The 55,907-nt window shown below is 62.0% G+C and carries 55 protein-coding genes (1 of these 55 running past the window's edge); 30 read left to right on the forward strand and 25 right to left on the reverse strand.

The window, feature by feature from the left end:
* Positions 1-274: 274 nt before the first annotated feature.
* Together VF436_RS19045 and VF436_RS19050 are read right to left on the reverse strand one after the other, a co-directional pair.
* Entirely contained in the window at positions 275-628 is a 354-nt protein-coding gene (locus VF436_RS19045; RefSeq protein ID WP_330905626.1) for a hypothetical protein, read from the reverse strand.
* A 47-nt stretch (positions 629-675) separates the two neighbouring features.
* Positions 676-5,202, reverse strand: coding sequence for an RHS repeat-associated core domain-containing protein (locus VF436_RS19050; protein ID WP_330905627.1), 4,527 nt, complete (start codon positions 5,200-5,202; stop codon positions 676-678).
* Positions 5,203-5,495: 293 nt separating this feature from the next.
* Between VF436_RS19050 and VF436_RS19055 the strand changes: the two genes are divergently transcribed.
* Entirely contained in the window at positions 5,496-6,221 is a 726-nt protein-coding gene (locus VF436_RS19055) for a hypothetical protein (protein ID WP_330905628.1), read from the forward strand.
* A gap of 372 nt (positions 6,222-6,593) precedes the next feature.
* On the opposite strand, the gene VF436_RS19060 is transcribed toward VF436_RS19055, so the two are convergent.
* Together VF436_RS19060 and VF436_RS19065 are read right to left on the reverse strand one after the other, a co-directional pair.
* A complete protein-coding gene (locus VF436_RS19060; protein ID WP_330905629.1) occupies positions 6,594-7,541 on the reverse strand; it encodes an aldo/keto reductase in 948 nt (315 codons plus the stop codon).
* Positions 7,542-7,606: 65 nt separating this feature from the next.
* The gene (locus VF436_RS19065; protein WP_330905630.1) at positions 7,607-7,795 is read right to left on the reverse strand and encodes a hypothetical protein; all 189 of its coding nucleotides are present in this window, start codon (positions 7,793-7,795) and stop codon (positions 7,607-7,609) included.
* A 106-nt stretch (positions 7,796-7,901) separates the two neighbouring features.
* On the opposite strand from VF436_RS19065, the gene VF436_RS19070 reads away from it, so the two are divergent.
* Entirely contained in the window at positions 7,902-8,828 is a 927-nt protein-coding gene (locus tag VF436_RS19070) for a LysR substrate-binding domain-containing protein (RefSeq protein WP_330905631.1), read from the forward strand.
* Between the two features lie 7 nt (positions 8,829-8,835).
* Here the strand turns inward: VF436_RS19070 and VF436_RS19075 are convergent, their stop codons facing one another.
* Positions 8,836-10,098: an SGNH/GDSL hydrolase family protein gene (locus VF436_RS19075; protein ID WP_330905632.1), complete on the reverse strand. Its 1,263-nt coding sequence runs from the start codon at positions 10,096-10,098 to the stop codon at positions 8,836-8,838.
* Between the two features lie 291 nt (positions 10,099-10,389).
* Here VF436_RS19075 and VF436_RS19080 point away from each other — a divergent pair, with 291 nt between their 5' ends.
* The 4 genes from VF436_RS19080 (at position 10,390) to VF436_RS19095 (ending at position 14,642) form a co-directional block, all read left to right on the forward strand.
* Positions 10,390-11,052 (forward strand): NYN domain-containing protein, encoded by a 663-nt coding sequence (locus tag VF436_RS19080; protein ID WP_330905633.1) that lies wholly within the window; start codon positions 10,390-10,392, stop codon positions 11,050-11,052.
* A gap of 127 nt (positions 11,053-11,179) precedes the next feature.
* Positions 11,180-12,049, forward strand: a complete 870-nt coding sequence (locus VF436_RS19085) for a methyltransferase (protein WP_330905634.1) — start codon at positions 11,180-11,182, stop codon at positions 12,047-12,049.
* Positions 12,050-12,095: 46 nt separating this feature from the next.
* Positions 12,096-12,635 carry a pseudouridine synthase gene (locus tag VF436_RS19090; RefSeq protein ID WP_330905635.1) on the forward strand — a complete coding sequence of 180 codons (540 nt, stop codon included), beginning with the start codon at positions 12,096-12,098 and terminating at the stop codon, positions 12,633-12,635.
* A 477-nt stretch (positions 12,636-13,112) separates the two neighbouring features.
* Positions 13,113-14,642 carry a S8 family serine peptidase gene (locus VF436_RS19095; RefSeq protein ID WP_330905636.1) on the forward strand — a complete coding sequence of 510 codons (1,530 nt, stop codon included), beginning with the start codon at positions 13,113-13,115 and terminating at the stop codon, positions 14,640-14,642.
* Positions 14,643-14,791: 149 nt separating this feature from the next.
* Here the strand turns inward: VF436_RS19095 and VF436_RS19100 are convergent, their stop codons facing one another.
* Positions 14,792-15,400 carry a GNAT family protein gene (locus VF436_RS19100; protein WP_330905637.1) on the reverse strand — a complete coding sequence of 203 codons (609 nt, stop codon included), beginning with the start codon at positions 15,398-15,400 and terminating at the stop codon, positions 14,792-14,794.
* Between the two features lie 6 nt (positions 15,401-15,406).
* Positions 15,407-15,613 carry a YdcH family protein gene (locus tag VF436_RS19105; RefSeq protein WP_330905638.1) on the reverse strand — a complete coding sequence of 69 codons (207 nt, stop codon included), beginning with the start codon at positions 15,611-15,613 and terminating at the stop codon, positions 15,407-15,409.
* 104 nt (positions 15,614-15,717) lie between these two features.
* Between VF436_RS19105 and ttcA the strand changes: the two genes are divergently transcribed.
* From ttcA to VF436_RS19150, 9 genes are all read left to right on the forward strand, one after another.
* Positions 15,718-16,581 (forward strand): tRNA 2-thiocytidine(32) synthetase TtcA, encoded by an 864-nt coding sequence (ttcA, locus tag VF436_RS19110; protein ID WP_330905639.1) that lies wholly within the window; start codon positions 15,718-15,720, stop codon positions 16,579-16,581.
* A 38-nt stretch (positions 16,582-16,619) separates the two neighbouring features.
* Entirely contained in the window at positions 16,620-17,819 is a 1,200-nt protein-coding gene (locus VF436_RS19115; protein ID WP_330905640.1) for an amino acid aminotransferase, read from the forward strand.
* A gap of 72 nt (positions 17,820-17,891) precedes the next feature.
* Positions 17,892-18,809 carry a recombination-associated protein RdgC gene (locus tag VF436_RS19120; RefSeq protein ID WP_330905641.1) on the forward strand — a complete coding sequence of 306 codons (918 nt, stop codon included), beginning with the start codon at positions 17,892-17,894 and terminating at the stop codon, positions 18,807-18,809.
* Positions 18,810-19,033: 224 nt separating this feature from the next.
* The gene (locus VF436_RS19125; protein WP_330905642.1) at positions 19,034-19,804 is read left to right on the forward strand and encodes a M48 family metallopeptidase; all 771 of its coding nucleotides are present in this window, start codon (positions 19,034-19,036) and stop codon (positions 19,802-19,804) included.
* 285 nt (positions 19,805-20,089) lie between these two features.
* A complete protein-coding gene (gene glmU, locus VF436_RS19130) occupies positions 20,090-21,463 on the forward strand; it encodes a bifunctional UDP-N-acetylglucosamine diphosphorylase/glucosamine-1-phosphate N-acetyltransferase GlmU (protein WP_330905689.1) in 1,374 nt (457 codons plus the stop codon).
* Between the two features lie 254 nt (positions 21,464-21,717).
* Entirely contained in the window at positions 21,718-21,987 is a 270-nt protein-coding gene (locus VF436_RS19135; RefSeq protein ID WP_330905643.1) for a phosphopantetheine-binding protein, read from the forward strand.
* 20 nt (positions 21,988-22,007) lie between these two features.
* Complete coding sequence (locus tag VF436_RS19140) at positions 22,008-22,310, forward strand: hydroxymyristoyl-ACP dehydratase (RefSeq protein ID WP_330905644.1); 303 nt, start codon at positions 22,008-22,010, stop codon at positions 22,308-22,310.
* Complete coding sequence (locus tag VF436_RS19145) at positions 22,307-23,260, forward strand: acyltransferase (RefSeq protein ID WP_330905645.1); 954 nt, start codon at positions 22,307-22,309, stop codon at positions 23,258-23,260. The genes VF436_RS19140 and VF436_RS19145 overlap by 4 nt, the downstream gene beginning before the upstream one ends.
* On the forward strand, positions 23,253-23,693 hold the full coding sequence (locus VF436_RS19150; protein WP_330905646.1) for a phosphotransferase: 441 nt from the start codon (positions 23,253-23,255) through the stop codon (positions 23,691-23,693). Before VF436_RS19145 ends, VF436_RS19150 begins: the two co-directional genes overlap by 8 nt.
* On the opposite strand, the gene VF436_RS19155 is transcribed toward VF436_RS19150, so the two are convergent.
* From VF436_RS19155 to VF436_RS19165, 3 genes are read right to left on the reverse strand one after another with little or no spacing between them, the layout of a single operon-like run.
* Positions 23,674-24,462: a glycosyltransferase family 2 protein gene (locus tag VF436_RS19155; RefSeq protein ID WP_330905647.1), complete on the reverse strand. Its 789-nt coding sequence runs from the start codon at positions 24,460-24,462 to the stop codon at positions 23,674-23,676. The genes VF436_RS19150 and VF436_RS19155 overlap by 20 nt on opposite strands.
* Positions 24,459-25,259, reverse strand: a complete 801-nt coding sequence (locus tag VF436_RS19160) for a beta-ketoacyl synthase chain length factor (RefSeq protein ID WP_330905648.1) — start codon at positions 25,257-25,259, stop codon at positions 24,459-24,461. Before VF436_RS19160 ends, VF436_RS19155 begins: the two co-directional genes overlap by 4 nt.
* The gene (locus VF436_RS19165) at positions 25,256-26,461 is read right to left on the reverse strand and encodes a beta-ketoacyl-[acyl-carrier-protein] synthase family protein (protein ID WP_330905649.1); all 1,206 of its coding nucleotides are present in this window, start codon (positions 26,459-26,461) and stop codon (positions 25,256-25,258) included. Before VF436_RS19165 ends, VF436_RS19160 begins: the two co-directional genes overlap by 4 nt.
* Positions 26,462-26,652: 191 nt before the next feature.
* Between VF436_RS19165 and hemF the strand changes: the two genes are divergently transcribed.
* Positions 26,653-27,555 (forward strand): oxygen-dependent coproporphyrinogen oxidase, encoded by a 903-nt coding sequence (gene hemF, locus VF436_RS19170; RefSeq protein WP_330905650.1) that lies wholly within the window; start codon positions 26,653-26,655, stop codon positions 27,553-27,555.
* Positions 27,556-27,714: 159 nt separating this feature from the next.
* Here the strand turns inward: hemF and VF436_RS19175 are convergent, their stop codons facing one another.
* Positions 27,715-28,362 (reverse strand): hypothetical protein, encoded by a 648-nt coding sequence (locus tag VF436_RS19175; RefSeq protein WP_330905651.1) that lies wholly within the window; start codon positions 28,360-28,362, stop codon positions 27,715-27,717.
* 162 nt (positions 28,363-28,524) lie between these two features.
* On the opposite strand from VF436_RS19175, the gene gpmA reads away from it, so the two are divergent.
* Together gpmA and VF436_RS19185 are read left to right on the forward strand one after the other, a co-directional pair.
* Positions 28,525-29,271 (forward strand): 2,3-diphosphoglycerate-dependent phosphoglycerate mutase, encoded by a 747-nt coding sequence (gene gpmA, locus VF436_RS19180; protein WP_330905652.1) that lies wholly within the window; start codon positions 28,525-28,527, stop codon positions 29,269-29,271.
* 114 nt (positions 29,272-29,385) lie between these two features.
* The gene (locus VF436_RS19185; RefSeq protein WP_330905653.1) at positions 29,386-29,922 is read left to right on the forward strand and encodes a DUF1453 domain-containing protein; all 537 of its coding nucleotides are present in this window, start codon (positions 29,386-29,388) and stop codon (positions 29,920-29,922) included.
* A 9-nt stretch (positions 29,923-29,931) separates the two neighbouring features.
* Here the strand turns inward: VF436_RS19185 and glnK are convergent, their stop codons facing one another.
* Positions 29,932-30,270: a P-II family nitrogen regulator gene (gene glnK, locus VF436_RS19190; protein WP_330905654.1), complete on the reverse strand. Its 339-nt coding sequence runs from the start codon at positions 30,268-30,270 to the stop codon at positions 29,932-29,934.
* A 170-nt stretch (positions 30,271-30,440) separates the two neighbouring features.
* Here glnK and VF436_RS19195 point away from each other — a divergent pair, with 170 nt between their 5' ends.
* On the forward strand, positions 30,441-30,689 hold the full coding sequence (locus VF436_RS19195) for an accessory factor UbiK family protein (RefSeq protein WP_330905655.1): 249 nt from the start codon (positions 30,441-30,443) through the stop codon (positions 30,687-30,689).
* A 194-nt stretch (positions 30,690-30,883) separates the two neighbouring features.
* Positions 30,884-32,383: a YifB family Mg chelatase-like AAA ATPase gene (locus VF436_RS19200; protein ID WP_330905656.1), complete on the forward strand. Its 1,500-nt coding sequence runs from the start codon at positions 30,884-30,886 to the stop codon at positions 32,381-32,383.
* A gap of 21 nt (positions 32,384-32,404) precedes the next feature.
* On the opposite strand, the gene VF436_RS19205 is transcribed toward VF436_RS19200, so the two are convergent.
* On the reverse strand, positions 32,405-32,776 hold the full coding sequence (locus VF436_RS19205; protein ID WP_330905657.1) for an AraC family transcriptional regulator: 372 nt from the start codon (positions 32,774-32,776) through the stop codon (positions 32,405-32,407).
* Here VF436_RS19205 and VF436_RS19210 point away from each other — a divergent pair.
* The 3 genes from VF436_RS19210 to VF436_RS19220 all read left to right on the forward strand — a co-directional run bounded on the left by VF436_RS19210 (position 32,775) and on the right by VF436_RS19220 (position 36,227).
* Positions 32,775-33,452, forward strand: a complete 678-nt coding sequence (locus VF436_RS19210; protein ID WP_330905658.1) for an SDR family NAD(P)-dependent oxidoreductase — start codon at positions 32,775-32,777, stop codon at positions 33,450-33,452. The genes VF436_RS19205 and VF436_RS19210 overlap by 2 nt on opposite strands.
* 63 nt (positions 33,453-33,515) lie before the next feature.
* Positions 33,516-33,935: a DUF3592 domain-containing protein gene (locus VF436_RS19215; RefSeq protein ID WP_330905659.1), complete on the forward strand. Its 420-nt coding sequence runs from the start codon at positions 33,516-33,518 to the stop codon at positions 33,933-33,935.
* Positions 33,936-34,406: 471 nt separating this feature from the next.
* Positions 34,407-36,227, forward strand: coding sequence for a cation:proton antiporter (locus VF436_RS19220; protein WP_330905660.1), 1,821 nt, complete (start codon positions 34,407-34,409; stop codon positions 36,225-36,227).
* A gap of 28 nt (positions 36,228-36,255) precedes the next feature.
* Here the strand turns inward: VF436_RS19220 and aceA are convergent, their stop codons facing one another.
* Positions 36,256-37,560: an isocitrate lyase gene (aceA, locus tag VF436_RS19225; protein WP_330905661.1), complete on the reverse strand. Its 1,305-nt coding sequence runs from the start codon at positions 37,558-37,560 to the stop codon at positions 36,256-36,258.
* Between the two features lie 68 nt (positions 37,561-37,628).
* Positions 37,629-39,230 carry a malate synthase A gene (aceB, locus tag VF436_RS19230; protein WP_330905662.1) on the reverse strand — a complete coding sequence of 534 codons (1,602 nt, stop codon included), beginning with the start codon at positions 39,228-39,230 and terminating at the stop codon, positions 37,629-37,631.
* Positions 39,231-39,360: 130 nt separating this feature from the next.
* On the opposite strand from aceB, the gene VF436_RS19235 reads away from it, so the two are divergent.
* Positions 39,361-40,386, forward strand: a complete 1,026-nt coding sequence (locus tag VF436_RS19235; RefSeq protein ID WP_414649882.1) for a LysR family transcriptional regulator — start codon at positions 39,361-39,363, stop codon at positions 40,384-40,386.
* Between the two features lie 200 nt (positions 40,387-40,586).
* Here the strand turns inward: VF436_RS19235 and VF436_RS19240 are convergent, their stop codons facing one another.
* The 7 genes from VF436_RS19240 to VF436_RS19270 form a co-directional block, all read right to left on the reverse strand.
* Positions 40,587-41,189 carry a 1-acyl-sn-glycerol-3-phosphate acyltransferase gene (locus tag VF436_RS19240; protein ID WP_330905663.1) on the reverse strand — a complete coding sequence of 201 codons (603 nt, stop codon included), beginning with the start codon at positions 41,187-41,189 and terminating at the stop codon, positions 40,587-40,589.
* Positions 41,186-41,608: an alternative ribosome rescue aminoacyl-tRNA hydrolase ArfB gene (gene arfB / locus VF436_RS19245; protein WP_330905664.1), complete on the reverse strand. Its 423-nt coding sequence runs from the start codon at positions 41,606-41,608 to the stop codon at positions 41,186-41,188. The genes VF436_RS19240 and arfB overlap by 4 nt, the downstream gene beginning before the upstream one ends.
* Before the next feature lie 10 nt (positions 41,609-41,618).
* Positions 41,619-42,323: a pseudouridine synthase gene (locus VF436_RS19250; RefSeq protein ID WP_330905665.1), complete on the reverse strand. Its 705-nt coding sequence runs from the start codon at positions 42,321-42,323 to the stop codon at positions 41,619-41,621.
* A 166-nt stretch (positions 42,324-42,489) separates the two neighbouring features.
* Positions 42,490-44,145 (reverse strand): ubiquinone biosynthesis regulatory protein kinase UbiB, encoded by a 1,656-nt coding sequence (gene ubiB / locus VF436_RS19255; RefSeq protein ID WP_330905666.1) that lies wholly within the window; start codon positions 44,143-44,145, stop codon positions 42,490-42,492.
* Complete coding sequence (locus tag VF436_RS19260; RefSeq protein WP_330905667.1) at positions 44,142-44,792, reverse strand: ubiquinone biosynthesis accessory factor UbiJ; 651 nt, start codon at positions 44,790-44,792, stop codon at positions 44,142-44,144. Before VF436_RS19260 ends, ubiB begins: the two co-directional genes overlap by 4 nt.
* A 53-nt stretch (positions 44,793-44,845) precedes the next feature.
* Positions 44,846-45,310: a tRNA (uridine(34)/cytosine(34)/5-carboxymethylaminomethyluridine(34)-2'-O)-methyltransferase TrmL gene (gene trmL, locus VF436_RS19265; protein WP_330905668.1), complete on the reverse strand. Its 465-nt coding sequence runs from the start codon at positions 45,308-45,310 to the stop codon at positions 44,846-44,848.
* A gap of 47 nt (positions 45,311-45,357) precedes the next feature.
* Entirely contained in the window at positions 45,358-45,555 is a 198-nt protein-coding gene (locus tag VF436_RS19270) for a hypothetical protein (RefSeq protein ID WP_330905669.1), read from the reverse strand.
* 333 nt (positions 45,556-45,888) lie between these two features.
* Between VF436_RS19270 and VF436_RS19275 the strand changes: the two genes are divergently transcribed.
* Together VF436_RS19275 and VF436_RS19280 are read left to right on the forward strand one after the other, a co-directional pair.
* Positions 45,889-48,705 carry a M16 family metallopeptidase gene (locus VF436_RS19275; RefSeq protein ID WP_414649883.1) on the forward strand — a complete coding sequence of 939 codons (2,817 nt, stop codon included), beginning with the start codon at positions 45,889-45,891 and terminating at the stop codon, positions 48,703-48,705.
* Positions 48,706-48,821: 116 nt separating this feature from the next.
* Complete coding sequence (locus tag VF436_RS19280; protein ID WP_330905671.1) at positions 48,822-49,232, forward strand: DUF4156 domain-containing protein; 411 nt, start codon at positions 48,822-48,824, stop codon at positions 49,230-49,232.
* 263 nt (positions 49,233-49,495) lie between these two features.
* Here VF436_RS19280 and VF436_RS19285 read toward each other — a convergent pair whose 3' ends face one another.
* Positions 49,496-49,873, reverse strand: a complete 378-nt coding sequence (locus tag VF436_RS19285; protein ID WP_330905691.1) for an HU family DNA-binding protein — start codon at positions 49,871-49,873, stop codon at positions 49,496-49,498.
* 221 nt (positions 49,874-50,094) lie between these two features.
* On the opposite strand from VF436_RS19285, the gene VF436_RS19290 reads away from it, so the two are divergent.
* From VF436_RS19290 to VF436_RS19305, 4 genes are read left to right on the forward strand one after another with little or no spacing between them, the layout of a single operon-like run.
* Positions 50,095-50,589: a MarR family winged helix-turn-helix transcriptional regulator gene (locus VF436_RS19290; protein ID WP_330905672.1), complete on the forward strand. Its 495-nt coding sequence runs from the start codon at positions 50,095-50,097 to the stop codon at positions 50,587-50,589.
* Positions 50,590-50,594: 5 nt separating this feature from the next.
* Positions 50,595-52,718: an FUSC family protein gene (locus VF436_RS19295; RefSeq protein ID WP_330905673.1), complete on the forward strand. Its 2,124-nt coding sequence runs from the start codon at positions 50,595-50,597 to the stop codon at positions 52,716-52,718.
* The gene (locus VF436_RS19300) at positions 52,708-52,908 is read left to right on the forward strand and encodes a DUF1656 domain-containing protein (RefSeq protein ID WP_330905674.1); all 201 of its coding nucleotides are present in this window, start codon (positions 52,708-52,710) and stop codon (positions 52,906-52,908) included. The genes VF436_RS19295 and VF436_RS19300 overlap by 11 nt, the downstream gene beginning before the upstream one ends.
* 12 nt (positions 52,909-52,920) lie before the next feature.
* Complete coding sequence (locus VF436_RS19305) at positions 52,921-53,937, forward strand: HlyD family secretion protein (RefSeq protein WP_330905675.1); 1,017 nt, start codon at positions 52,921-52,923, stop codon at positions 53,935-53,937.
* A gap of 35 nt (positions 53,938-53,972) precedes the next feature.
* Here VF436_RS19305 and VF436_RS19310 read toward each other — a convergent pair whose 3' ends face one another.
* Positions 53,973-55,310: a S41 family peptidase gene (locus tag VF436_RS19310; RefSeq protein WP_330905676.1), complete on the reverse strand. Its 1,338-nt coding sequence runs from the start codon at positions 55,308-55,310 to the stop codon at positions 53,973-53,975.
* A gap of 103 nt (positions 55,311-55,413) precedes the next feature.
* Positions 55,414-55,907 carry the final stretch of a murein hydrolase activator EnvC family protein gene (locus VF436_RS19315; RefSeq protein ID WP_330905677.1) on the reverse strand. 697 nt of this gene lie beyond the right edge of the window, so 494 of the gene's 1,191 nt are visible here — the last part of the coding sequence; its start codon lies off the right edge, out of view — the gene reads right to left on this strand; it ends in the stop codon at positions 55,414-55,416.

Genomic DNA, 55,907 nt, shown 5'->3' on the forward strand with positions numbered 1-55,907 from the left:
TACAACCATCGACGCTTGCTCTCGTCGATTGATTACCGGACACCCGCGCAAGCCGAAGCCGATTACTATCCACCCCAGAGCGCACTGTGCAAAGCAGCGTGACTCAAATCAAACAGCCTCCGGGAAGCCCGGGGCGGTTCAGAAAGACATTCGTTCTAAGTAAATAGACGGCATCGCATTCATTGTAAGCAGTGAGCCCATCCCTGATAACTGTTAAAGTCTGGAAGTAAACATGACCCGATCTGTCCGCGAGTTTGACACCAATCAGGTCCGCTTAATGATCTCCGTCCCCTTTTTGCTGCGACGATGCCACTGCTGCAATCAAATCGCCAATGGTCTTTAAGTCGTTCGGCAAGCGATTTACGCCAAGGCCTCTCAACCACGCCTCAAAAATCTCCTGCCCTCGACCCAATCTCCAAGAATCCATTCCAGTCAGCGTAGAAATAGAATCCTCAAGCCGAAGAAGCTCAGGCTGAACGCCGAACGATTCCCCCACTTTCGTTAAGACATCGAACGCTTCTTTTTGAGGTACTTCCGGGGGAAGTCCTTTGACAATTTCACTCAAAAGAAGTGGCCGTCGCTGTTTAAACTTATTGCCTGACAAATATCGGCCAATAAGCCCAGCCACGATTCCAGTCGCTATCAACCCGCTAAAGATTATTATTCCGGACATAATTAGTGCTTTCCGCAGCCGCATGACGAACCAGTCTGTTGCGAAGGCGACATTTCACTTGGCGCATAGATAAAACCCTCTACCTCAATAGTGGCGTCATATGCCGCAACGAACGTCGCAGCCAAAGCCACGCCTGTTGCGACATCTTCAACCAAAGGCGAGGTATAACCTGTGGTTCCTCGCACAACGCTTGTCAGCAAGTTTTTTGACCCAAGCAACGGGCCACGAAAATTACCTGCCGGAGCCCACACCTTTGGCATAACTCCCGCTCCGAGAGCGGCAATCCCAGGGCCCACGTTTATTCCATACTGAGAGACGAAATTGCGATAGCCATCCCAATATCTGGCCCCGGAATCGTCGCAAGGATCGGGCTGCGGCATCATGTCACCGCAGCCTGCCAAGTTACCTCCGCATTCCCGCAACGGCGACATCACCAATCCGAGTTGATCAACAAAGCTGAGTGGATTACTCCCCACGTACGCATATGTGCTTGGGCCCGCCATTAATCCCAGCGAATCACTCTGGATGTAGCGCCCGGTTGCTGCCTCGTAGTCGCGATTGATGTTGTAACTCAAGTCACTCTCGGCGTCGTGGTACTGACCAGGAAATCGGAGATTAAAGGCATAGGCCGTTGTCGTCGAAGGCTTTTCTCCGAACGGATTAGAGGAATACGACCATTGCCAGATTGCGCTGCCAGAAGAGTTTTGAATCGATCGTGGCGTCCCCAACTGATCGCCGATCACGTAGTTCACGCTTACTGCGTCGCTGGACGTGTCTACCACGGCCACCGGTAGACTTCCCATCGCGATGTAGTCACGGCTGGTCGCTCCATATTCGCCGATCAACTGGCTGCTGGCATCGTAGACAAATCGCTTGTTGACCGCCTGGGGCACGGTCACAGCTTCGGCAACGCGTTCCCCAGCAGCGTTATAGGTGTAAGTGCCCACAGTCTGCTGATTGGCCTGGACCACGCTCAATCGATTCCGCGCGTTGTAGCCGTAACCGTAAGTCTGGCTGGCGACCGCGTTCCCCGTTACATTACCGTTCGCGTCGTAGCTGCGCGCGGAGCTGCCGATGCTGGTCAGCCAGTGGGTGCCGGTCTGATACCCGTACGTCCCGGTGGCCGCGCCGCCGATGGTGCTGGTCTTGCTGAGGCGGTCGCCGGTGGGGTTGTACGTGTACGACTCGAGCACTGCGCCGGAAGCGTCCTTGAGCGCGGTCAGGCGTTGCAGAGGATCATAGCTGTAGGTTTCGGTGGCCGGGTTGGCGCCTGGGGTATCGCCGAGTGCGGCGACGTTGCCCATCGCGTTGCGCGCCAGGTGCAGGTTGAAGTTCGGACTGGTGAGATCCGTCATGCGGTAGTTGGCGTCATAGCTGCGCGCCACGACCTGACCATTGCCGAGGGTGTAGCCGCTGATCGGGCCGAAGGGCAGGTAGGTGGCGCCGCTGACCACGGTCTGGCCGGCGCCCCCGGCCGGTGTCACGGTGACGGTGGTGATCTGTCCCAGGCTGTCGCGGCCGTATTGGGTTACGGTGCCGCTAGGGCTGGTGATCTGCGCCAGGCGGTCGGCGGCGGTGTAGCTGTAGGCCACGACATCGGTCTGGCCACCCTGTGCCTGGGTCTTGCGGGTGACATTGCCGCGCGCGTCGTAGCAGTAGGTCGTGGTGACTGCACTTTCGATGATGCGAGTCAGTCGGCCGATGGGGTATGAGCCGCTACAACCGGTGACAGCGTCCGGTTCGTCGTAGTGATAGCTGATGTTGGCGCTGGCATCCGGATATGTCGTGGTCAGCGGGCGGTCCAGGGCGTCGTAGGTGTACGTGCTCTGGATCTGCCGTGCATCCTTATGAGTGAGCACGTTGCCGGCGATGTCGTAGGTATTGCCGCTGGTACCCGTATCCGGACTTTGCAGCGTAGTGCTGTTGCCGAGGCCATCGTAGCCATACGTGGTGGAGAGGTTGCTGGGGTCCTTGATCGAGGTGGTGCGGTTGAGCGCGTCGTAGCCGACCGTCATGGTGGTGTTGCGCGTGGCGGTATCGCTGCCGCCGTCGTTCTGGATGGTCGAAGTCACCCGGTTGAGGGCATCGATGGTGCGACGCGTCTGGATGTTGAACGCATCGCGCGACTTGATCAGGTTGCCGGCGCTATCGTAGTCGCCCGACTGGGACGCATCGAAGATCTTGTTGTTCAAGCCGTCGATGATTGCGGTGACCTGGGCCAGCTTGTTGAACTGGCGCTTGAGCACGTGCACGGGCGTGGTGTTGCCGGCGGCGTAGGTGTCTTCTTCGGTGCGGTCGCCGGCGGCGTCCAGGGTGTACTGGATGCTGTTGCCCTGGGTGTCGGAGATACGCGTCAGGCGGTGCGCATCATCGTAGCCGAAGGTGAGCATCACGCCATCGGGGTCGGTCACGGTCTGGACCATGCCGTAGGGCGTATAGGTGTAACGGGTCGTGGCACCGGCCTTGCTGGTGGAAGACACCCAGCCGCGCGGGGTATACGCGACGCTGGTGACGATGCCGTTGGCATCCTGGATGCGGGTGACGCGCCCGCTGCCGTCGTAAGCCAGGAATGTGATGCTATGACCCTGCGCGTCGGTGATCGATTTCAGGTCGCCGTGACGGGCGTCGACGCTATCGGTCAGGTAGTAGGCGAGGCTCGTTGTCTGGCTGACATCCGTGCGTGGCCCGGTCTCGGTCAACAGCAGGCCGATGATCGGGCACTGCGTACTGTCCACCACATCGCAATAGGTGTTCAGGACGCGGCGTACGCCGGCCGGTGCGCTGCCGGCGGCCGAGCAGGTATAGCTGAGTGCGGTGCTGATGGTGGGATCGGCCTGGCAACTGGCGAGCACCTGACCGCGCGCGTTATAGGCCCATCCTGCCTTGGCCACGGTGTTGCCGGCAGCATCGAGCCATGTCCGTGTCAACGGTACACGCAGGCCGGTATCCCAGGTGGTCCTGGTGGTGCGCTGGATGGAACTGCCAGCGGCTTCGACACGCTGGGTCAGCAGGCCGCCCACATACGTGGTGTTGGTGATGTTGTTGTTGAAGTCCTTGTAGCTGGACGGCCAGCCATTGCCGTCGTAGCTGATGGTCTTCCAGGGTTGGAAGCACAGGTTGCCGCAGGTGAAATAGCTGTTGGTGACTTTGTATGCCCCCTGGACGCTGGTCCAGTCGACACCGAACTGAGCGCCGAGCGCGGTCGTCGAGTTGCTGGCGGAAAACGCGTCCGCGCCTAACGCGAAGCGCGTCGTCACGGCCTTGCCGCCGCTGCTGTAGCCGGTGGTTTCATAACGAACGCCGGCTTCGTCGATCACACCGGTCAATGCATTGGGGAAGTTGCCGCCGGAAGTCAGCGAAGACTCGTTATAAATGTACTGAAGTGAGTGGCTATCCGGGTAGGTCACCGATGCCAGCCGGCCCTGCGTGTCATAGGCGTAGCTGAGCGAGCCGCCATCGGGCAGTGCCACACCGGTCAAGCGTGAGCTGCCATCGTAGAAGAAGCCAAGGCTGCGTCCGGAGGGAGCGGTTACGGCAATCAACAAGCCCGTGGTGGGTGCTTGCGTTGCTGGCGTGCTGCCATCGCTGTAGACGAAGGTGGTGACGGCGCCGGACGGCGACACGATCGAACGGATGCGGCCGTCCGTGGAATAGATCTCATGCTCCAGGGTGGCGGCGATGAAGGCGGTGTACGACATCGCATTGCCATTGCCGTCGTCCTGCTCGGTGAGTGTATCGACGACATCGACGTCGGATACCCAGGTTCCCGTTTGCTTCTGGAAGCTCTCGGCGCTACCGTCAGGGCGGTGCAGCAGGATGTTCTGCGCGCCGCTGATGCCGCCTGGGTCGAGGCGATTGAACTCCAGCGAGGCATCAAAGGAATGGCGCCATTGGGGGCCCAGCGAAGACGGCTGCACAGAGGTTACGCTGTTGTAGAAGCGCCGGAAGGTCAGCTCGCCGCCGGTATAGTCTTCATCCTGTTGGTATTTATTGCCGGTAGCCAGGTTGATCGGATCGCCGCCGACGGGCGCGCCCATGGTCGCGGCGGCCTTGGCTGCGCATTGGCAACCGGCACCACCGGCAGTGGAAGCCATCTGGCTGCTTCCTTTGCCACCGTCGCAGGATGGGCAAAGCCCAGTGTTTTTCGGCGGAATGTTATTGGTGTACTTGGTCGCATAGATCGGCTTCTGCTCGACCCAGGGCGAGCACGCCGGATCGTCAGCCGCGCAGGACTGGATCAACGCCATCGTGAAATTGTCTGCCGTCAGCGTCTCGTACTTGACGCGCATCCAGCAGGTGGGGCAATTGGCGTGGATCTTGGTGCTGGCTGCCTCGTAGGCCGCGCCATAGCTGGAGAACTGCTGATCGTTCAGCGATCCGGGCGCCAGGTCGCCGTCGTAATAGGGGGCATCGTAGTACCACGATTGCTGGGCAAGGCCGGTTGCCGGTGCCAGCAGCGCCAATAGCAGCAGAAAGACAGATATCCCAAAGCCGCGCAAACCACGGTTTGCGCGCGACCGACTAGACATGATGACCCCTGTTCCAAGTTCCGTTTTGGCCTGGGCAATGTATCGTCGAACGATGTCAGTTTGGGGAGTTATATTAAGTAAGGGAAAGCCTACATTTCGCAATAAATTACGATCGAGGAACTCGTTGAAAAGTCCCGTGGCCGTTGGATCGACAAACGCATGCAGGTATTGCCATCTTGCCGGGTCTTCTTATGGTCCGGGACGGGGGCGACTCGGGCAGGGCGGGGTTGCGATACCTCTGTCGCGAACGACGAGCCTCATGAAGGCCAAGACGTTGGCATAAGGAATGTCATGTGACGCAGCCGCAACCACCGCAAGCCGCTACTGATCGATCAGCGGCTGAAGAGTCTTCCGAAGACATCCACGCCTCCGATACAGGGCAGAAATCCACTATGGAAGTGCACGTTCCTGCGCATCCGGTCACTTCGTGGCGCGAATTTTTCACGCATATCGCCATTGTCAGCGTGGGCTTGCTCATTGCGTTGAGTCTGGAGTCGCTGGTCGAGTGGCATCACCATCGTTCGCTGGTACACGAGGCGCGTGACAATCTCCAGCAGGAGATTACGGAAAACCGCGCCCAGTTGCAGCAGAACCTGACCGACGTGCGCGCGGACATGACAAGGATGACGAAGAACTTGCAGGTTCTCGCGGCACTGCGTACCACGGGCAAGGTGCCCGACAACGAGCGCCTGCAATACAGCCTGGACTGGTCGCGCCTGTCGGACACCGCATGGACCACCTCGCGCGACACCGGTGCGCTGGGTTTCATGGATTACGGTGAGGTGCAGTGCTTCGCGGGCATTTATGCGCAGCAGCAGATCATCAACACGCAGGCGATGGATTTGTTCCAGCGACAGTCGCAGGCGATATCCCCGGTGTTTATAAGCGGATCTCCGGATGGGATGACCGTCGAGGAGCGAGAGCGCGTGCTGCAACGGTCGGCGGATCTGCTGGCCGAACTCAAGGGGCTTGAGCAGATCATGACGCAGTGGAATACGCAGTGCGCGTCAAAGGGATGAGGCCTTGCGATTCGGGCTTCTCCCTCAGCGCAAGCGGCAAGAGGGCCGGTTCTCGTTACCTTGCCGCGCCCTGGAGGTTTCAAGATCCCGATCGGCGACTGGATTGCAGATTGCATCGCCAATGAATTCGCTCCTTACGCGCGATGCAAGGTGCGACTTCAGGGAACCTCCAAAAAACTATGCTATCCGTCGCCATGGTGCATTGAATTCCCGTCTTCGCCGGAATGATGACTTCGATGACAGGTTTTTTTTCGAGCTACCCTTCAGCGGCGAAAAGCGATTCGCGATTCAAGTTGCGCATCACAGCTCGAAACCTTCAAGCCGCGACTCGCATCGCCACTGAAATCGCTTCCAGCGCAACGCCGAAGGGGCTCAATCGGCGCTGGCGGCATCCAGTTGCGCGATCTCGTTGGCTGACAACTGCAACTGCGCGGCACCGAGCAGCTCCTGCAATTGCGTCACCGTCGTGGCGCTGGCAATTGGTGCGGTGACGCCGGGGCGCGCCATCAGCCATGCCAGCGCCACTTGTGCCGGTGTGGCCTTGTGTGCGGCGGCGACATCATCCAATGCCTTGAGCACGCCAAACCCGTGGGCATTGAGGTATTTCTTGACCGAGCCACTGCGAGCCGAGCTCTTGGCCAGGTCGGCTTCGCTACGGTATTTGCCGCTGAGAAAACCACTGGCCAGCGAGTAATACCCGATCACGCCGATCTGCTCGGCGCGTGCGATCGGTTCCAGGCCGCTTTCGTAGCCTTGGCGGCTGACCAGGCTGTAATCGGGTTGCAGGCTCTCATAACGCGGCAGGTTGTTGGCTTTCGATACCTTCAAGGCTTCGGCAAAGCGATCGGCACTGTAGTTCGATGCACCGATCGCACGCACCTTGCCTTCCTCGATCAAGCGGGAGAATTCCCCCAATGTTTCCAGCAGCGGCACGGAGGCATCATCGGCATGCGCTTGGTACAGATCGATCTGTTCCACGTTCAGACGCTTGAGCGAGCCCTCCACGGCCTGGCGGATATTGATGGCCGACAGGCCGGGGTGGCGGTCCCATTTGGCGACCTTGGTGGCAATCACCACCTTGTCACGTTTGCCGCTACGCTTGAGCCACTCGCCGATGATGGTCTCCGATTCGCCGCCGTGGTTGCCCGGAACCCAGGATGAGTACATGTCGGCGGTATCGATCAGATTGAAGCCGGCATCGACAAAGGCATCGAGCAGTTCGAACGAGCGCGCCTGATCGATGCTCCAGCCGAAGACATTGCCACCAAAGGCCAAGGGGGCGACGGATAGTGATGAACGGCCTAGCTGACGCTGCTGCATGATGGAGCTCCTCGGGATCGACACAAGACGTGATTCTCTCCGAGTGGGTGGCGCCGTGGCGTGAATCAAGCCGCGCCCAGTCCACGGCGCAAATGCGCTACCCACAGCAGCATGGGGCGTGGTCGCGGTTTCGGCTTGGGGCCTGGCTTTTCGTCCGGTGGTGGCGTGGGCGGCAGATCGGCCATGCGCCGGGCCAGGTCGACGCTGGTGATATGCCCGTGCAAGAACAGCATGTTGGTTTCCAGTGAGCTCACGGCACCCCTCCTCGATAGACCTTGTTTGACGGTTTGTTCAAGGTAGGCTGATTCAGTTGCGCCAAAAAGCGATATATTGGCAAGCCAGGCTTGAATGGGATTCAAGATGCCCCGCATATCGCTGGACCTCCTGCAGCAATTCGTGGTGGCGGCCCGTGCCGGTAATTTCTCGCGCGCGGCCGAACAGACGCACTTGACCGTGAGCGCACTCAGCCACCAGATGCGCCAGCTTGAACAACGCATCGAGCGCAAGCTGTTTGATCGCGGGCCACGCGGCGTGCAACTGACGCCTGAGGGCCAACGCCTGCTCGACGCCATCGGCATTCACATCGAGGGCATGGATCGTGCGCTGGCCGCTTATCGCTGCCGGCGCGACGAGGCGCTCACCGTCAACACCATTCCCGGTGTAATGACTAGTTGGCTGGTGCCGCGCCTGCCGCAACTGGTGGCCGCGCACCCGGAACTTGAATTGAACCTGCAGTCGAGCACGGACCTGGTCGATTTCGACCGCGATCCAGTGGACGTGGTCATTCGCTACGGCCTGGGCCCATGGCATGGATTGGTCAGCGAGCGCCTGTTCGACGAATGGATAGCGCCAGTGGCGGCGCCTGCGCTGATGGAACGTATGCGCGATGCAGATCCAGAAGATCTATCCACATGGCCTTTGCTAGGTGATCCGAGCGGGCGTTGGAAGGAGTGGAGCGAGCACACCGATACGCCGATGCCGCATCGTTTCGTGGCGCAGTTCGATACGACCGATGCCTTGCAGCGCGCTGCTGTGGAAGGCATGGGCGTGGCGCTGGGGCGCATGGTCATGGCCAGGCCATTGGTCGAGGCTGGGCTGCTTTGCCTGTTGGGAAGTCGGTATCTGAAGATTCCCGAGGGCTATCATCTGGTGTATCCCGCCGATCGTCTCGATCACGTGGGTTTGCGCCAGTTTCGCGACTGGGTCCATGCCGAGGCGGTACGTTACCAGCAGACCATGGGCGCGGTGTCCGGCGAGCGCAAGCATGTGCCTCGCGCTCGCCGGTGATCAGCGCTTAATGCCAGCCTTCCGGCATGGCGCGCAGTGCAGTTTCACCGAGCACACCGTGCGTGCGTGAGGTGGGATGCAGCAGGTCCCAGAACACATAGTGCGCTGGGTCGCAGCCCGGGCGGCGCGGAAGGTTTTTCGTGTAGTTGGATGCAGCATCCCGCTCGATGTGCAGACATGACTGGGCGGTATTGCTGAAACCGAATGGCTCGGGACTGCTCATGACTTCGTCAAAGAGTGAAGCCGCATCGAACAGCACGATGTCGGCGGCGTATGCTTCCGAGAGCGTGTTCACCATGGCTGCCAGTCCGGTGTTGAATTCAGCGACCTTGGCCGCCACGGCGGGCCCATCGGAACGCTGCGCGAATACCGGAGCCTGGGTAATGTCCGGCAGGTTGGCGATAAGCAACTTGCGCGCGCCGGCGTCGAGCAGCTTGCGCGTGCCGATTTCCATATGCTTCAACGCATCGGAAGGTGATACGTCACGGTTGATGAAGTCATTGCCGCCGAACATGATGGTGAAGATGCTGCGCGCCGGCTCGTAGTTCCTGGCATTGGCGGAGTATTGCAACCATGAGTCGACCTGTTGTGGAAACCCAGGAAATGCGAAGTGTTGATTGGTTCCGGCTGCCCCGACTGCCCAGTTCACCAGGGGAAGATCCAAGGCCTTGGCCAGGTGCTCGGTCCATACGGGGCCGTCACTGAAGCGGCCGAGGAACCAGCTGCCAGAGGCCGGCAGCAAGCCTAGCGAAGCGCTGAAGATATTGTGCGTGTCGCTGAGACTGTCGCCGAAGCTTATGACCCGATCGGATATCTTCGAGGCGTCACCAGGATGCTGTGTCCAGAGCGAGTAATTGAATGGCGACAGGGCGCTGTCGGATGCGGCGACCATCACCACATCGGCGTGGATGCCGCGCCGGTCCAGCGTCTGGCGGCAGGTGTCTCGCAGTGCGGATATCGATGTTTCTGTATAGAACATGTTGGCCCCAGGGGTGATCCTGCCGGCCCAATAACCTTGCACGTGGTACCAGGCACCTGCGCCATCAAGCGCCCATTCGTAACGTGTACTGGTGGCGCCTACGGAGGTGTCATCGCGATAATGGCAGCGCAGGTACGTATAGGTATCGGCGCCTGCCGCCGCTTTGCTCAAAGAGGGCGGGTTGCTCTGCGGGACATAGAGTTGCTGGGGAGTGGAGATCGTCGCCGAGGCGTGTGCGGCCCCCGTTAGCACGAATAGCACGAAGCCGGCCATCTGTCGTAAATATTGCATCGCGAACTCCTCATGGGTGGAGCTGGTATTGCAGCGGACTCCTGGGATGGCAAGTAGTGGCTACAGACCATGCGAAACTTAGGTTATTGACTGAGTTGCTGTGGTCTTGTCAGTAGGGTGTTGAGGGCATGCGCCAATGCCGACCTGAATGGACGGGAGGGTCGCGATGGCCGGAAGCCTCGCGCAATCTATGCCTGTCTTAATAGAAACGGTTAAAATTCCCGGTTTGCCAATCCTGTCATGAGACATGATTTTATTTTCATTTTTAGGGTCAATAAATAAATGTCACCTATGAATCGCACTGCCATCCTGGTCGATGGTGCTTTCTTCCTCGCTCGCTACCGCAAGGTGTGGGGCGATCGAGACGCCAACGACGCGCGTACGGTGGCCAAAACCGTGTTCGGCATGGCTCTGGAGCACCTCAAGGCGCTCGATCGCCCCCGCGAAGCGCTCTATCGCATTTTTTTCTATGATTGCCCGCCGTTGGACAAGAGCTTCATCAAGCCGATCAGCGGTGACACCATCGATTTCGGTCGCACTGGTTCGGCGTCATTTCGCCGCGATCTGCACGACCAGTTGCGTCGCCAGCGTAAATTGGCGCTGCGCTTGGGCCGCTTGGCCGAACGCGGCGAGTGGCAGCTCAAGCGTTATGCCTACCAGCAACTGCGCGATGGCAATCTGCATTGGGACGACCTGGGTGACGAGCACTTCGAGCCGGATATGCGCCAGACCCAGGTTGATATGAAGATCGGCATCGATATCGCCGCGTTGACGTATAAGAAGTTGGTCGATCAGATCATCCTGGTGGCCGGTGATGCCGACTTTATTCCAGCGGCCAAACTGGCTCGCTACGAAGGTATCGACTTCATTCTCGATCCCATGTGGCAAGGCATCGCGCCGGATCTGCATGAACACATCGATGGCCTGCAGTCGGTTTGTCCCAGGCCGTTCTAACCGGGTGCCCGGTGTGTATCGAGTGCTCAATGACAGGTCGCCGTAAGTGGCGTTCTACACCATTTGTATACGTGGCTTGCGACCTGCCGCGTGCTAGCCTGTCAAGTGTCAGAAAAGGGAGTTGTCGATGAAGAACCGTCTAACCTTGGGATTGGCTGCTTTGCTTGCGGCAAGCACCATGACCGTGCACGCCCAGCAAACCCAGGATCAACCGGGTGACCTGGTGCCGCCCACCAGCGCCCATGATTTCACCTCCAGCCAGCTCGATACCGTACTGGCCGGCGACTGGCGGCAGCCCGCCAACCGCGCGCGTGACGTATATCGTCATCCCAAGGCGACGCTGGAGTTCTTCGGCATCCGACCCGACTACACGGTTATCGAGATCACGCCCGGCGGCGGTTGGTACAGCGAAATACTCGCGCCGCTGCTCAAGGACAACGGCCATTACATCGCCGCCATCCAGAAGGCCAACAATGGCGAGGCACGCCAGGACGCCACGGCCTTGCATCAGAAGTTCGACGCCGATCCCTCGCATTACGGCAAAGCCGCCTTCGTCGAATACGACCCCAAGGCGCCGTCGCTGGGTGCTGCCAGTTCGGCGGATATGGTGCTGACTTTCCGCAACGTGCATAACTGGGTCATGGCCAACAACGCGCCAGCGATGTTCAAGGCGTTTTTCAATGTCTTGCGCCCGGGCGGCACACTGGGCGTGGTCGATCATCGCGCCTCGGACAAGGCGTCGCTCGATGCAGTCAAGAAGAGCGGCTACCTGCCCACGGCCTATGTGATCAAGCTGGCGACCGACGCGGGTTTCAAGTTGGAGGAAACCAGCGAGATCAACGCCAATCCCAAGGACACCAAGGATTATCCGCAAGGTGTGTGGACCTTGCCGCCGACCTATGCACTGGGCGACAAGGACAAGGCAAAATACCAGGCTATCGGCGAGTCCGATCGCATGACGCTGCGCTTCGTCAAGCCGGCGCCTGCGTCGCATTGACATCTCGGCGGCGCGCCCTTCGGGGCGCCGCCTGAGCAGTGACGCCATGTTGATCGCATTGAACAAACCCTATGGCGTACTTTGCCAATTCACCGATCAGGAAGGCCGGCGTACGCTGGCTGAATTCGTGCGGCATAGGAATGTCTATCCCGCCGGGCGACTGGATCACGATAGTGAAGGTTTGCTGCTGCTTACCGATGATGGCGCGTTGGCGCATCGACTGACCGATCCTCGTCACAAGCAGCCCAAGACCTATCTGGTGCAAGTAGATGGGCAAATCACTGACGAGGCCCTAGCCGCGTTATCACGCGGCGTCGCGCTCAATGATGGCCCCACGCGCCCGGCCCAGGCCACGCATGCCGCCGAGCCTGACTGGTTGTGGCCACGTGATCCACCGGTGCGCTTTCGCAAGGCCATTCCCACCAGTTGGCTGAGCATCACGCTGCGCGAAGGCCGCAATCGCCAGGTGCGTCGCATGACTGCGGCAGTCGGTTTTCCCACGTTGCGTCTGATCCGCGTTCGTGTAGGCGGTCACGACCTCGACGGGCTTGAGCCTGGACAGACGCGCCAGTTGGCGATTCCTTGAATATTGAGACCTCGAAAACCCTCTCATCGAAGTCGTCATTCCGGCCCATGCTCCCGGAAAGCACAGCACCATAATCCAGCGTTTGTCGCTCCCTCATAGCCAGCTCACCGGGGAGGGTGCTGGGGATCGATCGGCGTAAAGGCCTGGGTCTTCGAGATCCTCTCCTGTCCTGCCCCTTCACCGACGACGGGACGGAGCGGCGAGTCTGTGTCGGTCACAAGGGCGAAGCGCGACGCTGTTCCTGTCTTGTCGTTACAAGGAGCCGTAAAGCTCACGGATGGTCTTGCGCCCCCGGACCTGGCAGACAGGAAAGCTCATGGCTCGGGTTCCGGATTGTCTTGGCCCGATACATCAGTAGCGTGGTACCTGACATGGGTCGTGGTCGGGGAAGCGTTACGTTTTGGTTGCCTCGCCTTTACATTTTTCGTGTTAGCCGCGGCGCCGGGTATGGCCCGAATATCAAGGAGGATGGAAATCATGCGTTATTGCTTAACTTGGCTGGCGGCCAGCATCGCTGTACTCCTGACGACCAACAGCATGGCAGCCAACAGCGCGTCGGCCTTGCAGGCAAAGATGGATGTGACTGGCGTCAAGTCAGGTGGGCACTATCAGCGATTCATCGTCAGTTACCGTGATAGCACAGCAGCGCCTGCTGCATCACTGCAGCACGGTAATGCGCTGCTGGGCGCCAAGGGTGCGAATAGCGCCGCCATTCAATTGCGTGCCATTCGCCATCTGTCTCCCGGTGATGAGCTGGTGGAAGCATCGCGGTCGTTGAGCGCGACGGAAGCCAGTCAGGTCATGGAGACTTTGGCTGCCGATCCAGAGGTGAAGTTTGTCGAGCCGGACTTGCTGCTTCGAGCGCAGGCCATACCCAATGATCCGCTTCACGGTCGCTATCAATGGGATTACCTGCCAGCCGATGGCCGGGCCTTCGTGGATCTGAGCACCTTCGAACCATTGGTCAATCATGGTGGTGCCAATATCCAGCGTGCATGGGATTTCTCCACCGGCGAAGGTATCGTCATCGCCAGCCTCGATACCGGGGTGACGCAACATCCGGATCTTGCTCTCGATCTGGCCGATGCGGGTTACGATTTCATCATCGACCCGGATGTGTCGGGACGCCCGGTAGCCGGGCGCATTGCCGGAGCCTGGGACCCGGGAGACTGGATTCTGGCCGGTCAGTGCAGCGCGCCATCCTTCGTACCCAGTTCATGGCATGGCACGCATGTGTTTGGCACGGCTGGCGGCCAGCGTACGGATAATGGCCTGGGCCTGGCCGGAGCGGCCTATGGCGCACAAGTGCTACCCATCCGCGTGCTTGGCCATTGCGGTGGCTTTAACTCCGCTATTGCCGATGCTATCACCTGGGCATCGGGTGGCGAAGTCAACGGTGTGCCGGCCAATACGCATCCAGCCCAGGTGGTTAACTTGAGCCTGGGCGGCATCGGCCGCTGTTCGGCCGATTCCCGCATGGCACGCGCCATCACGGGTGCCATCGAACGTGGCACCGTGGTTGTGGTGGCGGCCGGCAATGACAGCGCCGACGTCTCGAACTATATGCCTGCAAACTGCCCTGGCGTGATTGCAGTGGCAGCGACCGGTATATCCAGTCGGCGTGCCTGGTTTTCCAATTACGGCCCCGGGATCACGCTCGCCGCGCCAGGTGGCGGCATGTATCGCGATGACGCGGCAGCTGGCGTCACGGTGGGGACGGGCTTTATCTGGTCGGCTGGCAACACGGGAGTGACCCGGCCGGCCAGGGCCACTTATACCAACATGGCTGGCACGTCCCAGGCGGCACCTCTTGTTGCTGGTACCGTTGCCATGATGCAAAGTCATCGCATCAAACTTGGCAGGCCTTTGCTGTCACCAGCGACAGTCGCGCAGATATTACGCGAGTCTGCGTCGGCTCCCGCCATTGCGCCATCGGCGACACGTCCCATAGGTGCTGGCATCCTGAATGCATACGAAGCCGTGCGCCTGTCGGGCGAAGCACCATAAGAGCCGATTCGTTTGCGAAAAAACAATTTGCGGAACGTTGTTGTAGCGATTTCAGTCGCGAAGCAATCTGCGATTCAGTCGCAGATTTGTTGAGTAAGATCTCCAAGCCGCGACGTCGTCGCGACTTGCATCACGACTGAAAGTCGCTACTACGCGATCGGGGGGCGGGCGGCCAGACGTGCCAGGCGCAGGCCCAGCCATTTATCCACGTCTGGCCATTCGCGATCGAGGATGCTGTAGCACACCGTGTCACGCAGCGTGCCGTCATTGCGACGCTTGTGCTGGCGCAGCACACCCTCGCGTTGTGCACCCAGGCGTTCGATGGCGCGTTGCGAATCAAGGTTGCGCAAGTCGGTGTGAAACTCCACCGCGACCGCATCCAGCTCTTCGAAGGCATGCCGCAACAACAGGCGTTTGCAGGCGGTGTTGAGATGGCTCTTCTGCCACTGCCTCGCATACCACGTATAACCGATGGCGACACGACGCGGATCAGCAACATGGTCATACAGGCGTGTACTGCCGGCCAGCCGGCCACTGCGTTTCTCGCGAATGGCAAACGGCAGCATGAAGCCGGCGGCGTGGCCGGCCAGCGCCTTGTCGATATAGGCGCCCATGGTGCCCGGCTCGGGGACGCTGGTGAACCAGAGGTTCCACAGTTCGCCGTCGGCGGCGGCCTGTTCCAGTTCGGCTTGGTGGTCGCGGCCGAGCGGTTCGAGAATGGCGTGGTCGTCTTCCAGGGTGACGAGAGGCAGAGGCATCGGTGTTCAGGCGTCCAGATCGGGGATCAGCTTGCTCTCCAGCCGGGCAATGGTGTCCTTGAGCAGCAGCTTGCGCTTCTTCATGCGCGTCAGTTGCAGCTCGTCGCGCCCCAATGCCGCACCCATATGTTCGATCGCCACGTCCAGATCGCGGTGTTCGACCCGCAATTCGGCCAGCATATGCACGATTTGGGCGGGATCTTGAGCCTGCATGGCGAGTAGGTGCTTGGTACAGCGTCAGGAAACCCAAGTGTACGCCAGCCAGCGCGCCCTGGGGCAGCTACAATAGTGGCCGGTCTCACCTTTTCCTGCCCTTCATGTCCGCTCAGCCCGAAACCTCCCGCAAGCAGGCCTACGAGGCCAGCAAGCTGGCCAAGCGCCTGCGCCATCAGGTCGGCCAGGCCATCGCCGATTTCAACATGATCGAAGATGGTGACAAGGTTATGGTGTGCCTCTCCGGCGGCAAGGATTCCTACACCTTGCTCGACATACTGCTGTCGTTGCAGGCCAGGGCGCCGGTGCGCTTCGAGCTGATCGCCGTCAACCTGGATCAGAAACAGCCCGGCTTTCCCGAGCATGTGCTGCCGCAGTACCTGCGCGATCGCAGCATTCCGTTCCACATCATCGAGCAGGATACCTATAGCACCGTGACCCGGGTGATCCCCGAGGGCAAGACCATGTGCAGTCTGTGCTCGCGCCTGCGGCGCGGTGCGCTGTACGCCTGGGCCGCGGCCAATGGCATCACCAGGATCGCGCTGGGTCACCATCGCGACGACATCCTGGGTACGTTTTTCCTGAACATGTTCTACCAGGGCAGCCTGAAAGCCATGCCGCCCAAGCTGCGCTCGGACGATGGCCGCCACGTGGTGATTCGTCCACTGGCCTATTGCAGGGAGAGCGATATCGCCGAGTATGCGCGGGCGCGTCAGTTCCCGATCATTCCGTGCAACCTGTGCGGTTCGCAAGAAAACCTGCAACGCAAGGCTGTCTCACGCATGCTCGATGACTGGGAGCGCATGCATCCCGGCCGCAGCGAAACGATCTTTCGCGCGCTGGGCAATGTGGCGCCGTCGCAACTGGCCGATCGCCAGCTGTTCGATTTCGTGTCGCTGGGTGCGCGCGATGGCAACATGCCTGCCGATGTGCATGCATGGCTGGCCGGCGCGCCCGATGGCGAGTAAGGTCCCTGTTCTGCTTTTTTCCACCTGTGAGTAGCGCCGTGTCCCTTTTTGCTTCCGTTGAAATGACCCCGGGCGATCCGATCCTGGGAATGACCGAGGCCTTCATGGCCGACCAGCGTCCGGGCAAGGTGAACCTGGGTGTGGGCATCTACTGTGACGAGCAGGGCAAGATCCCGCTGCTGCGCGCGGTGCGTGAAGTGGAAGAACAACTGGCGCGTGATGCCAAGCCGCGCGGCTATCTGCCGATCGATGGCCTGGCCGCCTATGATCAGGCTACCCAGCGCCTGGTGTTCGGTGCCGACTCGCCGCTGCTGGAGGCCGGCCGCGTTGCCACCTCGCAGACCATCGGCGGCAGCGGCGCGCTGCGCATCGGCGCGGATCTCCTGCGCAAGGCGTTGCCGCATGCCAAGGTCGCCATCAGCAGCCCGAGCTGGGAAAACCACCGCGTGGTATTCACCTCCGCCGGCTTCGAGGTGGTCGACTACGCGTATTACGACGCCGCCACGCACGGCCTGGATTTCCCCGGCATGCTGGCCGACCTGGGCAAGCTTGATCCGGGCACTGTGGTGCTGTTGCATGCCTGCTGCCACAACCCGACCGGCGTGGATCTTACCGTCGAGCAGTGGCAGCAAGTCGTCGAGCTGGTGAAGGAGCGCAACCTGCTGCCCTTTATCGACATGGCCTATCAGGGCTTCGACAAGGGCACAGACGCCGACGCGGCTGCCGTGCGCTTGTTCGCCGCCTCTGGCATCGATTCGTTCGTGGTCGCCAATTCCTACTCCAAGTCGTTCTCGTTGTACGGCGAGCGTGTCGGCGCCTTGTCCGTCGTGGGCGCCAACCGTGACGAAGCGTTGCGCGTGCAGTCGCTGGTCAAGCGCACCATTCGTTCCAACTACTCCAGCCCGGCCACGCATGGCGGCGCGCTCGTCGCCGGCGTGCTCGGCAGCCCCGAGCTCAAGGTGCTGTGGGAAAGCGAGCTGGCGCAGATGCGCGAACGCATTCATGGCATGCGTGCGGGCATGGTCGAGAAGCTCGCCGCCAGAGGGTTTGGCCAGTACGACTTCATCCAGCGCCAGGCTGGCATGTTCTCGTACTCGGGTCTGTCCAAGGCCCAGGTCGATCGCCTGCGTGAAGAGTTCGCCATCTACGCTATCGGCACAGGCCGTATCTGCGTGGCGGCGCTTAATCGCGCCAACCTCGACCGTGTGGTCGAGGCGGTCGCGGCGGTCAGCCAGTAAACTATCCCGTTACTTCGTGCCCATCCCGGTTTTTGCCGGGATGCGGCTCCTTTGTCGTCTATCGGACCCTGCATGTTCTTTCGCAACCTGACCCTGTTCCGTTTTTCCGCCGTTGTCGCCGATGACTTGCAGCGCCTGGAAGAGGCCCTGGCCGAGCATAGGCTGCGCCCCTGCGGTCCGCTGGAAATGGGTACTAAGGGTTTCGTGCCGCCGGTGGGGCGGGGCGAGGAAGCGGCCATGACCCATGTGGTCAAGTCCTGCACCCTGGTTACCGTAGGCAGCGAAGACAAGCTGTTGCCGTCGTCTGTGGTCAATGACGAACTGCAACGCAAGGTGCAGAAGATCGCCGAGGAAGAAGGCCGTAAGGTCGGTGGCCGCGAGCGCAAGCGCCTGAAGGAAGACCTGCTCACCGAGCTGCTGCCACGCGCCTTCGTGCGCAGCTCGCGCATGTCCGCCTATGTGGATCGCAAGCATGGCTGGCTGGTGCTGGACACCTCCAGTCGCAAATCCGCCGAGAACGCGCTGACGCAGATCCGCGAAGCCCTTGGCAGCTTCCCCGCCGTGCCGTTGGCACCGGAGGAGGGCCCCAGAGTGCTGATGACCGACTGGCTGACGACCGGCAATCTGCCCGGGGGGCTGGCCCTGGGCGACGAGTGCGAACTGCGCGACCCCGCCACGGCCAACGGTGCCATCGCCCGCTGCCGCCGCCAGGACCTGGAGAGCGAGGAGGTCAAGGAGCACCTGCGCAACGGCAAGCAGGTCTTCCAGCTCGGTCTCACCTTCGATGAGCGGATCAGCTTCGTCCTGGGCGAAGACCTGATCGTGCGCAAGCTCAAGTTCCTCGATGCCGTGCTGGATGAGCTCGGTGACAGTCAGCAGGATGCCGCGGCTGAAATGGACGCACGTTTCGCCTTGCTCTCGCTCGAGCTCGAGCGCTTGCTGGGCAAGCTGGAGGAATGGTTCGGCCTGCCGCGTCCCGCTGACAGCTGAGACGCTGCGTCATCGCCCGGTCTTGGGAGCGAGCCAGAATGCCCTTATGGACCGTCCTTCAGGCTCTTTCGGGAACCTGAACGAGCCTGCCCGGACAGGGATGACAAGTTTTTCAGACCTTACCCTGCACAATGCCGGAATCGCGCCAGCAGTGCCTCAACCCGGCGTAGAGTAGAAAGTCCCTTCAGGGGCACACGTTGCAACGGGCAGAAACGGGAAAGACCATGGCGCAGCATCTTGAAGGCGACTGGTTGGAACTGGCCACCTCCGGTGGCAACGTCATTCGTGTGCTCAAGGCCATGCATCCGCGTTCGCGGCGCCTGCGCCTGACGGTGACGCCCAAGGGCGCACGCGTGTCCTATCCCAATGGCACCCATCCGGCACAGGTCAACGCCTTCCTGCGCAGCCATGCCGACTGGCTGGAGCAGAAGCTCGAAGAACTGCACCTGGTCACCAAGCCGTTGCCGCCACTCAAGCTCGGCCACGCGACCGATTTCCCCTTTCGCGGTGAAACCACCCAGCTCCAATGGGCTGAAGGCCCCTATCCGAAAGTGGAGCCCTTCGAGGGTGGCCTGACGCTGATCATTCCACGCCCCCACACACGTGCTTTACCCGTCGCGCGCGGCCTGCTCGCTTCGTACTTCGAAGCGCAGATCCGTCGCGACGTGTCTCGCTGGCTAGCCGGCTATGTACCACAACTTGGTCTGGCGCCTACCGCCTTGCGGATTCGTCCGATGAAGAGCCTGTGGGGCAGTCTGGACACTCGTGACCGCATCAACCTCGACCTCGCGCTGGCGCTCGCGCCACCGGCGGCATTGCGCTACGTGCTTGCCCATGAGTTGTGTCATTTGAAAGTGCGCAGTCATTCGCGTCGTTTCTGGGTGCAGGTCGAGGGCCTGTTTCCCGAGTGGCGCGAGCAGCGTGACTGGTTGAGACATAACGGCGCCATTCTCAAGGCGGAGCTCGACCGGCTGATTGCCGACGTGGCCGATTGATCCGCGTATCCCATGCGCTCCTGCCGGGTGGAGTAGCCCAGCAGGGGCGTGTTGATACGATCTGGTTGCCTGCACTCTTGTTGACGTGCCCGTGTAAGACCAAGGGCGCGTGCGGCCGGGACGTGATCTGCTTATCCAGGCCATGCACGAGGCATGGATGCCCTGGCTTGTCGGCCTGCTGACCACTCATCACGGGGCGACCCTGCCTTCAGCAGGCTCGCCGACCGGTAGTTCATGGCGCGTCCGGTATGATTGGCGCTATCCATGAGCAGGAAATCCATCGTCATGAGCAACGCGCCCTTGCATGTCGTGATTCTCGCCGCTGGCGAAGGCAAGCGCATGAAATCCAGGCTGGCCAAGGTGTTGATGCCGCTGGCCGGTCGTCCCTTGCTGGGGCATGTGATCGAAGCGGCTCGTGCGTTGCAGCCCGCGGCGATCCACGTCGTCTATGGCTACAACGGCGACCAGGTTCGCGGCGCCTTTGCTGACCAGACAGATCTACGCTGGTCCTTGCAGGCCGAGCGCCTGGGAACCGGGCATGCCGTGGCACAGGCGATGCGTGACGTGCCGGGCCATGCACGCGTACTCGTGCTGTATGGCGATGTTCCCCTGACTCGCGTGCAGACCTTGCAACGCCTGGTTGCAGGCGAAGGCGCACTCAAACTGCTCACCACGCGCCTTGCCGATCCGCAAGGCTATGGTCGCGTGTTACGCGATGGCAACGGAGCGGTGCGTGCGGTGGTAGAGGAAAAAGACGCCGACGACAATCAGCGCGCGATCAACCTGATCAACACGGGTATCGTGTCGGCCGAAGCCGGAGCGCTGCGCCGCTGGCTCGGAAAACTCGATCGCAATAATGCGCAAGGTGAGTATTACCTCACCGACATTTTTGCGATGGCGGCTGATGAAAGCCGTCCGGCATCGAGCATCGAGTGCGATGATCCCGTCGAGGCGGCCGGTGCCAACAATTCTTGGCAATTGACCGAATTGGAGGCGCAGTATCGTCAGCGCAGTGCACGCGCACTGGCTACCGAGGGCGTGCGCATGGCCGATCCCGCGCGGCTGGACGTGCGCGGCGTGGTCAAGGCCGGTAGTGATGTCGAACTCGATATCGACGTGATTCTCGAAGGTGAAGTCACCCTGGGCGATGATGTGCGCATCGGCCCGTTCTGCCGTATTCGCAACGCGCGTCTTGCTGCTGGCACCGTGGTGCTGGCCCATTGCGATATCGAAGGCATCGTTACCCACGGGCCTTGCATCATCGGTCCATTCGCGCGCCTGCGCCCAGGCACGGAACTGGCCGCCGGTGTGCACGTGGGCAACTTTGTCGAAGTCAAGAAATCCATCATTGGCCAGAACAGCAAGGCCAATCACCTGAGCTACATCGGCGATGCGCACATTGGCCGTGGCGTCAACGTTGGCGCAGGTACCATTACCTGCAACTACGACGGCGTGAACAAGTCACTCACGCGTATCGAAGATGGCGTATTCGTTGGGTCCAACAGTGCTCTGGTTGCACCGGTGACCATTGGCGCGATGGCGACGATCGGTGCCGGGTCAGTGATCACCAAGGACGCGCCTCCCGGTGAACTCACCCTGTCGCGTGGACGCCAGACCACCTATGCCGGCTGGAAGCGACCGACCAAAAGGCCGGAGTGAGGCGGGGCCTGCAGCGTTGCAAAGGGTATAGAGGAAGAACAATCGCTGGCGTGTGGTCGCCTGGCTATCACAGCCCGCCGCCCGCGCGCTTCCCGTTGTTTGTGCATGCTGCGTCAACATGTGTTGGCACTCGCGGTTCAGCCAATACATCAGAAAATAGCCATAGGGAGTGCTCTCTTCACGGTCGCAAGTCGTGTTGGACTCCATGCTAGTATTTAAGGTCGCCCTTGCGGCAATGCGGACACACAGGACCCATGAGTGAACAGAACCCGACACAGCGTGAACTGGCCAGCCTGATCGTCGAGTCGCTCAATCTGGAGACGGTCAAGCCCGAGGATATCCAGGCCGATGCTCCGTTGTTTGGTGGCGATCTGGGGCTGGATTCCATCGACGCGCTGGAAATCGCCCTGGCCGTATCCAAGCGCTACGGGTTTCAACTGCGATCGGACAACCCTGATAACGGACGTATATTCGCGAGCTTGCGCAATCTCTCAGAGTACGTCGAACAGCATCGAACGGCCTGACCCGTGAGGCTTGCATCGCCATGAGCACTGACGGCTTTGTTCTCGCATTCGGCATTTCATCCGATCATCCCTGTCTGCCCGGGCATTTCCCCGGACATCCGTTGGTTCCCGGTGTCATGCTGCTGGAGCAGGTTGCGTTGGCGCTGTACCAATGGCGGCGCCTTCGCCTGACCCAGGTGATCGAGGCCAAGTTCGTCGCTCCCTTGCTGCCTGGCGAACAGGCTGAGGTGTCGTTGAACGAAAGCGGCGAGCGTATTCGTTTCCAGATTGCCCGGGATGGCCAATGCCTGGCCAAGGGCATCGTTGCCGGAGCGGCCGCATGAGCGGGCATTGGCGCGATCGCCCTGAAGGCGGCGGGCGCGCGGCGATCTGGATGATTCGCGCGGCCGCCCTGTATGGTGGCCGTCGCTTTGCGCACAGCATCCTATGGCCGGCCACGCTCTATTTCATGCTCAGGCGAGGGCCGGAACGCCGTGCCGCGGGTCAGTTTCTGTCGCGCGCACTGGGAAGGCGAGCCGCGCTCGGCGAGGTATTTCGCCTGCTGCTCCGCTTTGGGCAGACCCAGGTGGACCGAATTTTCTTCCTGGCGCGTGGCGAGCGCGGATTCGATATCGCCGTGGAAGGCATTCCAGCCTTGTTGGAAAGCGTTGACCAAGGACGTGGCGTTCTGCTGATCGGATCGCATCAGGGTAGTTTCGAAGCCTTGCGTGCCCTGAGTTCGCGTCGTCCGGATCTTGGCTTGCGCGTGGTGCTGGACAAGCAGAAGACGCCCGCCATGACCTCGTTGCTGGAAGAACTGGCGCCGCATGTTGGTGCCTGTGTGATCGATGCCGCCTTGGGGGGAACATCGGTGACTCTTGCGGTTTCGGAAGCCTGCCAACGCGGTTCACTGGTGGCGCTGCTGGCCGATCGCGGTCGTGAAGGCGAGCCGCACCGAAGTGCTCCTTTCCTGGGGAAACCTGCACCGTTTCCGGTCGGTCCCTGGCTGCTTGCACATGCCCTGAAAGTGCCGGTGGTGTTGTGTTTCGGCTTGTACGAAGGCGGTAACCGGTATCGCCTGATTTTCGAGCGCTTCGCCGACTGCATCGACATTCCGCGTCATCAGCGGTCGCAAATGCTCGACGCGGTTATCGCACGCTACGCGGCCCGGGTAGAGCATTACGCGCGCACTGAGCCGTACAACTGGTTCAACTTCCATGATTTCTGGCAGGAGGCGGACACGCCAGAACTGCCCGCCATGGTAGTGGCGCAGCCTGAGCACGCCGATGCCTGATTTGCCCAAAGCCGACTGGGCGCACCTGATTCCCCATGCCGGGAACATGTGTCTGCTCGACGTCGTGCGCGATTTCGACGATACCTCGATTCATGCAGCGAGCCTCGGCCATCGCGATCATGATCATCCGCTACGTAGCGAGCATGGCCTGCATGCCGTTCATCTGGCCGAATACGGCGCGCAAGCGGTTGCGGTGCATGGCGCGCTGATGGCGCGGCAAGCCGGGCATGAGGAGGTTCGCCCGGGCCGACTCGTCAGTTTGCGCGATGTATTGCTCACCCTTGATCGCATCGATACGCTTTCTGAGGCGATCGACGTCCACGCCGAACGCCTCTATGCGGACGACGCGGGCGCACAATACATCTTTCGCATAGAGCACGCAGGCAATCTGCTGGCTTCTGGACGGGTGGCGGTCATCCACCCGCGTGCTTAGCATCGCCGATTACGTTGCTGCCGGCATCGCCGACCACCACGGGGATGGCGCGCGAGCGACGGTAGGCGCGACGGATGTCACCATGGTGAAGCACCTGGCCCACGGTGTAAGAGGTGATGCGCATCACGTCACGAACAGGGCTGAAATGGCTGAGCCGGAACTCGCCCTCGTAGCGTGAGGCAATCGGCACCGAGACCACGCCGACATGTCGCTCGCGTGATGCGGCGATAAGCACGGCTGCCTCGAAGACGAAATTCTGTGCCGGCAGGTCGGCCAGATCCAACACCTCCCGTGGATACCAGCGCTGCCCGCTTTGCGTGTCGGCGACCGGTTGCGCACAGGCCCAGGAAATGCCCCAGTCGGCAAATGCATTGGCAAAACGCCGTCCCTTGGGCTGCTGATGACGATCGAGCATGCGCGCCCCTATGACGATATGCCCGGGGTAACGTTTCGCCGCCTGCACGATGCGTGGTATGTCCGACGCCAGGTGCTGGCCATCGCCATCCATGGTGATGACTGCATCGAAATTCTGGCGAAGCGCTTCGCGAAAGCCGGTGCGTAGCGCTTCGCCTTTGCCGCGGCGTGTTTCATGGCGCAGCAGGGTTACCGGAAAGCGTCGCACGATGTCGAGCGTGCCATCGTCCGAGCCATCATCGACCACGATGACGGGAACGCGTAGCCCGATGACCGATTGGAGCACGCGTCCGATAGCCACCTCTTCGTTGAGGCAGGGAATGATCACGCACCAGCGAGGTGAGTAGGCGTTCAAGGGATGATCTCCGTATGCACATCCAAATGTGCCGAAGGTGCCAGCGCGATGGCGGCGCGGCCGCCATCCGTGGCTAACATGGTCAAGAGTGGCAACGCGTGCGCGCTGGCGTTGTCGAGATACTGGGCACGCAGTGCGCTTGGTATCTCGTCCGTGTCGTGTGCCTGGCCGTCGCCGATTCGCAGAAGCATGCTGGCGCGGCTGCGCGCGGTGCGTTGTGGCGACAGCACCAGTGCGCAGCCGAAGGACTGGGTGCAGCCGGTCAGTTCGTTCAGTGCGCCAGTGCCGGCGATGTCGCTGCATACCAGCAAGGTGCTGCGCTGGTCGGCTTCCATCTGAATGGCTGCCTCCAGCAGCGCCGTGCCAAAACTGACCGGCCCCGCGCAGATCGCCGTGGACGGAGCGCGACAGCCGGTGGCGATCGTCCAATAGCCGACGGGAGCGTTGTGCACGGAATTGTGAAACCGCGTCGGCGACAGGCTCGTCGGCGACTGCGCCAGGGTCTGGCACATGTAGTCGGTGATCACATGATCACCATGCGCCGATGCAAAGATGCAGGCCAGCTGACTCTGGTCGGCCCCACTCATGTCGATCGCCTGGCCGGCGACCTCGATAGCCAGCAGCACGCTTTCCGGAGCGCGGCGCCGTTCGTTCGCAGACAAGCGATCAGCAGGCGGACGCGTGGACGTCGCCATCTCCGGCATGCCTCCTGATAGCGTGTCGCGCAAGGCGTTAAAGTGCGGCCAGGAAGCCGACCACAAGCCGATCCCTTCGACGTGGATACGTAGCGCGCTCATGCGCGTTGCTCGACGCCGGCGAAAGCCAGGCAGATATTGTTGCCGCCGAAACCGAACGAATTGCTCAGCGCGACGTTGATGGATCGCTGCTCCCGCTGCCATGCCCACTGCGGGCCGCAATCGGCATCGGGATCGACGCAGCCGGCATTACCGGGCACGTTGCTTTCGCGCATGGCGAGCAAGGCGATCACGGCTTCGACGATGCCGGCAGCTCCGAGCGTATGGCCGGTCAGCGCCTTGGTGGAGCTGGCGCGCGTGCTGGCCGGGAACGCGCGCGATATGAGTTGCGCTTCCACTTCATCGTTCTTGTGCGAGGCGGTGCCGTGCAGGTTGATGTAATCCACATGCGCCGGTTCCAGCCCGGCACGCGCCAGTGCATCGCGCATGGCCAGTTCCGCACCCAGCCCTTGCGGATGTGGCGTGGACATGTGGTGGGCATCGCTCGATTCGCCGTAACCGACCAGTCGGGGTGCCTGGGGGGCCATGTCGGCGCGTTCGAGCAGCGCGAAGCCGGCCGCTTCGCCGATCGAGATGCCATTGCGGGCGCGGTCAAAGGGACGGCAAGGTTCGGGCGAGATCAATTCCAGCGCGTTGAAACCGAACAAGGTGCTGTCGCATAGCGTGTCCACACCGCCCACGATGGCCGCGTCGACCAAGCCCAGGCGCATCATGCGCTCGGCGTGCGCGAACGCCTTGGCGCTGGATGAACAGGCGGTCGATACCGTAAGCGCCGGTCCGGTCAGGCCCAATGCCTTGGCCACGAAACCTGAAAGCGAATCGGGCGAGTGAATCGCGCGCCGACGAAGATCGGCGGGAATACGCCCGGTTTCGTCCAGGCGCCGATAGGCTTCTTCGGTTGCACCAACGCTGGCGGTGGACGTGCCCAGCACCAGTGCCACGCGCGTCGGGCCGTAATGATCCCGGGCTGTCTGCGCCGCCTCCAGGAAGCCGTCCTGCTGCAGGCCAACCCAGGCCAGGCGGTTGTTGCGGCAGTCCCAGGCGGCCAGTGCGTCGGGCAATACCGGCTGCTCGATGCCGTCCACCCGGCCGATCCAGCACGGCAGCGGTTCGCTGCTGAAGTCGTTCGGCCGCAGTCCACTACGCCCCGATGCCAGGGCGTCGCGGTGGGAGTCCAGGCCCCGCCCTAGCGCCGACGTGGCGGTGAAGGCGGTGATGGCCAGGGCGGGAATCGGGTAGGGCATGGTGGATGCCTGTGTGACGCTTTGTTTTGGCAACGTGTCAGCTCGATGACATGGCGGAGCCTGCGGCTATCCTCGCCTAGAAACCGTGAACGGCGACCTTGCGCTAGCGCACTCCTTCGCGACGCCGCGCCGCACCCGCCCCCTGGTGCGGGCTTGTTAAGCTGCGCGCAGTTCTTTATCGACACGACGCCATGAGCCAACAAGCCGATCTCGCCGAAACCTTCCTGCGTGAGCTCCAGGACCGCATCTGCCTCGCGGTGGAGCGATTGGATGGGCAGGCCACATTCGTGGAAGATGCCTGGACTCGCGAAGCCGGTGGTGGTGGGCGTACCCGGGTGCTGCGCGACGGCTCGCTGTTCGAACAGGCGGGCGTCAATTTCTCGCGCGTCCATGGCAACAAGCTGCCACCCAGTGCTACGGCCCATCGCCCGGACCTGGCTGGCGGCAGCTTTGTGGCGACCGGCGTGTCGCTGGTCCTGCACCCGCGTAATCCCTACGTGCCGACCACGCACGCCAATGTGCGCTATTTCGAGGCGAGCAAGCCAGGCGTCGAGCCGGTATGGTGGTTCGGCGGCGGCTTCGACCTGACGCCCTTCTATCCCTTCGATGAGGACGTGCGCCATTGGCATGGCGTGGCGCGCGACCTGTGCGCGCCGTATGGCGAGAATGTATATGGGCAATACAAGCGCTGGTGCGACGAGTATTTCTTCCTCAAGCATCGCAACGAGACTCGCGGCGTGGGCGGATTGTTCTACGACGACCTCAACGAAGGCGGCTTCGAGCGCTGCTTCGATTTCACCCGCGACGTCGGCCAGGGGTTTCTCGATGCCTACCTGCCCATCGCCCAGCGTCGCCGCGATACGCCCTATGGCGAGCGCGAACGCGAATTTCAGCTTTATCGCCGGGGCCGCTACGTGGAGTTCAACCTCGTCTACGACCGTGGCACCCTGTTTGGCCTGCAATCGGGCGGCCGCACGGAATCGATCCTGATGAGTCTGCCTCCCCGCGTGCGTTACGAGTATGCCTACCAGCCGCAAGCAGGCAGCCCGGAAGCCCGATTGGCGGAATATCTGCAGCCGCGCGAGTGGATCTGATTCACTGAGGCCGCCGCCCAAGGCGGCTGTAAGGACGCTCGATACGCTCGCTGTCAATGGTCAACAGGAATAGCCTGAGTGATGAGGCTTTCCTGTTGACAGGACGCGAAGCGGCCGGTTTTACCCTTCACAGCCCGCATCAGCGGGCGACTTTTCCAGTCACGGTCTCTCCCCGCTGAACTTCTTCGCCGTCGCGCCTTTTACTTCGCCGATCTGGGCCGAGTCGCTGACATAAAGCTCGACGTCGCGGCGGAATTCCAGGGTGCCCTGGACCACGGCGTGCGGGCCGATCACGATGTGGGGCAGGCGATGGCTGGAGGTATGCCAGCCGCCGGGCTTGTCGACCAGAATGCCGCCTTCCACGCGCGAGTCCGCGCCTACGGTGATGTCGCCATTGACAGTCTGGATGCCGCCGGCGACATGCGATTTGTCCAGTGAGATCGAGCCGTTGACGTTCGTTGCGCCGCCCAGCACTTCGGCGCCGCGGCCCAGGTTGATGCTGCCATTCGTCGCCTCCACGCCCTTGCTGACATGCGCCTGGGCGCCGAGCGTGATACTGCCATTGACGGTTTCCACCTTGGTGGCCGTGGCGCGGTCATCCAGTTCGATTTCGCCATTGACGGTGCTGGCTTTTTCCACCGTCGCGCCAGAGGCGATACTCACGCCACCATTGACGGTGCTGACGTTGCCGGCATGCTGGCCCGAGGCGACGTCGACCGATCCATTGATCTTGTCGATGTTATCGCTCGCATGGGCCGTGGCAACCAGGGACAAGGAAAGAGCGAGGGCAAGCAGGGTACGGCGCATGATGGGACTCCAGGAGCGGGATGTGATCGTAGGATGCCGCGCCGGGCGCACGGGTTTAGCATGACTAATGGGGGAGAAGCCCCTTGGGAGAAATCCTGTCCCGTTTTACTCTTCATCCTTTCCGGGCGCTCTTGCCACCCGTCTCTCCCCACGGAACCGCTCATGCATAGACTCGTACTCATCCGCCACGGCCAATCTCAGTGGAACCTGGACAACCGCTTCAGCGGCTGGGCAGACGTGGACCTCACGGCCCAGGGCGTCGCCGAAGCCCAGGAGGCAGGCAAGCTGCTCAAGGAGGCCGGTTTTGGTTTCGATGTGGCGCATACCTCGGTACTCAAGCGCGCGGTGCGTACGCTGTGGCACGTGCAGGATGCGATGGATCTGATGTGGATTCCGGTGGTGACCGACTGGCGCCTCAACGAGCGCCACTATGGCGGCCTGACGGGGCTCAACAAGGCCGAGACCGCCGAGAAGTACGGCGAGGACCAGGTCAAGATCTGGCGTCGCAGCTATGACATTCCGCCGCCGCCGCTTGATCGCGACAAGAACGAATCCGTACACGATCCGCGTTATGCCGCGCTCGATGCCAAGGACATACCTGATACCGAGTGTCTCAAGGATACCGTGGCCCGTGTTCTGCCGTACTGGCACGACGTGCTGGCACCGGCCATCCGTGCCGGCCGGCGCGTGGTCGTGGCCGCGCATGGCAATTCGCTGCGAGCGTTGGTGAAGTACCTGGACAACATCTCCGACGATGACATCGTCGAGCTAAACATCCCCAATGGGGTGCCGCTGGTGTATGAGTTCGATGCTGAGCTCAAGCCGATTCGGCACTACTACCTGGGGGACGCCGCCGTGATCGAGGCCAAGATGGCTGCCGTGGCCAATCAGGGCAAGGCCAAGGCCTGAGTCAAAGGCTATGTCGCTGCTGACAGTTGTCACGGCCATGGCCGTCGCAGCGTCAGTGGCGCGGCCCGGAAGTTCGCTCTACGCTTATCGGCATTCCCTGGTGAGTGAATGCCGATGACTCCGCAAATGGTGGCCCCCATGATCATGGGGCCGTTGATAGCGTTTATGGTGTGGCGTCGTGTGCGCCGCACCTTCGGGCCGCAGCCCGTGCAACGTCGGCGCATGATGTTCCGTATCGCGGTGCTGCTCATCCTGGGCGGGCTTATTTCGCTAAGCGGCCTGCGTGATATCCGGCTGCTGGAGGGCATGCTTGGCGGCGTACTGGCCGGCGCCGCCCTGGGTGTAGTTGGTCTGCGCCTGACGCGCTTTGAGCGCAATGCCGCCGGTGAAGACGTCTACATTCCCAATCCCTGGATCGGTGGTCTGCTGACCGCCTTGCTGGTCGGCCGCCTGATCTGGCGGTTTGCCACGGTAGGCATGGTGGCGGGCGCGGCCACACCACCCCATGCGCCCCCCTTGGGCAACAGCCCGCTCACCCTGCTGGTCTTTGGCCTGACGGTGGGCTACTACGTGGCCTATTTTATCGGCTTGCTGATACACCATCGCCGGTTCGAGCAGACCAGGCCCATGCCGCCACCGCTGAAGTCTTGAGGCGGGTGCCTAGAGCGCGTCGTTGTCCAACTCGCCCGTGCGGATGCGGATCAACTGTTCGAGCGGGCTGACGAAGATCTTGCCGTCGCCGATCTTGCCGGTGCGCGCGGCGTTCTGGATCGCCTCGACCACCCGATCGACCTGGTCGTCGGCCACGGCGACCTCGAGCTTGATCTTGGGCAGGAAGTCGACCACGTATTCGGCGCCACGATAGAGCTCGGTATGGCCTTTCTGGCGGCCGAAGCCCTTGACCTCGGTCACGGTGATGCCTTGCACGCCAACCTCGGCCAGGGCCTCGCGCACATCATCCAGCTTGAACGGCTTGATCACCGCCACCACGAGCTTCATAAATCCGCTTCCTGTCGTCTAAGGGAAAGCATTTTGCCTGTCTTGAGGCCACCTGTCGCCAGCCCGCGCCTCTTGTAGGAAAATTCCTACATTCACTAGTGGAGCACGCTGATGGCGTTGGAATTCTGTAGTCATTTAAGCTTTTATTCGACAAGTTCGAGGCGCCTCCCATGATGGACAGGCAGGATATCGACCAACTTGCCCTGCGACTTGTTTCGTTGGTTCCGCCAGGACTGGCAGAGGCGCATAAGGATTTGCGCGCCAATTTTAGCGATGTCCTGGCACAAGGATTGCGCCGCCTCGATCTAGTCACCCGCGAGGAGTTCGACGTTCAAAGCCAAGTGCTGGCTCGCACACGAGCCAAGGTGGAAGAACTGGAACGCCGCGTGGCAGCTTTAGAGGCTAACGCTCAGGGGTAAGCCGGTTGGGTGGCTTATCAGGCGGTAGCCCACTTTCCGGGAGCCGCCCCCGATCGTCACCCTCACCCCGAGAATGGTCGGGGGCGGCTGTTTTACGGTTGCGTAGGAGCCACAGGGATGTCGCACAGTCGCAACCATCTCATCTTCGTCTATCGATCCCCGCTGATTTCGGCTGCGGAGGTTCGTGCTGCCCCATGAGCTTAGCCGTCACATTGAGTCGCGCCCAGGAAGGGGTCGCCGCGCCGCAGGTGATGGTCGAGGTGCATCTGTCGGGTGGCCTGCCGGGAACGCATATCGTCGGACTCCCCGAAGCGGCCGTGCGCGAAGCACGTGATCGCGTGCGCGTGGCAATCCAGAGCGCGGCATTCGAATACCCCAACCGTCGCGTCACGGTAAACCTGGCACCCGCTGAACTCCCCAAGGATGGCGGGCGCTTCGACCTGGCCATCGCCCTGGGCATTCTTGCCGCAGGCGGCCAGGTGCCGCGCGAGAAGCTCGACGACTGTGAATTCCTCGGCGAACTGGCCTTGTCCGGTGCGCTCCGTGGCGTGTCCGGCGTGCTGCCTGCGCTGATGCGGGCAAGGGCACGCGGGCGCCGGGTCGTGGTGCCGCGTGCCAATGCGTCCGAGGCGGCGTTGATCTCCGAGGTCGACGTGCGCGTGGCCGACTCGCTCTCGGACGTTTGCGGCTGGCTGCATGGCTCGAAGGATCTGCCAGCACCGTCCAGCGCGATGCAGCAGGACACGGACATCCTGGGGCCCGACCTGTCCGACGTGCGTGGGCAGCTTCAGGCCAGGCGAGCGCTGGAGATCGCGGCCACGGGCGGCCACCACCTGCTCCTGCTCGGGCCGCCCGGTACGGGCAAGACCATGCTGGCCGAGCGATTGCCAAGCATTCTGCCGCCCCTGACCGAATCCGAAGCACTGGAGACCTGCGCGATCCTTTCCGTGGCAGGTCAGGTCGTAGATCCGCAACTATGGCGGCGCCGGCCATTCCGGTCGCCGCACCATACCGCGTCGGCCGTGGCCCTGGTCGGCGGGGGTTCTGATCCGCGCCCCGGTGAAATTTCCCTGGCCCACAATGGTGTGCTGTTTCTCGACGAATTGCCCGAATTCAGTCGCCATGTGCTGGACGTCCTGCGCGAACCCCTGGAATCGGGGCAAATCGTGATTTCGCGCGCCGCGCGCCAATCCACGTTTCCCGCGCAGTTTCAACTGGTGGCCGCGATGAATCCTTGCCCGTGCGGATATGCCGGTGATCCGCGTGAGCGTTGTCGCTGCACGCCTGACCAGATCCAGCGCTATCGAAACCGCGTATCGGGCCCGCTGCTTGATCGCATCGACCTGGCCGTGGAAGTACCGCGCGTGCCGGTCTCGGAAATCGGCGCGCCGCGCAGCCGCCAGGACGAGGACTCGGCCACGGTCAGGGCGCGCGTGTTGCGCGCCAGGCATCAGGCCCTCATGCGCTCGGGTCGTCCGAATGCGGAAATCAGTACGCGCGAACTCGAACGCGATTGCGCTTTGGGGCCGGCCGAGCGGCGTTGGTTCGATGCTGCCTTGGAGCGCCTGGGGCTGTCCGCGCGGGCGTATCACCGCACCTTGCGAGTAGCGCGCACCATCGCCGATCTCGATGGTGGTGCCGCTGCGCTGGATCGCGGGCACCTGGCCGAAGCGCTGCAGTATCGGCGGCTCTGACACCCGGCGCACATTCCGGGTTCAGCTTGAGCCTCGGCTGGCTCCGGCAAGATCAACCATCGGCGGTGTGCCGAACATGCGCTTGTATTCCCGGCTGAACTGCGAAGTGCTGGCATAGCCCACTGCATAGGCCGCGCCGGACACGTTCGCGCTGCCGGCGGCCAACAACTTACGGGCCTCCAGCAGGCGTACATGGCGTTGGAACGCAATCGGACTGTAGCCTGTGACCGCCTTGAAATGGCGATGAAATGACGTAAGGCTCATGCCGACGGAGGCAGCCAGTTCGGATACGACAAAGGGCTTTTCCTGATTGGCGCTACTTCGCAAGGCCACCGGCGCGCGTATTGTGATGATAAGCAGTGGGCTGGGGTCCATCGCACTGACCGGCGACATGAAAGCCCCGATCTGGGGCCTGCACGCGACCGGTTATTTCGCGTCCAAGACTGCCCTGAACATGTTCACCGTCAAGCTAGCCAAGGAGCTATTGAACGAAGGCATCAAGGTCAACGCGGCGTGCCCGGGCTCGGTGGTCACTGACATGGGCGGCCCAATGGCGCCGCGCACCGTCGAGCAGGGCGCGGTGATCGCCATTCGCCTCGCCTCGCCACGCTGGGTTGGATGGGACCAACAGGCGGGTTTTTCCATGATGGAGAGGGTCCAGGCTTGGCTCCTTACGGGTGGTAAGACAACCCGTGAACAGGAGTCATTCCAGACTTGGCATCACGTCGTTCAACGCGGCGCCCTGGCCGATGTGAATGCGAGCGTGTCGTCGAATGACACCTGCGCGGCCTTGTCGCTCGTGGGCACTCAGCGAGGCATTGAGTCGCAAGATCAAACCGCCCCAGGTCCATCGAGCCAGTTCATTCAATTCGCCCAGGTCGGCCAGCACCTGGGCGCCGATCGGGTTCGGTCACCGCTTGCGGAAAGACAGTCGATCCAGTGTCTCGAAAAGATGCCGCGGATAATTCTTCAGGTGTCCGGCGCATGCATCGATCGCGTCGGTTACGCTATGGAGGTACCGTTTCTGGGGACAGGCTTGAGTGGATGGATGGCTTGGCGGCAACGGTGATGAAGCCCGTGTCGTCCAGTGAAAACATATCGATACGAGGGGAGCGCCAGGGATGATGACGATATGAGTGGCGTCGCCAGCAACGACGGGTGGCGCCCGCTTCGGCGATGGGAAAAGGCGGTATTCACGATTCTGGGTGGAGCGCTGCTGGCCTGGGCGGGTTGGCATGGGATACAGACTGCGCGATTCCTGGCGCGCAGCATCCATGTGACCGGTACGATCGTTGCCAACAGTGGGCACCCACGCATCCACTTCAAGGCTACGGACGGTCGCGATATCGAGTTTGTGCAGAACGGCGGCGCCTGGGGTGATGCCGGCGACGCCATGACCGTGGTCTACGACGCCAGCAACCCGAAGGGTTCCGCGCATGCCGATACCTTCCTTGCCTTGTGGGGACAAGTCATTTTCTGCCTTCCCATGGCACTGGGCCTGTTAGCCGCGGCGTTCCTGGGTGGCCAGATAAGGTACAGGGCGATCAGATAGGTAAAGTCGCTTGCCGTGAGGTCGCCACTCGCGGCGTCGCGGTTTCAGGGCATTGCCCCATCGAGAGCCCGGGCGTCCTGGCGCCGGTCCGTCCGCAAGCTGTTCGCTGCGCTGCTTGAGTACCCAGGGGCTGGCGATTCATCACGATTCATCACGCGACGGACCCGATGCCACGACCGAGATGCGCCTATGAGCAATTAATGTACTTCTGAGTATTGACTTGGATCGTGGCAGAGGTATTATTTGCACCGGCGAGTTCTTTAATGAGCTCCTGCCCCCGCCACCCCGGTATCGGTCCCCCCCTCCCCCCGCCCGATACCGGGGCTTGGCCTTCTCTTTCGTATCCCTTCGATAGACTGTTTGCACTCAGGCGCTTCATGCTTCGCGCCTACGCTTTCTTGGCGTAGTTGCTGACACCATGGGTTTGAACCAGGCTCAGCGGTACAAGGGCTGGTATGTAAGGGACCCCACATGACACTTGAACTCGGGCTGGCGCTGGCCGGCATGCTCACCATCGGCTTTTTTGCGCAATGGCTGGCTTGGCGCGTCAAATTGCCGGCCATTCTCTTCCTGCTGCTGGCAGGTATCGTGCTGGGGCCGTTAACGGGGGTGCTGAAGCCTGACGCGCTACTTGGGGAATTGCTGTTTCCAGTGGTGTCCCTTTCGGTGGCACTGATCCTGTTCGAGGGCAGTCTGAGCCTGCGCTTCCATGAACTGCCGGATATCGGCCATGTCGTGCGTGGTCTGGTGAGCTATGGCGCCATCGTCGCGTTGCTGCTGCTGGCAGTGGTAGCGCACTACGTGGCCGGCTTGAGCTGGGAGATCTCGCTGCTGTTTGGTGCATTGACCTGCGTGACTGGCCCAACCGTGATCGCGCCGATGTTGCGCACGGTGCGCCCGAATGCGCGTATCGCCAACGTGTTGCGTTGGGAAGGCATCGTGATCGATCCGCTCGGCGCGCTGTTCGCCGTGCTCGCGTATGAGGCCATCGTCTCGCATCGCCAGGGGCATACGATCGGCGTGTTCCTGTGGACCGTGGTCTGCGGCGCGGGCGTCGGTGCCTTGGCCGCCTGGGGCCTGGGCAACCTGTTGCGTCGCCAGTTGATCCCGGAGTATCTGCAAGCGTATGGCGCGATGGTGGCGGTGCTGCTGGCTTTCAGTCTCTCCAACGCGGTGGCGCATGAGTCGGGTCTGCTGGCGGTGACGATCATGGGCATCGCGTTGGGCAACATGCGCCACGTGCATATCGATCACATCCTGGATTTCAAGGAAAACCTCACCACCGTGCTGGTGTCGAGCCTGTTCATCCTGCTGGCCGCACGCCTGCAATGGCCGTCATTCGGCATGCTTTGGGCTGGCTTTGTGGTGTTCCTGGCCGCGCAGTTGATCGTGCGGCCGATCACGGTGCTGGTGTCCAGCCTGGGGAGCAACCTGACCTGGCGCGAACGTGCATTGATCGCCTGGATCGCGCCGCGAGGCATCGTCGCAGCCTCCGTGTCCTCTCTGTTTGCGCTGCGCTTGAGCAGTATCGAGCATATGGCCGGTGCCGAGGCACTGGTCCCTTTGGTGTTCATCCTGATCATCGGCACGGTCGTGTTGCAAAGCGCTACGTCGCGTCCGCTTGGACTGTGGTTGAAAGTGGCCGAGCCTGAGCCGCGTGGCGTGCTGATCTTCGGTTCCGATCGGGTGGCGCGTGTCGTGGCCAAGGTATTGGCCGATGCGGGCTTTCGCGTGGTGCTTGCCGACGATCAATGGGACAACATGCGCGCCGCGCGCATGGAAGGGTTGACGACCTTCTTCGGCAACCCTGCCTCGCACTATGCCGAGCGCAACCTGGACCTCTCCGGTATTGGGCATCTGCTGGCCATGTCTACGCATGGCGAACGCAATTCGCTGGCCTGCGTGCACTATCGCCAGGAGTTCGGGCACAGCAAGGTGTATCTGCTGCGCAATCTCAACCGCGAGGAATCGACTGCGCGAGGTGCGATTGCCGAAGCCGGGGTCGCCACGGCACTGGTTTCCGATGACATGACGCACAGCCGCCTGATGGCGCTGCTCGATGAGGGCTGGCGCACCAAGTCCACCAAGATCACGGCCACGTTTGGCTGGACGCAGTTTGTGGCGCAGTACGGCCAGTCATCGATGCCGCTGTTCGGCGTGGACGAAAAAGGCGACCTGCGTATCGCCTCCTCGTCGCGACCGGTCGAGCCCAAGGCCGGTTGGACGGTCATTGCACTCATACCCCCCGAGCAGACCCGACAAGCTGAGCCGGCGACCAGCCACCCGGAGTGATTCGGGCGGCGGGTCGCGACCGTCATCGTCAAGCTGCCGAAGCGCGGCGCTGGGACTGGAACTGCGCTTCTTCAGTCGATCCCTTCAGGGCGGTGGTAGACGACTGGCCCTGCTGGATCGCCTGAGTCACCGCATCGAAGTAACCAGTACCGACTTCACGCTGGTGCTTGACCGCCGTGAAGCCCCGTTCGGCCGCAGCGAATTCCTTTTCCTGCAACTCGACGAAGGCACTCATCTGGCGGCGCGCATAGCCATGGGCCAGATCGAACATGCCGTAGTTGAGACTGTGGAAGCCGGCCAGGGTGATGAACTGGAACTTGTAACCCATCGCACCCAGTTCCTTCTGGAAGCTGGCAATCGTGGCATCGTCGAGATTCTTCTTCCAGTTGAAGCTCGGCGAGCAGTTGTAAGCGAGCATCTTGCCCGGATACTTGGCATGGATCGCCTCGGCGAAGCGGCGTGCATCGTCCAGATTTGGCTTGCTGGTCTCGCACCAGATCAGGTCGGCATAGGGTGCATAGGCAAGGCCGCGGCTGATCGCCTGGTCCAGGCCCGCCTTGACGCGGAAGAAACCCTCGACGGTACGTTCGCCAGTCAGGAATGGCTTGTCGTTGTCGTCGATATCCGAAGTCAGCAGGTCTGCGGCGTCGGCATCGGTGCGCGCGATGATCAAGGTTGGCACGCCGCAGACGTCGGCAGCCAGGCGCGCGGCATTGAGTTTGTCCACCGCTTCGCGCGTCGGTACCAGCACCTTGCCACCCATGTGACCGCACTTCTTCACCGAGGCCAGCTGATCCTCGAAATGCACGGCGGCGGCACCAGCCTCGATCATCGCTTTCATCAACTCGAAGGCATTGAGTACGCCACCGAAACCGGCTTCTGCGTCGGCCACGATCGGCACCAGCCAGTCGATCTCGTCATGACCTTCGGCGTGATGCAACTGATCGGCGCGTAGCAGCGTATTGTTGATGCGCTTGACCACCATGGGTACCGAATTGGCTGGATAAAGCGATTGGTCCGGATACATCTCGCCAGCAACGTTGGCATCGGCAGCCACCTGCCAGCCGCTGAGGTAGATCGCCTGCAAGCCGGCCTTGACCTGCTGCATCGCCTGGTTACCGGTCAACGCGCCCAGGGCATTGACGAACGGCTCGTTGTGCAGTGACTTCCACAGTCGCTCGGCACCGCGTCGTGCCAGCGAATGCTCCACGACGACCGTGCCGCGCAGGCGGGCGACTTCCTCGGCACCGTATTGGCGTTCGATGCCCGCCCAGCGGGCGTTGTTCTTCCATTCGAGCGAGATCTGGTCGGCAGTCGGCAGTTGCGTCTTCATGAGCGTGATCCTCGGATTGATGCAAGGCTTTGGGAGGCCGCGCGACGTGGCGTCGCGCGTGCGGTCGTTCAGGCGTCGAGTTCGTCGTAGGCAGGCAGTGTGAGAAAGTCGCCCAATACCGGCGAGCGCGTCATACGGCTGAGCAGTCGTGCGGCATCATCAGCGCGTCGCGCGCCGGGCAGGTCGCTTTGCGCCAGCTTGTGCGTGTGCGCAGCCAGCGCCTGTTCGAACAACGCGATATCGATCGGCGCGTGATCGGTAAACGTGACGCCGCCATGGTGCAGCCACTGCCATAGTTGCGAGCGTGCAATCTCCGCGGTGGCAGCGTCCTCCATCAGGTGATGAATCGGCACGCAGCCAAGGCCTTCCAGCCACGCCGCGGTATAGCGCAGGCTCACCTCGACATTGTTGTCGAAGCCGGCACGGCTGATCGATCCGGCGCAGGGCGCGATCAATTGGTCGCGCGTCACCGCGACGTCGGCGCGTTCCACATTCAGCTGGTTGGGCGAGGGCATGTATTTATCGAAAATAGCCTGCGCTACCGGCACAAGCGCCGGATGCGCCACCCAGGTGCCATCATGACCGGCCTGCACCTCGCGCAGCTTGTCGGCACGCACCTTCTCCATGGCCGCATCATTGGCCGCGTCGTCGCCCTTGATCGGAATCTGTGCGGCCATGCCGCCCATCGCGAATGCACCGCGACGATGGCAGGTCTGAATCAGCAATTCCGAATAGGCTTTCAGGAACGGCACGGTCATCTGCACCTGCCCGCGCTCGGGCAGCAGGCGATCGCCGTGCGCACGAAAGGTTTTCAGGTAGGAGAAGATGTAATCCCAGCGACCGCAGTTCAGGCCCACGGCGCGCTCGCGCAACGCATGCAGGATTTCATGCATCTGAAACACCGCCGGCAGCGTCTCGATCAGCACGGTGGCCTTCATCGTGTTGGCTGGCAGTTCCAGCTCCTGCTCAGCCAGCGTCATCACGTCGTTCCACAGAGCGGCCTCTTCCATCGCCTCAAGCTTGGGTAGGTAGAAGTACGGGCCGCGATCGCGCTGGGCCAGTGCGCGGGCGTTATGGAAAGCAAACAGACCGAAGTCGGCCAGGGCGCCCGACATCGGCACGCCATCGACGATTAGATGGCGCTCGGGCAGGTGCCAGCCGCGCGGCCGCACCACCAAGACGGCTGGGTTATCGGATAGCCGATAAGCCTTGCCTTCCGGCGAGGTGAAATCGATCGTGCCGGCGACCGCGTCACGCAAGTTGATCTGGCCGTCGAGCTGGTTGGCCAGGCTCGGCGAGGAGGAATCCTCGAAGTCCGCCATGAATACCTTCGCGCCAGAATTGAGCGCGTTGATGATCATCTTGCGCTCGACCGGGCCGGTGATTTCCACGCGTCGATCGCACAGCGCGGCGGGAATCGGTGCCACACGCCAGTTTGATTGGCGGATGGTACGGGTATCGTCGCGGAAATCGGGCAGGGCGCCTGCGTCGTAGCCGGCCTGTCGCTCACGGCGCTGGCTGAGCAGGTATTGGCGGCGGGCTTCGAAGCGGCGATGCAATTGGCCGAGGAAGGCCAGCGCGGCTGGCGTCAATATTGCGCCATGTTCCGGGCGGGTCTGGCCTACCACTTGGGCGGCCTCGATCACCACGCGTTCCTTCGGTACAGCCATGATCGTCTCCTGGGCTTGGGTTGGACGCCAAGCTAGGTCAATCCATCAGGCTTTGACAAAGCAAATGTTTTAATTTTTGATATTGAGAAATTCAATGTAACTTTTAAATCATTGATGTGGAAGCCCGAAAATGGCCAGGAAAAAGCTGAATAAAGCGGCGAAAGCGATTCGGACCGGGCGGAAAAGCGCGTCAAGGGCCAGTGACGATGCCGCGCGCTACTACTACAAGGGCAACCGGCAGAAGCAGATGCGAGCATTCGTGTACACGGTCAAGCTCGGTACGCTGACCCGGGCGGCCGAAGCGCTGTACCTGTCTCAGCCCACCGTGAGCCTGCAGCTCCAGGCCTTGGAGCGCGAACTCGGCATCCGGTTGCTGGAGCGCAGCCGACGCCGCATCAACCTAACCGATGCCGGCGAAGCCCTTTACGAAATCGCCCGTCCACTGGTGGAGGGCTGGGAAAATCTTGACCGGGATTTCCAGGCGAAGATCAAGGGGTTGGAAGCCGGGCGCCTGACCATCGCTGCCGGTACTTCCACCATCCAGTACCTGCTGCCCGAAATGGTGCGGCGCTATCGCGAGCGCTTTCCGGCGGTACAACTGCAACTGGCCAATGTCACCGGCAAGGATGGCATGGCCTTGTTGCGCGCCGACGAGGCGGATTTCGCAGTCGGTTCCATGCTCGATGTACCCAACGACATCGCCTGGGCGCCGGTCTACCATTACGATCCGATGCTGATCACTCCACTGGACCATCCGCTGGCCTCGAAAGCCCGCGTGAGCGTGGAAGATCTCTCGCCCTATGGATTGATTCTGCCTCCACAGCGCTTGTCCACCTATCGTCTGGTCGACCTGGTATTCCAACAGCGTCAGGTGCCCTACCAGGTGGCGATCGAAGTCGGTGGCTGGGAAGTCATCAAGGAGTATGTGGCGATGGGCCTGGGCATTTCCATCGTCACCGGCATTTGCATCACCGAAGCTGACCGTGCCCGCCTGGCCGTGCGCAATATGCGCGAATACTTTCCGCAGCGCAGTTATGGTGTGGTCATGCGCAAGGGCAAATACCTCAGCGGCGAAGCACGCGCATTCATCGACCTGATCCGCCCCGGCCTGCTGACCCATCGCGACTACGATGAATCAGGGCATTCGGAGCGTTGACTTGTTGAGGCCTGCGATGAGTTGAATCGTGCGGTCGGAGAGGGTGGCGGGGGCGCAAGTTCGTCAGGTAGATTCATGCCCGAGACCTGCGATGCTCGCATCGTAAGCTGGCGGTCTGCCTCATACTGCAACGTGGCACTTCCGCTACCGACCTCACATCTCCGGGCCGCTCATGGCTGCACCCTTACATCGTGGCGCGATCAATCTGCCAATGCCGCATTCCGATACTTGCCCTGATACGGCGCGAACAGCTTCAGGATCGCTGCCATGTCGGCATCCGGGTTGTCCGTGGTGCGAAACATCTTGCCTAGCGTGAACGTCTTGCTCGGGTAGTCGATGAACAAGGGCAGGATCGGCACATTGGCCGTATGGGCGATACGCAGAAAGCCGCTCTTCCAGCGCTTCACACGCTTGCGCGTGCCCTCGGGCGTGATGCCCAGCCACATCTTTTCGCAGTGAGCGAAGCGCTCGACCATCTGTCCGACGACGTCAGTCGCCTCGCCGCGATTGATCGGGATCGCGCCAATCGGGCGCAGGATGATCCCCAGCGGACCCTCCAGCACTTCGCGCTTGATCATGATGCCGATGTTCACCCCTACGGCGGTCTTCATGACCACGCCCCAGAAGCCATCCCAGTAGGACGAATGCGGGGCGCCGATGACCACCATCTTCGGCTCGTTCGGCAACTCGCCCAGCAGGCGCCAACCGCGCAGGCGCATGACCAGACGCATCACCTTGGGCCAGAAGCGGCTGTTGATCGGGGGCGCCGCGGGCGGCAGCACGGGTAGGTTGAGGTCCTTCATTCTTTGCTCCAGTCGCGCGAGCGCGTCTGTTTGATCTTGCCACGCATTTGCTTGCCTGCCAGCCGCCGCTCCTTGGCGGCGCGACTGGGCTTGGTGGCGACGCGTTTCTTGGGCGCAACCAGCACACCACGAATCACCTCGGCCAGCCGCTCGCGTGCATCGTCGCGGTTGCGGCCCTGGTCGCGAAAGCGTCGCGCCTGGATCACCAGAATGCCTTCGCCGGTCATGCGACGGTCGCTTCGCGCAAGCAGGCGCTGGCGTATCTCGTCGGGCAACGACGGAGACGACTGTACGTCAAAGCGCAGCTCCACCGCGCTTTCGGTGCGATTGACGTGCTGACCGCCGGGTCCGTCCGCGCGCAGGAAGCGCTCGACCAGCTCGGACTCGGGCAGCGTAATGGAGCGGCTGATGGTAAGCATGGCCAGCAGTTTAGCCCAACTGCGGAACGGACCATCCAAAACGCTCAAGGACACTGGCGAAGGCCGGGTCCAGTGGCGCCTCGATGCATAATGGCTCGTCACTTACCGGATGGCGAAGTTGCAGACGCAAGGCGTGCAGCAGCATGCGATGGCAATGGAAATATTGCTTGTACAAGCGATTATGGTCACTACGACCGTGCTGGCAGTCGCCAATGACCGGATGATGGATGTGTGCCAGGTGTTTGCGGATCTGCCGAAAACGCCCGGTTTCAGGCTCTGCCAGCACCAGCGCATAACGCTGCTGCTCATAGCGCCCCAGCGCGATCGGCTGCTCGGTGGTGTCCAGCCGCCGGTAGCTCGTGCGTGCGTCCCGCCGTGGGCCGGTTTGGCGCGAACCGGGCAGCGGATAATCGATGAGCCCCTCCCCTGGCTCCGGCCATCCGCGCACGACGGTCAGATACTGCTTGTGCACGTCGCGTCCCATGAACTGCTCGCCGATCGCGGCTGCCACCTCGCTGCTGCGCGCAATCAGCAGCACGCCACTGGTGGCGCGATCCAGGCGATGGGCCAGGTACACGGTGCCCCCGACCTGCTCACGCAATACATCGACCAGGAACTCGTCGGCGTTGCCCACCATCTTTGAACGATGCACGGCCATGCCCGCCGGCTTGTTGACGGCGATGATGAAGTCGTCCTGGTAGAGAAGGGAGAGCATGGTGGAGTTAAGAGCGAGGAGTGAGTAAGAGCGAGGAGTGAGTGGAGAGGAGTTGGCAGTGAGTAAGAGCGAGGTGTGAATGGAGAGGAGCGAGTGGGCGGGCTCGTCTCTCACGACTCGCCACGGCTCTTACGCGCTCTCTAACTCCTCACTCCTCGCTCTCCACTCACTGCTTGGCTTTAGAGGGCCATCCGGTGATGAACGCCGCTACACCTGCTACCGCCGTCATGATCGCCGGCCAGATCCCAAAGGCGCCGACGGCCAGGGCGAGCATGGCCGCGACCAGCAGCAGGCTGCCGCCGAGCAGGCCGCAGATCAGCGTGCGATGTTGCTGGTGTGCAGCGCGTTGCTGCTGTATCAGCAGCAACGGGTCGGTCTTCTGTTGCATCTCACCGCGGGCCACCTGGCGCAATGCATCACGGATCAACTCCGGGAATTGCGGCGCGGCATGGAGCCATTCCGGCAGGCGTTTGCGCATGTCGCGCAGGGTGCGCACGGGACTGTAGCGCTTGCGCAGGATACGCTTGAGTACCGGGTGTGCCACGGCCCAGATGTCGATATCCGGGTCGAGCGTACGGCCGACGCCCTCGATGTTCAGCAAGGTCTTCTGCAACAGGATCAACTGTGGCTGCAGCGTGAGCTCGAAGCGACGAGCGGTCTGGAACAGCTTGACCACCAGTTCGGCCAGCGATATCTGCGACAGCGGCCGGGTGAAATATGGCTCGCATACCGTGCGCACCGCCGCTTCCAGTTCATCCAGGCGCACCGTCGAGGGCATCCAGCCAGCATCCACGTGCAGTTTGGCAATGCGCGCGTAATCGCGTTCGAACAGCGCAATGAAGTTCTGCGCAAGCCAGTACTGATCCGCTTCGGGCAGCGAGCCCATGATGCCGAAATCCAGCGCGATGAAGCGTGGCTCCTCCACCCGTTGCGGATCGACCCAGATGTTGCCTGGGTGCGCATCCGCGTGGAAGAAATTGTCGCGGAACACCTGTTCGTAGAACACGCGCACGCCCTTGGCTGCCAGCGCCTTGCGATCGATGCCCGCGGCCTCGATGGCGGCCACATCATCGGCACTGACCCCATAGACGCGTTCGAGCGTGAGCACGCCGGCCGTGGTCAGGTCCCAGTGCACCTCGGGGACATACAGGTCGCGGCCGTCCTGGAAATTGCGTCGCAGCAGGCTGGCGCTGGCGCCCTCGCGCTGAAGATCCAACTCATTTTCGAGCATCTTCTCCACTTCGGCGACCACGTCCAGTGGACGGATCTTGTCGGCGTTCGGATGCCAGCGCTGCGCCAGTTCGCCGAGCGAGCGTAGTAGACCGATGTCGCGCGCGATCTTCTTGTCGATGCCCGGACGCAGCACCTTGACCACCACTGCGCGGCCATCGAGCAGGGTCGCGGCGTGTACCTGGGCGATCGATGCCGATGCCAGCGCGGTCTCGTCGAAACTGCTGTAGCGCTCGGTGACGGGCGCGCGCAATTCGCGCTCCACGATCGCACGCGCCTGACTACCGGGAAATGGCGGCACCTGATCCTGCAGCAAGGCCAGTTCGTCGGCGATATCGCCGGGCACCAGATCGCGGCGCGTGGAGAGGACCTGACCGGCCTTGACGAAGATCGGCCCGAGCTCGGTCATGGCCAGGCGCAGACGCTCGCCGCGCGCGAGCTTGTCGATGTTGGCGCGACGGCGCGTGACCAGCGGGCGAACCCATTTCAGCGGACGAAACAGATGCGCGGCGTCGACCAGTTCGTCCAGCCGATAGGCCAGCAGGATGGAGGCAACCCGCAGCAGCCCCGGTACGACTTTGAATGAGGTCACGCGCGCGTTCCCTTGAGTTTCTGTTCCAGCCGCGCCAGCCGCGCTTCCAGTCGCTCGCTACGTTCGCGCAGCAAGTCCACCTCGTCGAGGAAGCCCTCGGTTTCGCCAGGTGCGGCGGCCACGCGAATTTCATCGCGCAGCCAGTCTGCGGTGTCTTCTGTGGCATGCCTGGCCGAGGTGCGCGCATGGGCCAGGCCCTTGCGTATCGCCCTGGCCAGCGGAACGCCAAACACGTCGCCGAATGTGCGTGCGAACGCTTCTTCGAAATCCGGAGCGAACTGACTGGCAAGTTTTTCCAGACGGCGCGCGAGATCGGCGTCACCGGCGATCTCCACCTTGCCCGGTGCCACGCCATCATCGTGGCGACGCAGGGCCATGGCCAGCAGGCTGGCCGGCGTGGCCGCCACGCGAAGGTGGCTGTCTTCGCGGCCTGGGCCCACCGTCAGTCGTCCGTTCTGCACTGTCACGGCCATATGCAGTTCGGGGCCGCGAAGGTGTACCTGCACGCTGCGCCCTTCCAGCGCTTGCACACGTTGCAGGCTGTCCGGATCAAGCGAAAGCGTGTGGTTGAGCGCTGTCTCCAGCGCGCGACCGGCAAGTACGCGCAAAGGACGCGGTAGCAAGGGACGGGAAGAGGTCTGGGTCATCCCACCATTGTAGCGGCGGGGAGCGTGATGGCGACGAGGCGCGACAGCCGGCCTCAGGCTGCCCCGGGAAAGCCGAGCTGGCGCCACGCTTCGTAGACGGCCACCGCCACGCTGTTGGACAGGTTCAGGCTGCGACTGTGCGGCAGCATCGGCAGGCGCAGCCGGTGTTCGGGCGCGATGGCGGCGAACACGTCCTCGGGCAGGCCTGCCGTTTCGCAACCGAACAGGAAGGCGTCGCCGTCGGCGTACTGCACATCGACGTGAGCAATCTGGCTGCGCGTGGAGAAGGCGAATACCCGCGGCGAGCCAATAGCCTTCAGACAGCTGTTCAGGTCATCGTGGACGGCCAGGCTGGCGTATTCGTGATAGTCCAGGCCAGCGCGCTTGAGGCGGGCATCATCCAGTTCGAAGCCCAGCGGCCGGATCAGGTGCAGCGCGGCGCCGGTATTGGCGCACAGCCGGATCACATTGCCGGTATTGGGAGGAATCTCGGGACGGAAAAGGATGACATGCAGCATGGCCCCATTATCGGCGATCTTGCGGTCGAAGCGGTGGCCGTGTTTCCTCAGCCATTATTGTCGGCGCGCGGGCAGACCACGCCGTCGTGCATCGCGCATACGGTCGGGGCCAGCAGCTTGCCGCCATCGTTGGCGGCCAGGCGCACGGTATCCGGAGACGCACTGACCATGGCACCCATCACCAGGGCACACACCAACAGGCCAGCAATCAACAAGCTGCGCATCATCAAGGCTTCGAATTTCATGGCGGACGTTTCCTTGCGGGGAGTAGAGGTCTTGCACGGAAGACATCGCAAGCGTCGTGCCAAGCCGTGATTCGCATGCATCGCGTTGATTTTGAGTCGTTTTTTATTTGGTGCGGCTCGCCGCTCCGATGTCCGCGGACACCGCGCCAGCGGGTCCGGACAGCGGGGCGGACACTCCATGGCTGTCCGGACAACCCTGCCTTTGGTCATTTGCGCATTGCCATGCACACGATCTAGCCTCGGTGGGATCGCTTTTTTTTGAATAGGAGGTTCGTCATGGCAAGACCCTTGGCCCTGCTTGCAGCGGGGGTGATGATGGCACTGGGTGTCGGCATGTCGCCGAGTCCCGCCCACGCTGCAGCCGCATCGTCCGCCGAGCAGGCGATTCCCGATATCGCCTACACCCGCTTCACCCTGCCCAACGGCTTGACGGTGGTCGTGCACGAAGACCACAAGGCGCCCGTGGTGGCGGTAAGCGTGTGGTATCACGTCGGTTCGGGCGACGAACCCAAGGGTAAGACGGGCTTTGCGCATCTGTTCGAGCACCTGATGTTCTCAGGCTCGGAGAACCACAAAGGCACCTACTTCCAGCCATTCGAACTGGCCGGTGCCACCGACCAGAATGGCACCACCTGGTTCGATCGCACCAACTATTTCGAGACCGTGCCGACCACCGCGTTGGACATGGCGCTATGGATGGAATCCGATCGCATGGGTCACCTGCTGGGCGCCATCGGCCAGAAGGAGCTCGATACGCAGCGTGGCGTGGTGCAAAACGAGAAGCGCCAGGGCGAGAACCGGCCCTATGGCCGCGTGAGCCAGAACATCCTGTCCAACACCTATCCGGCCAACCATCCCTACCAGCACGAAACGGTCGGTTCGATGGATGACCTCAATGCTGCATCCCTGGGTGACGTGAAGCAGTGGTTCCACGATTACTACGGCGCGGCCAATACCACCCTCGTGCTCGCTGGCGACATCACCGTGGCGCAGGCCAAGGAAAAGGCCGAGAAGTTCTTCGGCGACATTCCTGCCGGTCCGCCGGTACCGCGCCAGCAAGCCTGGATCACGCCGCTGGAAAAGCGCACGCATGGCGTGCAGCACGATCACGTCGCACAGCCGCGCATCTATCGCACCTGGGTGGTTCCGCAGCTGGGTAGTGACGATGCCATCCAGCTCGATCTGGCCGCGGCAGCGCTCGGTGGCGGCAAGACGTCACGCCTTTACCAGCGCCTGGTCTATCAGGACAAGCTGGTCGACAACATCTCCGCGGACGTGTCCGCCTTCGCCCTGGCCAGCCAGTTCCAGATCCACGCCGACGTCAAGGCAGGTGTCGATCCGGCCAAGGTCGAGGCAGCCATCGACGAGGTGGTCAAGCAGTTCATTGCACAGGGCCCGACTCAGGACGAACTTGATCGTGCCAAGGTCGCCAATCGCGCTGGCTTCGTGCGCGGCCTGGAGAAGGTCGGCGGTTTCGGCGGCAAGGCGGTCATCCTTGCCGAAGGGCAGGTCTACCGTGGCGATCCGGGCGCCTACAAGAAAGACTTTCAGCGCGTGAACGATGCCACCATCGCCAGCGTCAAGGCTGCGGCGGACAAGTGGTTGACTAAGGGCGACTACGATCTGACCGTGTTGCCAGCTGGCCAGGATTTCAATCCGGATGCCGAAGACGCCAAGGTCGTGGCGTTGGGGCCGGCATCGGGGCGTCCAGATGCCAAGCTGCCGCCCAAGCAGGCATACACCGTGGCCCAGTCGCAGGTTGATCGCAGCAAGGGCGTGCCGCAGGTCGGGCAGTTCCCGGATCTGACCTTCCCCAAGCTTGAGCGCGGCAAGCTCAAGAACGGCATCGAAGTGGTGCTGGCCGAGCGCCACACGATTCCGGTGACCCAGGTCGAGCTGTTGTTCGACGCCGGCTACGCGACCGATCACGGTCACAAGCTGGGCACGGCATCGTTTACCACGGCGCTGATGGCCGAGAGTACGAAGAGCCTCGATTCGGTCGAGATCTCCAAGCGCAAGCAGCGCCTGGGGGCGCTGACCGGTGTGGGCTGTTCGCTCGATGCATGCTCGGCCACGCTCAATGCGCTGAACGATCAGTTGACGCCCTCGTTGTCACTGTTCGCGGACATCGTGCGCAATCCCGCATTCAAGAGCGAGGATGTCGAGCGCATTCGCGGTCAGTGGCTGGCGCGCATCGCACAGGAGAAAACCCAGCCCACGGGCCTGGCCCTGCGTACCCTGCCACCGCTGTTGTATGGCGCCAATCATCCTTACGGCGTGCCGTTCACCGGATCAGGTAATGAGGCGTCGATTCAGGCCATCCAGTCGGCGGATCTGCAAGCCTTCCATGACCAGTGGCTGCGTCCGGACAACGTCAAGATCATCGTTGCCGGCGACACTACGCTGGACAAGATCATTCCCGAACTCGATGCCGCATTCGGTGACTGGAAGGCGCCAGCCACGGCCAAGCCGACCAAGACCATCGCCCATGTGGCCGCGCAGCCCAAGCCGCGCGTGTTCCTCATTGATCGCCCGGATGCGCCGCAGTCGCTGATCCTGGCCGGCCTGCTGGCTCCGTCGACCAAGGCGCCGAACAATCGTGCCATCGAAACGGCCAATGGCGCATTCGGCGGTAGCTTCACGTCGCGGTTGAACATGAACCTGCGTGAGGACAAGCGTTGGGCCTACGGTGCTTTCAGCTTCATGCAGGATGCCGTTGGCCAGCGCCCGTTCCTGATGTATGCACCGGTGCAGACTGACAAGACCGCCGAATCCGCGGCCGAAGTACAGAAGGAAGCCCTTGCGGTCATCGGTGCCAAGCCGCTGACCGAGCAGGAAGTGGACAAGATCAAGGCGTCCGACATCCGTGGCCTGCCGGGCAGCTTCGAGACCACCAGTGCCGTGCTGGGTGCGGTCGAGGACATCGTGCAGTATGACCGTCCCGACAACTACATCCAGACGCTCAAGCAGCAGATCGATGCCGTGCACCAGCCGGCCGCGGAGGCGGCGATCAAGGAAGTGATCAAGCCGCAGGCCATCACCTGGGTGATCGTGGGCGACCTGAAGAAGATCGAGCAGCCCATACGTGACCTCAAGCTTGGCCAGGTGCAGGTCATCGACGCCGATGGCAAGCCGGTTGCCGGCAAGTAAAAAGAGGCCCGTTCAGCCATACGTGGGCTGAGCGGGCCATCTCACGCTACGATGTGGGCCGGGCAGGCATGCTGTCCGGCCCTTTTCTTTTCATGGCAGATATCGCGGAGCTATCCATGCGCAAGACCCTGTTGTTGCTCGTTCCCTTCGCGCTGAGCGCCTGCACCTGGGGCATCACGCTGAACGATGCAGGCAAGAACGTCCGCACCGCCTGGCATGGTGACGTGTCGCAGTGCCGCGACCTGGGCAAGGTGACGGTATCGGTGCAGGATCACGTCGGTCCGATTGATCGCAACGACATCAAGGTGCGCGACGAACTGGAAGTGCTGGCACGCAACGAGGCGGCGACCATGCACGCCGACACGATCAAGCCGCTTGCCGAGCCGTCCGATGGCTCGCAGCCCTGGGGAGCCTATGCATGCGGCGCCCGCCCGCTGGGTGACGATCGTGGTCGCGGCATGAGCCAGCCAGCGCCGCAGTCGCAGCCACAGCAGCAGGGCGGGGCGCAGACGTTTCCGGTGAAATAACCATTTCCGGGGAAAGGAAAAGCGAGAAGTGAGTCGTTAGCGGTGAGGGTGTAGTGGCGAGTAGTGAGGGCGCATCGTTGCAGGAACCTGAGGCCTGCAAGTTCGCGATAGGGCCACGCAGCGCCACGGTGTGCCTCAGTCGTTCGAACCTGCCCTCTCACGACTTGCTCGTCGTCACTCGCTCGTAGTTGTAAACACAGACGGCGACCCGAGGGTCGCCGTCTGTCATCCCTCGCGCTGGAAGAGCGCGCTGGAGGTAACTCTTAGAGCGCAGCGTCCTTGAGCTTCTTCAGCGGACGGATCTTCACCTTCACGGTGGCCGGCTTGGCGGCGAACCACTGTTCTTCCTTGGTGAACGGGTTGATGCCCTTACGCTTGGGCTTGGCTGCAACGCTGACAGCGGTGATCTTCAGCAGGCCAGGCAGGGTGAAAGCGCCAGCGCCCTTCTTGTTGATGGAAGCGTGAGCGGCACCTTCCAGTGCGCCCAGGACTGCACGGACGTCCTTGGCGACCACGCCAGTGCTTTCCGCGATGTGGGCGACCAGGCCCGACTTGCTGAGGGTTTCTTTGATCGGCTTGGGAGCGGCCGACTTGGCCGCAGCCTTCGGGGCCGCTTTCTTGGTTGCTTTCTTCGTCGCCATGGATATCCCCGTGGTGGTTTGTGTTGTTACCAGTTTTTGCCGGTTGGCATGCGCAATGTAGGCGAAGTCAGCGCATTGAGAAACCCCTTTTTTGCGTGACGTTAAGCGGTTTTTTGGTTGGAGCCCTTGTGCATGCACCGCATGAGGTGTATTGTTCACATATTGATTATTCACAAATGTAACAATATCAACCATCCAACACAGCGCGAAGAAGCTATCCGATGAGCAGTTTTCTAGCTACAGAACAGCGTCTTGCCATCACTTGCCGCCGTCATCCTGCGTTCCCGCGCGAGCCTGCGGTCGTGGTGCGACTGATCAAGCATCTGCACAAGCGCATTCATGATGACGCCAACGCCGTCTTGCGTCCGTGGGGCATCAACCATCCGGAATACAACATTCTGATGATGATGTATGGCACGGAAGGGTATACGTTGAACCCTAGCCAGTTGGCCGATGCAGCCGGCGAGAAGTCGGCCAACATCACGCGCTTGACCAACGAGCTGTGCGACAAAGGGCTGATCGAGCGAACCGCCAGTGATGAGGACAGGCGCAAGATCACACTGACCCTGACCGCAGAGGGGCTGACCATGATCGAGAGCTTCCTGCCCGATATCTGCGCGCTGCTCGAACGCCAGACGGTTGGCATGCAGGCACGCGACATGGTGCAGCTCGAACGCCTGCTCAAGAAGTTTCTCGACCAGTTCGAGGGCGACTGAACGTCATGAATGTCCTCTCTCAGGAATCGTGGTGGAATCGGCGCTGGCCATGGCTGGCCGCGTTCCTGGTCGAGGAGCGCGGCGCCTGGGTCTTCGTCTTCAAGGTGCTGGCGGCGATGTACCTGGCCGCATGGGCCGCCATGGGGTTGCAACTGGAAGCACCTGCCACGTCCATGATCACCGTGGTGCTGGTGATGCATCCGCATAGCGGCATGGTGCTGGCCAAGAGCTTCTATCGCGCACTGGGCACCCTGGCTGGCAGCGTCTTCGGCCTGGTGCTGATGGGTATGTTCCCGCAGCAGCGCGAACTGTTCCTGTTCACCCTTTCGCTCTGGGTCGGCTTGTGTGCCGGTGGCGCGATGCTGTACCGCAACTTCATGTCCTACGGATTTGTACTGGCCGGCTACACCGCCGCGATCGTGGTGCTACCGGCGATCAACGCGCCTCTGACGGTGTTCGATTCGGCGGTAATGCGGGTCAGTGAGGTCATGCTTGGCATTCTGGTTGCCGGCGTGGTCTCTGATGTGATCTGGCCACGCAGCCTGCGTCATGTGCTGCGCCAGCGCGTAGCCGAGCACTTTGCGCATTTCCTGGATTTCGCCCGCGGCAGTCTGGTTGGCACGATCGCCCGTGAAGATATGGAAAAAGCCCACCTGCACTTCGTGCGCGCCGCGGTGGAACTCGAAGACATGCGTGCCAGCGTGATCTTCGAAGACCCTGAAGCCCGGGCACGCAGTCGTCGCATGCAATTGCTCAACCAGCATTACATGGCTGCCGCGACCAGCTTCCAGTCATTGCATCACCTGATCAATCGCCTGCTGCGGCACGCACGCGGGCCGGTAGCCGAGGCGCTGATGACCTTGTACGCACCAGTCGGTGAGGCGTTGTCGCCGGCGGCGCGTGACCAGCATCGGGCCGACGTGCTCGCCGCGCGGCTGAATGCCTGCATCGCGCGGTTGCCAGCGCTGGCTGCGCAGCTGCGAACACGCTTCGAGGATGCCGGTGCCTTGCTCGAATTCGATACTGGACAGCAATTGCTGCGGCGTTTCGCCGACGAACTGCACGCATTCTGCGCGCTATATGCCACGTTGAGAGGCCATGGTGTGCGCGGCAACGTCGAGCGCGCAGGTTTCCATCGCGGCAATGACTATGCCGGAGCTGCGGTGGCAGTTTTGCGAACCTTCCTGACCATGGCCAGTCTGAGCGTATTGTGGCTGCTCAGCGGCTGGTCTTTCGGCGCCGGCGCGATGTTGCTGGCTACGGTTTTCAGCGGACTTTATGCTACGTCTGCACGGCCGCTGGCGGCGACACTGTACACCTGGATCGGCTACGCGCTGGGCATGCTGGCCGCGTTCGTCGTGACCTTCTGGCTGCTTCCGGGCAGCGATGGCTTTCTCATGCTGATTGCCGCCAGCGCAGCGCTCTTGCTGCCCGGTCCCTACTTGATGACACGCGCCACGCTGCCCGGTACGGGCGTGGGCTACGCGCTGGGTTTTGTGTATATCCTGGCATTGAAGAACCCGATGACGTATGACCCGGTGCACTTCATGAACGACGCGATATCGCAGCTGGCTGGCCTGGGTCTGACTGGCGTGGCCTTCGTGTTCGTGCCGGCGGTGACAGGCAGTGTGTGGCAGCGTCGGCGCCAATTGCAGCGCCTTCGTCGACAAGTGGTCATGGCCGCGACGGCGCCACTGGAAGGACTGCTGTTTCGCTTCGAGAGCATCAACCGCGACCTGTTTCAGCAGATCACCACGTACACCCGACCCGGTTCGGACGAGTCACGCCGGTTGCTTGCCTGGGCACTCTCAGTGCACGAATGTGGACGTGCACTGATCGAACTCCGTCGCCTGCTGGCTGATGGTGAATGGCCGCCACGCATGCGTATCGTCGTGGACGATACGGTCAGTGCAGTCGCCACGCTTTACATGACACCGAACGCCGCTGCCTGGGAGCGTGCGGCCGGTGCCGTCGAGTCGGCTATCGATGCTGGCATGCAGTCGTCGTTCGGCTCGCAGCCGCATGGTCGTGCCGTACTGGCCCAGCTACAGGTGTTGCGTGGTGCCTTGCATGACGAAGAAACCGCGATGGCCGCCTATATGGTCCAGGAGCCACCTCATGCCTCGTGAAATCGCCATCGGTGGCACGTTGATTCCCGGCTTGTTGCCGGTGTTCATTGGTTGCCTTTTCCTGCTTTGGGTGCTCGATGAGGCGGTAGGCCGGTTCGGCCTGTACCGCTATGTCTGGCATCCGCCGTTGTTTCGCGTGGCCCTGTTCGTGTGCCTGTTCGGCGCAGCGGGCCTGCTGTTGTTTCCTTGAATAGAGGGTGTCATGAAGACCCAGACGGTCCTTCGTTTCCTGATGACCGCTACCGTGGTGGTGGTCGCCGCTGTCCTTGGCCATGCGTTGTGGCGGCACTATATGTATTCGCCGTGGACACGCGATGGTCGCGTACGCGCCGAGGTGGTGCAGATCGCCCCGGATGTCTCCGGCCTGGTGCGGCAATTGCCGGTCGTGGACAACCAGTTCGTGCGAAAAGGCGACCTGCTGATGTTGATCGACCAGGATCGCTATCGCAATGCCGTGGCGCAGGCGCAGGCCAATCTCAATGCCGCCGAGGCGAGTGCGCGGGCGGCGGGTGCGAACATCAGTTCGGCGCTGGCGGCCGCCGCGGCACGCAAGGCCGAATTCGAGATGCGCCAGGAGCAATCCGATCGTCGACAGAAGATGGGCGACTTGATCGCCAGGGAAGATCGCAACGATGCGGTTTCCACGGCCAATTCCGCATTGGCCAGTTGGCACCAGGCGCAAGCCGGTGGTACACAGGCAAGTGCCGCCAAGGCGCAGGCCCAAGCCGCGGTGGAGCAGGCGCAGGTGGCGCTGGACCTGGCCACGCTCAACTTGCAGCGCACTGAAGTGCGTGCGCCGGTTGATGGCTACGTCACTAACCTGGATGTGCGAGTGGGTGACTACGCCGCTACAGGCATGCCGCGTCTTGCGTTGATCGACAGCCATAGTTATTACATTTACGGCTATTTCGAAGAAACCAAGCTGCCGCACCTGCGCATTGGCGATCCGGTGAAGATCCGCCTGATGAGCGGCGGCACGCACCTGGATGGCAAGATCACCGGGGTCGCCCGGGGTATCACCGATGCGGACAATCCCACTGGCAGCGACCTGCTGGCCAACGTCAATCCGACCTTCAACTGGGTGCGTCTGGCGCAGCGCGTGCCGGTACGTATCGCCATCGATACCGATACCATGCCCGAAGGCACGTTGCTCGCAGCTGGCATGACCGCGACCATCGAAGTGCAGCCGGGCCTGGCGGTGCGCAAGCCGGTGCCCTGATGCGCGCGACCCCTGCCTTGTGCGAACGGCGACCGTCAGATCTTTCCGCCGCGTAGCGACAAGCCCTTCAACACGTTCAAAGCTTGCGACAACGCATAGTCCTCGGTGGCGAGCTTGGCGTTCTCCGCGCTGCCATCGTTGTCGATATCCTTGCTGGCGTTGGCGTTCTCGTTGGCCAGATGGTTGCGCAGGTCGGCTTCCGAGCCGATCAAGGTGGCTGCGCTATCGGCTTTGTTGACGGTCAGATCGGCCAGCGCGATGTCTGGCTTGATGCCTTCGGCCTGGATCGAGGTGCCGTTGGGCGTGTAATAGCGGGCCGTGGTGATCTTGACCGCATGGTCGGCATCCAGTGGTAGCACAGTCTGTACCACGCCCTTGCCGAATGTGCGGCGGCCGATGATCAGCGCGCGATGGTTGTCCTTGAGCGCACCGGATGTGATTTCCGCGGCCGACGCCGTGCCATTGTCGACCAGCACCACCATCGGTGCGCCGTTCAACAGGTCGCCCGGATGAGCGCTGAACTTGAGGTTGGAATCTTGCAGGCGTCCACGCGTGGTGACGATGGTGCCCGAGTCGAGGAAATCATCGCTGACGCCGACTGCGGCGGTAAGCAGGCCACCCGGATTGGAACGCAGGTCGAGCACGGCACCTTTCTGCGGACCATTTTTCTTGATCAGCTCACCGAGCTTCTTTTCCAGGTCGCTGGCCGTGTCGTCCTGAAACTGGCTGATGCGCACATAGGCGTAGCCCGGTTCCAGTTCGCGCACCTTGACGCTGGTAACCGAGATCTTCTCGCGCACCAGCGGAAAGTCGATTGGCTTGTCCGATTTTTCGTGCAGGATGCTCAACACTACCTTGCTGCCCGGGTCGCCGCGCAGTTTCTTGAACATGTCGTCGATGTTTTCCGAGTCGACGACCTTGCCATCGATCTTGACGATGGTGTCGCCCGGCTTGATGCCGGCACGCGCGGCCGGCGTGTCGTCGATGGGTGCGATGATGCGCAGCGTGCCATCGACCTGCAACACTTCGATGCCCAGGCCGGAATACTGGCCGGTCGTGTCTTCGTTCAATTCGGCCAGGCCGTCCTTGTCCAGGTACTCGCTGTGCGGGTCCAGTCCGGTGAGCATGCCGCTGATGGCGGCTTTCATCAGGGTCTTGTTGTCTACCTTCTCGACATAGGCCTGCCGCACCACTTCGTAGACGCGGCTGAAGTTACGTACATCCTCCACGCTGATGCGATCGGGGGCGCTGCTCGCCGTCGCAACGCTGGCCGCCGGGGCGGGACCGTCATGATCGTTACCTGGCGCGGTCTGTGCGTGCAACACAGGTGCCACGAGCAACAGGGCGAGCAGGCTTTGGGAAGGGAACCGCATGGAAAACTCCAGATTGCCAAGGGGGCGAGGCGCGGCGGCCATCGGTCGGAACCGGTAAGACCGCGCCGGGACGTCGAAATTCACCGCTTCCGGGACGAGTCTATCAGCGCCGGCGACCGAGCCAGGCGCGAGGATCGACGGGCTTGTTGTTCTGGCGCAGTTCGAAATACACGCCGGTATTGACGCCTGTGGGCGTACTGGCCGTGCCGACCGGTTGCCCGGCTTCGACCTGGTCGCCCACGCCACGCAGTAGCGATTCGTTGTTGCCATACATGCTCATCAGCCCACCGCCATGGTTGAGGATGATGAGCATGCCGTATCCGCGTAGAAAGGCCGCGTATATGACACGGCCGCGCGCCACGGCCTTGACGTCGCTGCCTCCGGCCGCCTTGATCAGCACACCATTGCCATAGGTGTTGACGACTCCGCTGGCTGGCCAGGGCAGGTTGCCGCGGATGTTGGCCGTTCCCTTGCCCGATGGCGTGGGTGCTGCGGGGTTGGCCCGCGCGGCGCGCTCGGCCTCGCGCTGGGCATCGTCGATGGCCTTCTGCAATTTGGCCACCAGGTCGTTGAGCGACTGCTCGTTCTGCTTCAGTG

The sequence above is a fragment of the Dyella sp. genome (assembly GCF_036384435.1).
GTDB lineage: Bacteria > Pseudomonadota > Gammaproteobacteria > Xanthomonadales > Rhodanobacteraceae > GSA-30.

Coding starts and splice junctions, on each gene's coding strand:
- VF436_RS19175 (WP_330905651.1), bottom strand. CDS start 28,362: ATGCGCCGTACCCTGCTTGCCCTCGCTCTTTCCTTGTCCCTGGTTGCC.
- VF436_RS19215 (WP_330905659.1), top strand. CDS start 33,516: ATGAGTGGCGTCGCCAGCAACGACGGGTGGCGCCCGCTTCGGCGATGG.
- glmU (WP_330905689.1), top strand. CDS start 20,090: ATGAGCAACGCGCCCTTGCATGTCGTGATTCTCGCCGCTGGCGAAGGC.
- trmL (WP_330905668.1), bottom strand. CDS start 45,310: ATGCTGCATGTCATCCTTTTCCGTCCCGAGATTCCTCCCAATACCGGC.
- VF436_RS19305 (WP_330905675.1), top strand. CDS start 52,921: ATGAAGACCCAGACGGTCCTTCGTTTCCTGATGACCGCTACCGTGGTG.
- VF436_RS19165 (WP_330905649.1), bottom strand. CDS start 26,461: ATGCCCTACCCGATTCCCGCCCTGGCCATCACCGCCTTCACCGCCACG.
- VF436_RS19100 (WP_330905637.1), bottom strand. CDS start 15,400: ATGCCTCTGCCTCTCGTCACCCTGGAAGACGACCACGCCATTCTCGAA.
- VF436_RS19285 (WP_330905691.1), bottom strand. CDS start 49,873: ATGGCGACGAAGAAAGCAACCAAGAAAGCGGCCCCGAAGGCTGCGGCC.
- VF436_RS19080 (WP_330905633.1), top strand. CDS start 10,390: ATGAATCGCACTGCCATCCTGGTCGATGGTGCTTTCTTCCTCGCTCGC.
- VF436_RS19105 (WP_330905638.1), bottom strand. CDS start 15,613: ATGCAGGCTCAAGATCCCGCCCAAATCGTGCATATGCTGGCCGAATTG.
- arfB (WP_330905664.1), bottom strand. CDS start 41,608: ATGCTTACCATCAGCCGCTCCATTACGCTGCCCGAGTCCGAGCTGGTC.
- gpmA (WP_330905652.1), top strand. CDS start 28,525: ATGCATAGACTCGTACTCATCCGCCACGGCCAATCTCAGTGGAACCTG.
- VF436_RS19075 (WP_330905632.1), bottom strand. CDS start 10,098: ATGCAATATTTACGACAGATGGCCGGCTTCGTGCTATTCGTGCTAACG.
- VF436_RS19135 (WP_330905643.1), top strand. CDS start 21,718: ATGAGTGAACAGAACCCGACACAGCGTGAACTGGCCAGCCTGATCGTC.
- VF436_RS19260 (WP_330905667.1), bottom strand. CDS start 44,792: ATGACCCAGACCTCTTCCCGTCCCTTGCTACCGCGTCCTTTGCGCGTA.
- aceA (WP_330905661.1), bottom strand. CDS start 37,560: ATGAAGACGCAACTGCCGACTGCCGACCAGATCTCGCTCGAATGGAAG.
- VF436_RS19085 (WP_330905634.1), top strand. CDS start 11,180: ATGAAGAACCGTCTAACCTTGGGATTGGCTGCTTTGCTTGCGGCAAGC.
- VF436_RS19150 (WP_330905646.1), top strand. CDS start 23,253: ATGCCTGATTTGCCCAAAGCCGACTGGGCGCACCTGATTCCCCATGCC.
- VF436_RS19145 (WP_330905645.1), top strand. CDS start 22,307: ATGAGCGGGCATTGGCGCGATCGCCCTGAAGGCGGCGGGCGCGCGGCG.
- VF436_RS19160 (WP_330905648.1), bottom strand. CDS start 25,259: ATGAGCGCGCTACGTATCCACGTCGAAGGGATCGGCTTGTGGTCGGCT.
- VF436_RS19090 (WP_330905635.1), top strand. CDS start 12,096: ATGTTGATCGCATTGAACAAACCCTATGGCGTACTTTGCCAATTCACC.
- VF436_RS19205 (WP_330905657.1), bottom strand. CDS start 32,776: ATGTCGCCGGTCAGTGCGATGGACCCCAGCCCACTGCTTATCATCACA.
- VF436_RS19050 (WP_330905627.1), bottom strand. CDS start 5,202: ATGTCTAGTCGGTCGCGCGCAAACCGTGGTTTGCGCGGCTTTGGGATA.
- VF436_RS19300 (WP_330905674.1), top strand. CDS start 52,708: ATGCCTCGTGAAATCGCCATCGGTGGCACGTTGATTCCCGGCTTGTTG.
- hemF (WP_330905650.1), top strand. CDS start 26,653: ATGAGCCAACAAGCCGATCTCGCCGAAACCTTCCTGCGTGAGCTCCAG.
- VF436_RS19240 (WP_330905663.1), bottom strand. CDS start 41,189: ATGAAGGACCTCAACCTACCCGTGCTGCCGCCCGCGGCGCCCCCGATC.
- ttcA (WP_330905639.1), top strand. CDS start 15,718: ATGTCCGCTCAGCCCGAAACCTCCCGCAAGCAGGCCTACGAGGCCAGC.
- VF436_RS19295 (WP_330905673.1), top strand. CDS start 50,595: ATGAATGTCCTCTCTCAGGAATCGTGGTGGAATCGGCGCTGGCCATGG.
- VF436_RS19270 (WP_330905669.1), bottom strand. CDS start 45,555: ATGAAATTCGAAGCCTTGATGATGCGCAGCTTGTTGATTGCTGGCCTG.
- VF436_RS19125 (WP_330905642.1), top strand. CDS start 19,034: ATGGCGCAGCATCTTGAAGGCGACTGGTTGGAACTGGCCACCTCCGGT.
- VF436_RS19140 (WP_330905644.1), top strand. CDS start 22,008: ATGAGCACTGACGGCTTTGTTCTCGCATTCGGCATTTCATCCGATCAT.
- aceB (WP_330905662.1), bottom strand. CDS start 39,230: ATGGCTGTACCGAAGGAACGCGTGGTGATCGAGGCCGCCCAAGTGGTA.
- VF436_RS19280 (WP_330905671.1), top strand. CDS start 48,822: ATGCGCAAGACCCTGTTGTTGCTCGTTCCCTTCGCGCTGAGCGCCTGC.
- VF436_RS19060 (WP_330905629.1), bottom strand. CDS start 7,541: ATGCAGCAGCGTCAGCTAGGCCGTTCATCACTATCCGTCGCCCCCTTG.
- VF436_RS19200 (WP_330905656.1), top strand. CDS start 30,884: ATGAGCTTAGCCGTCACATTGAGTCGCGCCCAGGAAGGGGTCGCCGCG.
- VF436_RS19220 (WP_330905660.1), top strand. CDS start 34,407: ATGACACTTGAACTCGGGCTGGCGCTGGCCGGCATGCTCACCATCGGC.
- VF436_RS19070 (WP_330905631.1), top strand. CDS start 7,902: ATGCCCCGCATATCGCTGGACCTCCTGCAGCAATTCGTGGTGGCGGCC.
- VF436_RS19235 (WP_414649882.1), top strand. CDS start 39,361: ATGGCCAGGAAAAAGCTGAATAAAGCGGCGAAAGCGATTCGGACCGGG.
- VF436_RS19185 (WP_330905653.1), top strand. CDS start 29,386: ATGACTCCGCAAATGGTGGCCCCCATGATCATGGGGCCGTTGATAGCG.
- VF436_RS19120 (WP_330905641.1), top strand. CDS start 17,892: ATGTTCTTTCGCAACCTGACCCTGTTCCGTTTTTCCGCCGTTGTCGCC.
- VF436_RS19275 (WP_414649883.1), top strand. CDS start 45,889: ATGTCGCCGAGTCCCGCCCACGCTGCAGCCGCATCGTCCGCCGAGCAG.
- VF436_RS19095 (WP_330905636.1), top strand. CDS start 13,113: ATGCGTTATTGCTTAACTTGGCTGGCGGCCAGCATCGCTGTACTCCTG.
- VF436_RS19210 (WP_330905658.1), top strand. CDS start 32,775: ATGAAAGCCCCGATCTGGGGCCTGCACGCGACCGGTTATTTCGCGTCC.
- glnK (WP_330905654.1), bottom strand. CDS start 30,270: ATGAAGCTCGTGGTGGCGGTGATCAAGCCGTTCAAGCTGGATGATGTG.
- VF436_RS19250 (WP_330905665.1), bottom strand. CDS start 42,323: ATGCTCTCCCTTCTCTACCAGGACGACTTCATCATCGCCGTCAACAAG.
- VF436_RS19290 (WP_330905672.1), top strand. CDS start 50,095: ATGAGCAGTTTTCTAGCTACAGAACAGCGTCTTGCCATCACTTGCCGC.
- VF436_RS19195 (WP_330905655.1), top strand. CDS start 30,441: ATGATGGACAGGCAGGATATCGACCAACTTGCCCTGCGACTTGTTTCG.
- VF436_RS19310 (WP_330905676.1), bottom strand. CDS start 55,310: ATGCGGTTCCCTTCCCAAAGCCTGCTCGCCCTGTTGCTCGTGGCACCT.